Below are 51,800 nucleotides of genomic sequence, written 5' to 3' on the forward strand. Positions count from 1 at the left end.
CGAAAGCCGCTCTCGAATGAGCGTGCCTGGCTGCGACCCTTACAGTCGTTGGCGACGCCGTAATGCGCTTGGGCTCGCATGGAGAAGTTGGCCGGTAGCTGCCCTTCGAAGGTAAAGCTGTCAGCGGTGAGCGAGGCCATCGAGCTGCAGGCGCTCAGTGCTGTCGCGAGCAAGCAAACGCTGAACCGTTGAGCGAGGATATTTCGCATCCTGTTTAACTCCCTAGAGTTGGGTCAGCTGGATGTCGAAGAGGTAGGGCTGTTTGATGCCCTTGATGGCGAGGTAAATCTGGGTCGCTTGCGTGTGCATGTTGGTTCCGTCCATGGAGGTAGTTCGCCGCTGAAGACTGACGCACTGGGCCGGTCGGCTCAACAGCAGGCGGTCCGCGACATGAATCAATTCACTTAAAGGTTGCTCGCTATGCCCTGGCTGCTTTTTTGTGCGGTGGGCCGCGCATAAAAAACCCCGCACAGGGCGGGGTTCGTTGGGCTAGCTCACAGGCGATCAGAACGCTGGAACTACGGCACCCTGGTACTTCTCGTTGATGAACTGCTTGACCTCGTCGCTGTGCAGGGCCTGGGCCAGCTTTTGCATGGCGGCGCTGTCCTTGTTGTCCGGACGGGCGACCAGGATGTTCACGTAGGGCGAGTCGCTGCCTTCGATGAACAGGGCGTCTTCGGTGGGGTTCAGCTTGGCTTCCAGCGCGTAGTTGGTGTTGATCAGCGCCAGGTCGACCTGGGTCAGCACGCGCGGCAGGGTCGCGGCTTCCAGTTCGCGAATCTTGATGTTCTTCGGGTTCTCGGCGATGTCCTTTGGCGTGGCGGTAATGCCGGCACCTTCCTTCAGGGTGATCACGCCGGCCTTGGCCAGCAGCAGCAACGCACGGCCGCCGTTGGTGGCGTCGTTGGGAATCACCACGGTCGCGCCACTGGGCAGCTCGTCGAGGGACTTTAGCTTGCTCGAATAGGCGCCGAAGGGTTCGATGTGTACGCCAGCGACGCTGACCAGCTCGGTGCCCTTGCCCTTGTTGAATTCATCGAGGTACGGCTGGGGCTGAAAGAAGTTGGCGTCCAGACGTTTCTCGGCCACCTGGATGTTCGGCTGCACGTAGTCAGTGAATACCTTCACTTTCAGATCGACGCCCTGCTCGGCCAGCTGGGGTTTGACGAATTCGAGGATCTCCGCGTGCGGGACGGCGGTTGCGGCAACGTTCAGCTCGTCGGCAGCCTGGGCGGAGAAGGCCGCGACAGCGGCAAAGGCGGCAAGCAGTTTTTTCATGGAAGACTCCTTTTCGATGCGGCGCGCGGGGGCCGGCATCTGTGGTTGAACATAGGTTATCTAGGGCAACTATTTACGGGAAAAATGCGTGACCAGCTTGTCGCCAACGCTCTGCAGCACCTGCACCAGCACCAATAGCAGCACTACGGTGACCACCATGACGTCGGTCTGGAAGCGCTGATAGCCGAAGCGGATGGCCAAATCGCCGAGCCCGCCGGCGCCGACCACGCCGGCCATCGCGGTGTAGGAGACCAGGGTAATGGCCGTCACGGTAATGGCGGCGATGATGCCGGGACGAGCCTCGGGCAGCAATGCGCTGAAGATGATTTGCCGGGTGGTGGCGCCCATCGCCTGTGTCGCCTCGATGATGCCGCGATCGACTTCGCGCAGCGCCGTCTCCACCAACCGTGCGAAGAACGGCGCTGCGCCCACCACCAGCGGCGGGATCGCGCCAGCGACACCCAGCGACGTACCGGTGATCAGCACCGTGAAGGGGATCATCACGATCAGCAGAATGATGAACGGCAGCGAGCGCAGCACGTTGACCACGAACGAGAGGAAGGCATACAGCGGACCGTTCTCGAACAGTTGCCGCGGGCCGGCGAGGAACAGCAACACGCCCAGCGGCAGGCCCAGCAGAATGGTGAAGAGCAGCGAGCCGCCGAGCATCAGCAGGGTGTCCAGCGTGGCCAGCCAGATCTCATACCAGTCGACGTTTGCCAGTAGAGCATCCATCAGCGCAATACCTCCACATGCACGTCTGCGGCATCCAGGCGATCCAGCGCGGCAGCCATGTCGCCGCCGACCAGGGCCAGGGTCAGCTGGCCATAGGGCGTGTCCTTGATGCGGTCGATGCGCCCCGAAAGGATGCTGAAGTCGACCCCGGTTTCCCGCGCGACGGTGCCCAGCAACGGCTTGTAGGTCGCATCGCCCTGGAACGTCAGGCGCAGGATACGGCCGGGTACGTGAGCGAAATCGTCTCGTTGCTCACCTTCGTCGACCGCCTCGTCTTCCAGCACGAAACGCTGGGTGGTGGGGTGCTTGGGATGCAGGAATACCTCGGTGACCGGTCCCTGCTCGACGATTTCGCCGCCATCCATCACCGCGACGCGGTCACAGACACGGCGGATCACGTCCATCTCATGCGTGATCAGCACGATGGTCAGCTTCAGCTCGCGGTTGATTTCCGCCAACAGCTGCAGCACCGAGGCGGTGGTCTGCGGATCCAGCGCGCTGGTGGCCTCGTCGCAGAGCAGGATGTCCGGCTCGGTGGCCAACGCGCGGGCGATACCGACGCGCTGCTTCTGCCCGCCGGAGAGTTGCGCCGGATACTTGCGTGCGTGCTCTTTCAGGCCGACGCGGTCGAGCAGGGCGGCGACGCGGGCGTCGATCTCGCTGCGCGAGCGAATGCCGGCCAGGCGCAGCGGCATGGCGACGTTGTCGGCCACCGTCTTGGACATCAGCAGGTTGAAGTGCTGGAAGATCATGCCGACGCGCTGGCGGAAGCGTCGCAGGCCGTCGGCATCCAGTGCGGTGACGTCTTCTCCACTGACCAGGATGCGGCCGCCGGAGGGCTCTTCCAGGCGATTGATCAGGCGCAACAGGGTGCTCTTGCCGGCGCCGGAATGGCCGATCAGGCCGAACACTTCCCCGGCACCGATTTCCAACTGGGTCGGCTTGAGCGCAGGGATCTCGCGGCTGGCGCCGCGGCCGTTGGTGCTCCGGTAAGTTTTATGGACTTGGTGAAATTCGATCACGGGCGAACCTTGTGGGTGCGGTCGTCAGTGCCGGGATAGTCGGCGAAAGGCGTGCATTCTACGCGTTTGCGGTGCTTCGGCGTAGCGAACCTGCAGACATTGAGACCCGCCAGCACCCCGATAAGCACATCGAAACGCCGCATGACGCAACCTTGAGCGGGTCAAGTGGGTCACTAACCGGTACGCCCGTGAATCGGAGCAGGTATCAGGCCACCTTCAGCATGGCCAGGTTCCTTCGCGGATTAGCCCCTATCGCTCGACCGAGGCCCATGATGACGGACAAGAAAGATCCAAAGCACAGCGAACTGGCCGGTAGCGATACCGTCGATCGCCAGAATCACAACGCCAAGCTCGACGACCTTGGCGCATCCCGCAGCGACGCCACCGGCGAAGCGCTGACAACCAATCAGGGCGTGAAGATCGCCGACAATCAGAACACCCTGAGGGCAGGGGAGCGAGGTCCATCGCTGCTCGAAGACTTCATCATGCGCGAGAAGCTGACGCACTTCGATCACGAGCGCATTCCCGAGCGAATCGTCCATGCTCGCGGGGCCGCGGCGCATGGCGTATTCGTCAGCTACGACGACCACAGCGCGCTGACCAAGGCCTCCTTCCTCGCCGGCAAGGGGAAAGAGACACCGGTGTTCGTGCGTTTCTCTACCGTGCAGGGCTCGCGCGGGTCGGCCGACACCGTGCGCGATGTGCGTGGTTTTGCCACCAAGTTCTACACCGATGAAGGCAACTTCGATCTGGTCGGCAACAACATGCCGGTGTTCTTCATCCAGGACGCGATCAAGTTTCCCGACTTCGTGCATGCGGTCAAACCCGAGCCGCACAACGAGATTCCGCAGGGCCAGTCGGCCCACGACAACTTTTGGGACTTCGTCTCGCTGACGCCCGAATCGGCGCATATGGTGCTGTGGACCATGTCCGACCGTGCCATCCCACGCAGCTATCGGGCGATGGAAGGGTTTGGCGTGCACACTTTCCGTCTGATCAATGCCGAGGGCACCAGTCGCTTCGTCAAGTTCCACTGGAAGCCGGTGGCCGGCGCTTACTCGCTGATCTGGGACGAAACCCTGAAGCTGGCCGGCAAGGATCCGGACTTCAACCGCCGCGACATGTGGGAGTCCATCGAGATGGGCGACTACTTCGAATGGGAGCTGGGCGTGCAGGTGGTTGAAGAGGCCGACGAGCACAAATTCGATTTCGACCTGCTCGATCCGACTAAGATCATTCCCGAGGAGCTGGTGCCGGTGCAAAAGCTCGGCAAGATGACCCTCAACCGCAACCCGGACAACTTCTTTGCCGAGACCGAGCAGGCGGCGTTTCATATCGGCCACATCGTGCCCGGCATCGACTTCACCAATGATCCGCTGCTGCAGGGCCGGCTGTTTTCCTACACCGACACCCAGCTGCTGCGCCTCGGCGGGCCGAACTTCCACGAGATCCCGATCAACCGTTCGATTGCGCCGGTGCACAACAACCAGCGCGATGCTTTCCATCGGCAGACCATCAATAAGGGCCGCGCCAACTACGAGCCCAACTCCATCGACAGCGGCTGGCCGAAGGAAACGCCGCCGGCGGCCAGCGGCGGCGGATTCGAGAGCTACCCCGAGCGCATGGAAGGGCACAAGGTGCGCGTGCGCAGCCCGTCTTTCGGTGATCACTTCTCCCAGGCCACGTTGTTCTGGAACAGCATGAGTGCGCCGGAGAAGGAGCACATCATCGGGGCCTACAGTTTCGAGCTGGGCAAGGTCGAGCGGGTGTTCATTCGCGAGCGCCAGGTCAATGAGATTCTTGCCAACATTGATCTTGAGCTGGCGCGCCGGGTTGCCGAGAACATCGGCGTGACGCCGCCGTCTGCGCCAACCGTGAGCCTCAAGCAGCCGACACCGGCCAGCTCGCCGGCGCTGAGCCTGACCAATCACCTGTCGGGCAACATCAAGTCGCGCAAGGTGGCCATCCTCATCGCCAACGGCGTGGACGGCAAGGCTATCGAGGCGTTCAAGAAGAAGCTGGCGGACGAGGGCGCGCTGGCCAAGCTGATCGGCCCGTCACCCGCGCCGGTGAAGACCGCCGATGGAAAGATGCTCACGCCCGACGCGGCGATGGATGGCATGCCCTCGATCGCCTTCGATGCGGTGTTTATTCCCGGCGGTGCGCAGAGCGTGCAGGCCATGGCCAAGTCCGGCGTGGCCAAGCATTACCTGCTCGAAGCCTACAAGCACCTCAAGCCGATCGCGGTACTGGGCGATGCCCGGCAGTTGCTGGCGGCGCTGAATCTGCCGGAAGACGCTGGTCTGGTGAGTGGTGACGATGGAGATGTCGGCACGGTGTTCAGCGCGTTCGCCCAAGCCTTGGCGCAACATCGGATCTGGGCGCGCGAGCCGCTGGCAGAGCAAGTGCCGGCGTAAGCGTCATTCGACAGAACGGCCCGGCACTCGTGTAGCGACGAGTGCCGGGCTTCCTTATGCCTGTCGTTCAGGTCAACGGGCGAAGGCGTCCGGCTAGGAAAGCTCACGCCAATGCAGGTAACAGCGCAGATCGAATTCGGTCTGTGCGTAGCCGGGCATCATGTGTTCGCAGAGCTTGTAGAAAGCTCGGTTGTGGTCGCTTTCGCGCAGGTGCGCCAGCTCATGGACGACGATCATCTGTAGGAACTCCGGTGAGGCTTCCTTGAACAACGCGGCAACACGGATCTCCTTCTTCGCCTTGAGTTTGCCGCCCTGAACCCGCGATACCGCGGTATGCAGGCCGAGGGCGCGGTGCGTCAGGTCCAAGCGATTGTCATAGAGCACCTTGTCGATACCCGGTGCGCTTTTCAGATGGGTTTGGCGCAATTGCTGGATGTAGCCATACAGCGCCTTGTCGCTTTGCACCTGATGGCGCTGCGGGTAGCGTCTTTCGAGGTAATCCCCCAGCCGACCTTCGGCGATCAACTGACGGACCTGTTGTTGCAAGGCGTCCGGATAGCCTTGCAGATATCGCAGGGAGGCGGTGGGGTTCATGTCTGTGCCGTAAGCGGTGGTCAGTGTCGTGTGGCGGGAACCGTTGAGGACTGTGCGGTCGCCCTCGATTAGATGGACTAACCCGGGCGGCGCCGCCAGGCGAAGCTCAGCAGGAACAGCGCCGCCGCCGACACCACGATCGACGGTCCGGCCGGAGTGTCCTCGTACCATGACAGCGACAGACCCATGCAGACCGCGAGCAGGCCGATCAGACTCGCGCCCAGGGCCATCTGCTCCGGTGTGCGGGCGTGGCGCTGGGCCGCCGCGGCCGGAATGATCAACAGCGAAGTGATCAACAGCACGCCGACGATCTTCATCGCCACGGCGATCACCATGGCGATCAGCAGCATCAGCGCCATCCGTATGGCCGCTACCGGCAGCCCTTCCACTTTTGCCAGTTCTTCATGCACGGTCACCGCCAGCAATGGTCGCCACAACGGGATCAGCGCCAGCAGCACCAACGCGCTGCCGCCGGCGATCCAGGCCAGATCCGTTGGGCCAACCGCCAGCAGGTCGCCGAACAGATAGCCCATCAGGTCGATGCGCACGTCCTGCATGAAGCTCAGCGAGACCAGCCCGAGGGACAGGGTGCTGTGCGCGAGGATGCCCAGCAGCGTGTCCGACGCCAGCGGCTGACGCTGCTGCAGGGTGACCAGCAGAACCGCCAGGAGCACGCAGCAGACGATGACCGCCAGGGTCAGGTTGACCTCCAGCATCAACCCCAGCGCCACGCCGAGCAGCGCGGAATGCGAGAGGGTATCGCCGAAATAGGCCATGCGCCGCCAGACCACGAAGGAGCCGAGCGGGCCGGCCACCAGCGCCAGTGCGAGGCCGGCGAGTAGTGCGTTGAGAAGGAAGTCAGGCATCGGTGATCAGTGCTTGCAATTCGGGCCGTGAATATGGGGTTTGCCAGTGACCACGCTGCCGTGCAGGTCATGGCTGTGGTCGTGTTGGTGGTGATAGACCGCGAGGCTGCGCGCGTCCTGGCCGAACAGTTCGACGAAGGCCGGGTCGGTGCTGACCTGCTCCGGATGGCCCGAGCAGCACACATGACGATTCAGGCAAACCACCTGATCAGTCGCGCTCATCACCAGATGCAGGTCATGGGAAACCATCAGAACGCCGCAGCCGTAACGCTCGCGCAGCCGGCCGATCAGCCGGTAAAGCTCGGCCTGGCCGGCGACATCGACGCCCTGCACCGGCTCGTCCAGCACCAACAGCTCCGGCTGGCGCAGCAGTGCGCGCGCCAGCAGCACCCGTTGCATCTCACCGCCGGAAACGGACTGCAGCGGACTGTCGATCACCTGCTCGGCGCCGACTTCCTTCAGCGCGGCCAAGGCCCCGGCGCGATCCACACCCGGCACCAGACGCAGAAAACGCAGCACCGAGAGCGGCAGGGTCGGGTCGACGTGCAGCTTCTGTGGCATATAGCCGACGCGCAGTTTCGGCTTGCGCCAGACCGTGCCGCTGTCCGGTTTCAGCAAGCCGAGCACGGCGCGTACCAGCGTGGTCTTGCCGGCCCCGTTAGGGCCGATCAGCGTGACGATCTCGCCACGGTGCACCCGTAGTTCAGCGCCTTCCAAGACAGTCTGCTTGGCGAACTGCACATGGATATCATCCAGGCGGATCAACGCCTCGTTCATGCAGTGCTCCGGCACGGCGCACAGAGGCCGACCACTTCCACCGTCTGGCCTTCGACCTGGAAACCCACGCTGCGCGCGGACTGATCGATGGCCTCGCTGATGCTCGGCTGTTCCAGCTCGATGGCCGTATGGCAGTTGCGGCAGATCAGGAACTGGCCCTGATGCGGGTGCTCGGGGTGGTTGCATCCGATGAACGCATTGAGCGAGGCGATGCGGTGCACCAGGCCGTTCTCCAGCAGGAAATCCAATGCTCGATAAACCGTGGGCGGCGCCGCGCGGCGGCCATCCTGGGCCGTCAGTTCGGCAAGGATGTCGTAGGCACCGAGCGGCTTGTGGCTTTGCCAGACCAGCTCCAGTACACGCTTTCGCAGGGCGGTCAGGCGCACACCGGAGCGCTCGCAGAGGAGGTCGGCTTCGGCCAGGGCACTGCTGACGCAGTGGTCATGGTCATGGGGCGTGCAGGCCAGCGGGGACTTGGGCATGAGCGGAGACGAGGTGGCTTAGAGACGTTATTATGTTACCCATTCAGTTCAATCGAGTGTTGCCCGTGTTTCGTCTTTTTTCGATACCGCTTCTAGTGACCGCCAGCCTTTTCAGCAGTGCCCAAGCCCATGCCGAGATCGAGGTGCTGACCAGCATCAAGCCCCTGCAGCTGATCGCCGCTGCCGTTCAGGACGGTGTCGGTAAGCCGGCGGTTTTGCTACCACCGGGCGCTTCGGCCCATCACTATGCCCTGCGACCTTCCGACGTACGGCATGTTCGCAGTGCCGATCTGCTCTACTGGATCGGCCCGGACATGGAGGGCTTTCTGGAGCCGGTGCTGAAAGGGCGCAAAGGCTCGAGCTTAGCCGTCCAGTCGTTGCCGGGCCTGACGCTGCGTCATTTCGGCGACGCGCATGACGCCTCCCACGGCCATGACGAGCATGCGGGTCACGACGAGCACGATGAGCATGCGCACGAGTCACAGGACGCGCACGAGAGCCACGACGAACCTGCAACGGCGGATCACCACGAGCATGATCACGCGCACCGTCCGGGCAGTCTCGATGCCCACCTCTGGCTGCTGCCGGCCAACGCCGAGGTCATCGCCGTGCGAATGGCTGCCGACCTGGCGGCTGTCGATCCGGCCAATGCGCCGCGCTATCAGGCGAATCTCGAGGCGTTCAGGCAGCGTCTGGGTGAGCTCGACAAGCGTCTGCAGGCGCGGCTGAGCAGCATCGGCAATAAACCCTTCTTTGTATTCCACGAGGCTTACGACTATTTCGAGGCGGCTTACGGCCTCGAGCACACCGGTGTGTTCAGCGCCGGTGGCGAGGCCCAACCCGGAGCGCGTCACGTGGCGGAGATGCGCCAGCGTCTCGAACAGGCCGGCCCCAGCTGCGTGTTCCACGAACCACCGGCCCGTCCGCGTCTGGCTAGCGCCCTGGTCCGCGGTCTGCCGGCAAAAGTGGCCGAGCTGGATGCCATGGGCCATGGTATCGATGCTAATGCTGACGGCTATGCGAGGTTGATCGAAAACCTCGGAACTTCGCTCGCCGAATGCGTGGAATCGCTCTAGCGCGTCGATGTGACGCCGATGCGCTTGGCTGCGTTGAGGCGAGTCCGCCATCGCCGCGCAGCTTCCGTACGTCGATGGAGTTGACTGGGATCAGGTGTTCTTTCCCGCTACCTGGCATAAGCTTCTTGCTTCGGTTTTTCATCATCGACACGAGGATGCGTAGCGCATGGCGAAGACGGACGGGCCCATCGCGGCACAAAGCAAGACCACTTCCAGCATCGCCTTGCAGGTGGCCTCCGAAGATATCTGGGCGCAGAAGTACCGCCTGACCCGCAAGGATGGCAGCCCGGTCGACGACAGCGTCGATGCCACATGGCAGCGGGTGGCGCGGGCGTTGGCCGACGTTGAGCCGGCCGAGCAGCGTGAACACTGGTACGAGCGCTTTCTTTGGGCGCTGCGCAACGGCGCGATTCCCGCCGGACGTATCATTTCCAACGCTGGCGCGCAGGACTACAAACCCGCCACCTCGACCATCAACTGCACCGTCTCCGGCACCATCAGCGATTCGATGGACGACATCCTCGGCAAGGTTCACGAGGCCGGACTGACGCTCAAGGCCGGTTGCGGCATCGGCTACGAGTTCAGCACGCTGCGCCCGCGCGGCTCATTCGTTTCCGGGGCCGGCGCACATACCAGCGGGCCGTTGTCGTTCATGGATATCTTCGACAAGATGTGCTTCACCGTCAGCTCCGCCGGCGGTCGGCGCGGCGCGCAGATGGGTACCTTCGATGTCGGCCATCCGGACGTGCGCGAATTCATCCGCGCCAAGCGTGAGGACGGTCGGCTGCGCCAGTTCAACCTGAGTCTGCTGATCACCGATGAGTTCATGCAGGCGGTAGACAGCGATGCCGACTGGCCGCTGATCTTCCCGCTGCACCTCAAGGAAAAGGCCGAGCTGGACCTCGAAGACTCAGAGCAGGTGGTCTGGCGCGAGTGGCCGAGCCACGACGGCTACGTCGTGCGCGATGATGGTCTGGTGGCCTGCAAGATCTACGGGCGTGTCAAGGCGCGGCACCTGTGGGACATGATCATGGTGTCCACCTACGACTACGCCGAGCCGGGCTTCATTCTCATCGACCGGGTCAACCAGCTGAACAACAACTGGTGGTGCGAAGCGATCCGCGCCACCAACCCCTGCGGCGAGCAACCGCTGCCGCCCTATGGCTCCTGCCTGCTGGGCTCGATCAACCTGACTCATTTCGTCATCGATCCGTTCGGCGTCGATGCACGCTTCGACTGGGACAAGTATCGCGAAGTGGTGCGCCTGTTCACCCGCATGCTGGACAACGTCGTGGAAATCAATGGACTGCCGCTGGAACAGCAGCGCCATGAGATCGAAAGCAAGCGTCGTCATGGTATGGGCTTCCTCGGCCTCGGCTCGACCCTGACCCTGCTCAAGTTGCGCTACGGCAGTCCGGAAGCTTGCGTGTTCACCGAAGAAGTCGCGCGTGAAATGGCGTTGGTTGGTTGGGAACAGGCGCTGGAACTGTCGAAAGAGAAGGGCCCGGCGCCGCTGTTGACTGAGACCTTCGACGTGACCGCCGAGATGCTGCGCAAGCGCCCGGAAATGAAAAAGGACGGCTTCAAGGTCGGTGACCAGGTACCGGGCCGCGTCCTGCATGCGCGGTACTCGCGCTACATGCAGAAGATCGCCGAATACGCGCCCGAGCTGATCGAGGCACTGGCCGAGCAGGGCGCGCGCTTCACCCATCACAGTTCCATCGCGCCCACCGGTACCATCAGCCTGAGCTTGGCCAACAACGCCTCCAACGGTATCGAGCCGAGCTTCGCCCACCACTATTCACGCAACCTGATCCGCGCCGGTCGCAAGGCCAAGGAAAAGATCGAGGTGTTCAGCTACGAGCTGCTGGCCTACCGCACGCTGATCAATCCCAAGGCGCAGCCAGGCTCCGGTGATCCGGCGCAGCAGCTGCCCGACTACTTCATCACCGCCGACGACATCACCCCGACGCAGCACGTCGATATTCAGGCCGCAGCGCAGAAATGGGTCGACTCGTCGATTTCCAAGACCGCCAACGTACCCACCGACTACCCCTTCGAGGCGTTCAAGGACATCTACCGCTATGCCTGGCGTCAGGGGCTCAAGGGCTGCACCACCTTTCGCTTCAATCCGGCCGCTTTTCAGGGGGTGCTGGTCAAGGAGGCCGATCTGGAGAAGACCCTGTACCGCTTCGTGCTCGAAGATGGCAGCGTGGTCGAGCTCAAGGGCAACGAGGAAGTCGAGTACGACGGAGAAGTGAACACCGCGGCCAACCTGTTCGATGCCTTGAAAGAAGGCTATTACGGTAAGTACTGAGCCATTGATAGTCGGACGGCGCGCGCCGCCCGGATGGAGAATTCGCAATGACCGTCAAGATCACCCAGCGCATCAAGGGCTTCAAGGTTGTCGACGAAACCCTCGAGCGCCCCGTTGCAACGCCAGACAGCAGTACCGGCACGCCCAGCAAGGCCACCGTGGTGGAAATGGACGAAAGTCTGCAACGCCCGGAAACGCTGGTTGGCATGACCTACAAGATCAAATCGCCGCTGTTCGAGCATGCGCTCTACGTCACCGTGAACGACGTCGTGCTCAACGCCGGCACGCCCCATGAGCAGCGCCGGCCGTTCGAGATTTTCATCAATTCGAAGAACATGGACCATTTCCAGTGGATCGTCGCGCTCACACGGATCATGTCCGCGGTGTTCCGCAAGGGCGGTGACTGCACTTTCCTGGTCGAGGAGCTGAAAGCCGTGTTCGACCCGCGCGGTGGCTACCTGAAGAAGGGCGGTGTCTACATGCCGTCGATCGTCGCCGAGATCGGCGGCGTACTGGAGCGTCACCTGATTGCCATCGGCATGCTCGAAGGCCACGCGCTGGACGAAACCCAGCTCAAGTACTTGGCCGAGAAGCGCGCGGCTTACGAAGCCAGCCAGGGCGCGGTGGCCGTAGAGCCGGGGGAAGGCTTCCCGGCGGGTGCGCAGCTGTGCAACAAATGCAACACCCAGGCCGTGGTGCAGATGGATGGCTGCGCCACCTGTCTGAACTGCGGCAATTCGAAGTGCGGCTGAACGGTTACTGTGCCGCTGCCAGCCGGCTGACGGCGCGAACCGTCCACCGGCCCGCCCAGTTCAGGTCACTACCCGGTAGCACGGCTCGTATGGGCGGCCACCGGGCAACTTCATCCGGTGTTGCAGGACGAAGGCCTGCAACAGCTCATCCAGTGGTTTCATGATCGCCGGATCGCCATGGATCTCATAGCGGCCGAACTGCTCGATGCGGCGGATGCCATTTCTTTGACGTTTCCTGCGACGATTCCGGAAAACGCCCGGCGCAGGTTCGCTGCCAGTTCATGCGGTGGTACGTCTCGGGTCAGCTGCAGGCTGGCCATGTTTTCATGGGTCGGGTCGAAGGGACGTTGGAAGCCTTCCTCGATCTTCAGCAGCCAGTTGAAGTGGAATGCATCGTTGCGTTCGCGGCGGAACTGTTTGACTGTTTTCAACCCCTCGACCATCTGACGAGCCACTTCGGCGGGGTCGTCGATGACGATCTGATAGTGGCGCTGGGCCTCCTCTCCGAGGGTCGCACCGACGAAATCACGCAACTGTTGCAGATAGGGCGCCGCGCTTTCCGGGCCGGTGAGGATGACCGGGAAGGGCACCTCACGGTTGTCCGGGTGCAACAGAATGCCCAGCAGATAGAGGAATTCTTCCGCCGTGCCGACGCCGCCGGGAAAGATGATGATGCCGTGCCCGACACGGACGAAGGCTTCCAGACGCTTTTCGATGTCCGGCAGGATCACCAGCTCATTGACGATCGGGTTCGGCGCCTCGGCGGCGATGATGCCCGGTTCGGTCAGCCCCAGGTATCGGCCAGCCAGAATGCGTTGTTTGGCATGGGCAATGGTCGCGCCCTTCATCGGGCCTTTCATGACCCCCGGGCCGCAGCCGGTGCAGACGTTCAGATTGCGCAGCCCCAGCTCATGGCCGACACGCTTGCTGTACTTGTATTCCTCGGTGCTGATCGAGTGCCCGCCCCAACACACCACCATGTTCGGCTCGACGCCCGGGCGCAGCGTGCGGGCGTTGCGTAGCAGGTGAAAAACGTAATCGGTGATGCCCTGGGAGCTGCTCAGGTCGATACGTTGGCTGCCGAGCTCGCTTTCCGTGTACACGATGTCGCGCAGCGCACTGAAGAGCATTTCGCGGGTACTGGCGATCATCTCGCCATCGACGAAGGCATCGGCGGGCGCGTTGAGCAGTTCCAGGCGGACGCCGCGATCCTGCTGGTGGATGCGCACTTCGAAGTCGTCATAGGCCTCGAGGATGGTTTTGGCGTTATCGATACGCGCGCCGGTGTTGAGGATGGCCAGGGCGCACTGGCGGAACAGGGCGTAGGTGGTGCCGGAACTGGCTTCGCTCAGTTGTTGGACTTCCCGTTGCGACAGCGTTTCCAGACTGCCTTTGGGGCTTACCGAGGCATTGATTACGTAGCGTGAGGTCATTCGTTCTGTTCCCTGAAAACAATGCCACCGAGCCAGGCAGGTCAGGCGCATCAGGATGTGACGTGTCCGGGTTGGGCCCGGAGCGCGTAGTTATTCTGGTTCGACAGCGCGACGCCAGTGTTGATCGAAAGTCTACATCCGCAGGCTGGGGCGAAAGCCGGTCATGTTACTTCGGCCGCGTCGACGAGCATGGGGACTTCTTGACGTCAGGGATATGGAAATGTTCCTTGCCCCTGCATGGCGAGCGCCGCTGCCGAAGACTACGACCGCAAACGGCGTCGTTCGTCTTCGCTCGAGCGGGATGCTTGAACTGTACCGTACTCGGGCGTCGCGCGGCGCTCTGCCCGGCGGAACCCTCTAGAGTGCGAACGGCAATACGCTGTGGCACTGCTGGCGGGCAGCGAGCAGATGGCGAAATTCGTCAGGGTCCTTGATCAACACGGGCTGCCCGGCGAAGTTCTGTGCGGCGATCAGACGCGAAAGCCAAAAGCGCACGCAGGCCACGCGCAGCATCGGTTTCCATAACTCGGCTTCGGCCGGGGTGAACCGGCGCAGGCTGGAGTAGGCGGCCAACAGCGCCTGGCTGCGCTCCTCGTCGAGTTCACCGTTGGGATGTGAGCACCAGTCGTTCACCGTGATGGCGATGTCATAGAGCATCGGACCGGCGCAAGCATTGTAGAAGTCGATCACGCCGCTCAGGTGATTGCCCTCGAACAGTACGTTGTCGCGGAACAAGTCGGCGTGCAGGTTGGCGCGGGGCAGGGCGAGGATCTTCGGTTTCAGCTCGGCGATTTCCGCCAGACCGTCGCGCAGCAGCGGCAGTTGCTCCTCGGGCAGGGTCATGGCGAGGCTGGGGCCCTCTGCTTGCATCCAGTCCAGGCCGCGGTCGCTGCGACGTTCGATGATCTGCTCGCGGGTGGCCAAATGCAGTCGCGCCAGCAGCCGACCGACTTCGGCGCAGTGGTGCGCGTTGGGCGCGGTGACATGCTTGCCCGGCAGCCGCGGCTGCAGCATCGCCGGCTTCTCCGCCAGGCTGCGCAGGGCTTCGCCGCGTGCCGTGCGCAATGCGTAAGGCACCGGCAGGCGTGCCCGATGCAGCACGTCGAGTAGTTCGATGAAGAACGGCAAATCCTGGGTTGGGCCGCGTTCGACCAGGGTCAGGACATATTCACCCTGTTCCAGGCTAACGAAGAAATTGCTGTTCTCGCTGCCCGCGGCGATGCCCTCGAAGTCGCGCAGGCGCCCGAGTTGATAAGGCGCCAGAAAGACTTCCAGCTCTTCGCGTTGCAGCGGAGTGAATACCGACATGAATGGCCTTCCGTTAAACGTCTTTGCAGCGTTACCAGCTGAATATTTCCCAAGCGGGGATCAGCATATCCGGCTTGTCGGCGCGGATGAAATTGCTGTCGCCATCGGCGCGTACCAAGAAGTACGGCTTGCCGGTCTTGGGGATGATCTTCACAGCATAGAGGAAGCCGTTGACCCGATATTCCTCGACGGTCCGCTCACCTTCCTGGCGAATGGTCACATCGGGCTCGCCCTCGACGGGCTCCTGGGCGAAGCCGGTCAGCGGCATGAACGCCAACAGGCTGGCCAGCATCAGAGGTTTGATCGCGCGCATGATAACCTTGCCCTTTGTCGTCAAGTGGTCCGATGCATTCTAGCTGCGGTCCCGCCGAAAAGGTTGATCCTGCTCATGAGCCAAGCGCCCCTCGTTCTGGTGGACGGTTCGTCCTACCTCTATCGCGCCTTTCACGCCCTGCCTCCGTTGACCACCTCCACCGGCAAGCCCACCGGTGCGGTGAAGGGCGTGCTGAACATGTTGCTGGCGCTGCGCCGGCAGTATCCGAACAGCCCGTTCGCGGTGGTCTTCGATGCCAAGGGGCCGACCTTCCGTGACACCCTGTTCGCCGAATACAAGTCCCATCGCCCGCCGATGCCGGATGACCTGCGCAGTCAGGTCGAGCCGCTGCATGCCAGCGTGCGTGCGCTGGGCATGCCGCTGTTGTGCGTCGACGGCGTCGAGGCCGACGACGTGATTGGAACACTGGCGCGCCAATGTGCGGCGCTGGGACGCGACGTGATCATCTCCACCGGCGACAAGGACATGGCGCAGCTGGTCTGCCCGCACGTCACCCTGGTCAATACCATGACCGGCAGCGTCTATGACATCGAGGGTGTGAGGACCAAGTTCGGCGTCGGCCCGGAGCTGATCATCGATTTCCTCGCGCTGATGGGCGACAAGGTCGACAACATCCCGGGCGTGCCCGGCGTTGGCGAGAAGACGGCTTGCGGGCTGCTTAATGGCATAGAGGGTGGTCTGAACGGCTTGTACGCGAACCTCGACAAGGTCTGCGACCTGCCGATCCGCGGCGCCAAATCCTTGGCTGCCAAGCTCGCAGAGCATCGCGACGCGGCGTTCATGTCCTACGAACTGGCGACGATCAAGATCGACGTACCGCTGGACGTACAAGTCGCCGATCTGATGCCGGGCGAGCCGCATCGCGAGGCGCTGATCGCGCTGTACCGTGAGCTGGAATTCAAGAACTGGCTCGATGAGTTGCTGCGCGAGGCCAAGGCCGCCGGCGAGAACTGCGAGGAGCAGCCGGAGGATTGTTCGATCCAGGCCGAGGCCCGCTACAGCACCGTGCTCGATCAGGTCGAATTCGACGGCTGGCTGGCGCGTCTGCAGGCCGCCGAGTGCTTCGCCTTCGACACCGAAACCACCAGCCTCGATGCGCAGAGGGCGCAACTGGTCGGCCTCTCCTTCGCCATCGAGGCGGGTGAGGCCGCCTACGTGCCGCTTTGCCACAGCTACATGGGCGTACCGCAGCAACTCGACCGCGATGCGGTGCTCGCCGCGCTCAAGCCGCTGCTGGAAGATCCGCACAAGTTGAAGATTTGCCAGCACGGCAAGTACGACATGAATGTACTGATGCATTACGGCGTGGAGATGCGCGGCATGTGTTTCGACACCATGCTCGAATCCTACGTGCTCGATGCCACGGCCACGCGCCACGACATGGACAGCCTGGCACTGAAGTATTTGGGTCGCGGCACCATCCGTTTCGAGGACATTGCCGGCAAGGGCGCCAAGCAGCTGACCTTCGATCAGATCGCCATCGAGCAGGCGGGCCCCTATGCCGCCGAGGATGCCGACGTCACTCTGCGCTTGCATCAGAACCTGCTCGGCAAGCTGGAAGCCACGCCGTCGCTACTCAAGGTACTCAACGAGATCGAGATGCCGCTGGTGCCAGTGCTGGCGCGCATCGAGCGTAACGGTGCGCTGGTCGACGCGCAGTTGCTCGGCCAGCAAAGCGTCGAGCTGGGCGAACGCCTGGTGCAGCTCGAGCGCGAAGCCTTCGAGATCGCCGGGGAGGAATTCAATCTCGGTTCGCCCAAACAGCTCTGCGCGATCCTTTATGAAAAGCTCGGCTGCCCGGTGCTGTCGAAAACGGCCGGCGGTCAGCCGTCGACCGCTGAAAGTGTGCTGGCCGAGCTGGCCGAGCGGGACTATCCGCTGCCCAAGGTCATCATGCAGCACCGCTCCTTGAGCAAGCTCAAGGGCACCTACACCGACAAGCTGCCGCAGCAGATCAACCCGCGCACCGGCCGCATCCACACCAGCTATCACCAGGCGGTGGCGGCAACCGGGCGGCTGTCCTCATCGGACCCGAACCTGCAGAACATCCCGATCCGCACCGCCGAGGGCCGGCGCATCCGCCAGGCCTTCATCGCTGCGCCCGGCTACAAGCTGCTGGCGGCCGACTATTCGCAGATCGAGCTGCGCATCATGGCCCATCTGGCCCAGGATGCCGGCTTGTTGTATGCCTTCCAGAACGACCTGGACGTGCACCGCGCCACCGCCGCAGAAGTCTTCGGCGTCGAGCTGGAACAGGTGACCAACGATCAGCGGCGCAGTGCCAAGGCGATCAATTTCGGCCTGATCTACGGCATGAGCGCCTTCGGCCTGGCCAAACAGATCGACGTCGCCCGCGGCGAGGCGCAGGCCTATATCGACCGCTACTTTGCGCGCTATCCCGGCGTGCTCGCTTACATGGAGCGCACCCGCGCCCAGGCGGCCGAGCAAGGCTATGTCGAGACCCTGTTCGGCCGTCGGCTGTATCTGCCGGAGATCAATTCGAAGAACGGCGCCATGCGCAAGGGCGCCGAGCGCACCGCGATCAATGCGCCGATGCAGGGCACGGCCGCCGACATCATCAAGCGCGCCATGATCAGCGTCGACAGCTGGCTGCAGGAGAGTGGGCTGGATGCGCGCGTCATCTTGCAGGTACACGATGAACTGGTGCTCGAAGTGCGCGAGGACTTGGTCGAGCAGGTGCGCGCGCAGATTTGTCCGCTGATGAGTCAGGCCGCCGAGCTGGACGTGCCGTTATTGGTCGAGGCAGGTGTGGGCAACAACTGGGACGAGGCGCATTGAACAACTCGCGCACCAATGGGGCCTGGGTATGACGTACTAGAGCGGCTGACCGGTAGTCGGAATATTTTCTTCAGTCCTGGTTGAACTTCGGAAGCAAACAGCCGGTCTGAGGCTACGAAGGGTGTAAAAGCCCTTCGATGCTCCTTGTTGTGTTAAGTGTTGGCAGATCTCTGGACCTCGCCCTAGCGGTCCGGATTTGGACCTCGAACTTCCCCCTCCCCCAACGAAGTTCGAGGTTTTTTTTCGTCCCGAGAAAAGTCGCGTGGACAGGTTGAGTCGCCTGGATGCATACAGGGTTTGAAGGCGTATGCCGATCCTGTCAGGGCAGTTGCAAGCCGCCACCGGCTTTGTGCAGGCGCCGCAAGTGGTCGCCGATCTGCACCAGGTTGGCCTCCACGTTCTCCAGCTCCATGCGACGTTCTTCGCCCAACAACAAGCGGACTTCCTCGTTCAGCGTCTCGGTGAGTTGCATGAGCTGCGCCTGGCGCTGGCTGCTTTCCTGCTCCAGTCGCTGCCACTCGCTGGCCTGCGGCAGCCCGTAACCGCCGTCGAGCAGTTGTGCCGGTTGGCTCAGATAGCCGCTGTTGGCGAGGATGCCTTGCAGGGTTTCATCGGCCTTGGCGAGGCTTGTATCACCCTGCTCGCGGGCGCCCAGGTAGCGCTTCTTGAGTTCCTCCTGCGCCAGGAGCAGGTGCTGGCGCAGCGCCGCCTGTTCGACCAGCAGCAGTGCCGCGCTGGCGCGCAGATCGGCCTTCGCGATCCATGGGCGACGCTGCTCGGCACGGAGCGCCAGCCATTGCTCGACATCTTCTTGCGGCAGTCCGAGACGTTCGCGAAGCACGGCGAACATCGCCTGGTAGCGATCGCGGTAGGAGTCGAAGCGATAGCCCAGGCGTAGCGCTTCGTGCGGATCGTCGAGCACGCTGGCGTCGGCCAGGCCGCGATTGATCAGGATTTCCAAAAGCCCGCTGGGCAGGATGCTGTCCAGAGCGGTGAGTTCCGGCCGTGCGGTGCCGCTGCGCAGCAGCTTGAGGGTTTCCACCGCGCAGTTGTTGGACAGGAAGTAATAATCGCCGTCGTAGCTCCAGTGCATCTCGGCGCTGCGTTCGACCAGCCTGTCGATCTCATCGCGCTCCAGTTTGAGCGGGATCGAGGCGAGGCTGCGTAGCTCGACCTTGGTGTATTCCTCGATCACCTGACCCAGCGGAAGAACGAACAGGCGTGACGGATAGACACCCGTCAGGCCATCCCAGCTGGACAGCTGCACGTCGCCGACAAAGGCGCGGAAGGACAGCACCAGGTGATGATCCAGATCCAGTCGGCAAGCCGGCCCGCGCGGACGACCGGGGGCGCAGATGACCAGGCGCAGCATGCTGTGGCCCCAACGGCTTACCCAGGCGTCATTGGCCTCGGCGAACAGGTAGTCGACCGCGTAGACCCGCTCCGGATTGAGCTTGATCAAGGGAGCTCGCGCGAAATCATGTCCGGCGTTGAGAATCGGCAGGCCGCCGTCGCAGGCCTGCACATCGGTCGGCTGCCAGCCGAAATGCTCGCGAAAATAGCGATGCAGGGAAGGCCGTCGGCAGGCGTAGCTGGGGTCGAGCAGGAAGTACTCCAGGTTCACCGCGACGAATTCAAGCGGGTTGGTCAGCTCGTAAGCATCGGGGCTGCGCGCTATTTGGGCGTTTTTCCGCTCGCGCTCGCCGTGCCGGCCGACACGCTGGGGCCAGCCGGCGAGGTCGAGCAGACGTGGATCATCGCTGAGGGTGAAGCGGCGTTCGGTTTGCCCGCGGCAGCGGTCCGGCAACCCGACCAGGCCGAGGCTGGCGGCGCGTTGGCTGCAGAAGGCCAATTGCGCGTGGCGTTCGGACGACCAGAGCCGAGCACGATCATAGAGGTGCCCGACTTCGTGAATCAGTGTCGCCAACAGTTCTCTGCGAACGGTGCCGTGGGGGCGGTCGGTACGTTGTGTGGCGGCGGAACCATCGGTCAGGGAGGGCAGCAGGCGTCGGTTGAGCAGTAGCAGATCGCCTCCCGCGCTGCCATATACCTGGTGCGTCAGGCCGTCGTGCCAACGCACACGCACCTCACGATCAAGCCGTTCGACCAACCTCGGCGGCAGCGCCGCCGTGGCTTCGTCGAGTAATTGCTGGCTGGCTGCGCGTTCGGCCGGCTGCAGCTCGTTGTCGTCGAGGGTCAGGTGCAGATCGGCGTGACACAGGTTGGTTAGCGCCATGAGCGCAACATAGGCCAGCCAGGCGCGAACTGGTTTCACTGCGAGAGAATGAGTTCAGCCAGGGCCTGATCGCTGGCTTGCCGGGCTTCCGGAAATGCACTGCGCAGCCCACCGAAAGCAGCTTCCAGGCGTGCACCACGAATTTCACCTGCACTGGCGACGAAGCCGGCGGCTTCGTCACGGGCTTCGCTGACGACTTTCATATCGCTGATGCGACTGGTGACATCCGAGGTGAAGTTGATGCTGCGGTCCAGCGCATTGATCACGATGTTGCTGGTGGCGACCAGCGTTTGGGCCTGGACGCCACTGGCGAGTAGGGTCAGTGCGAGGGACGCGGCGAACAGCTTCAATTTCATGTAGGTTCTCGTGAAAGCGGGTGGCTATTGGATGAGGATTGCTTCGGCCAGTTCCAGATCGCTTGCTGCAAGCTGCGGCTGTTGCCGGTGGAGCCAACGCAATGCCGCTTCCAGCCGCGCGCCGCGGACCTCACCCTGGCTGGCGACGAAGCGGGCCGCGTCATCGCGCGAGTCGAGGATCAGCTTGTTATCGAATGGGGCGCTGGTTACCTGGCTGGCAACGTAGCTGAAGGCGACGGTGCCGGCGATAGTGCTGTCGAATGCCTGCGCAGTCCCGCAGAAGGCGCAGCTGGCCAATACAAGATAGAACGAACGCATGTTGATCCCGGTGCCGAAAAACAGCCGCATAGGCTAGCGAAACGCCAGCCTGACGGCCAGCGCTGCGGCCCGGGTTTAATGGGGTGGGTCAGAGCGCCAGGATAGCGTTGGCCAGTTCCAGATCGCTGGCACTCAGGCCTGGCGCCTGGCTGCGGATATGGCCCAGCGCGGCCTCGAGCTGGGCTCCACGCGCTTTGCCATCGCTGGCAACGAAGCGGGCCGCATCGTCGCGGGCGTCGAGCACCAGCTTGTCGTCACCCAGGTTTGAGGTGAAGTCGGAGGTGCCTTCGACGCTATTGACCAACGAGGCACCGATGGCATCGACCGTCCCCGTGATACTTCCGGCCGAGGCGGTTCCCGCAACCAGGCAAGCAGCGGCGGCGACGGACAATAGATACTTGTTCATAGACTTCTCCAGGCTAGACGCGGCTTCCCGCCGATAGCGGCTTGGACCGCCGACGGGTGGTGCCGTTCAGCTTAGGTTGCAGGATCTTGCCTGGGAAGTGCGATGTCAGCGCCAAAATGGTTTTTCCAGCTCGGCCATGCGCTCACTGCGGCTGATGCCGATGTCCGACAACTGGTGCTCATCCAGCGCGGCCAGCTGACGTCGGGTGCGGGCCCGTCGATGCCACAGGTGCAGCAATTCAACCAGTCGACGCAGCGATAGCGAGCCAGTACCGAGCCTGAGCGTGCGGGGCAGTACGCGTTCCATCTGCCTTCTCCTTCCCGCCGATTCGCGGGGGTGGGGTATGGGTAGATAGGGTCGCGTGCTGCGCTGTTACGTAACAGTCACAGGGACTGTGAATTGTGCCGGTTCAGTTGTCAGGGGTGATCAACTGTACCGCTGTTTCGCCGACGAAACTGTTTGGCCCGACTCAGCGCTGGGCGGACGAGGCGCTAAGCATTTCGATCGGACGAACCTCGAAATCGCGGCTAAGGAAATCCATACGCTGCTCACGGAAGTTGCGCATATGCGGCAGCGCATTGTGCGCCGCCAGATGCTCAGGCGACTGCCAGACCTCGAAGAAAATGAACAGGGTCGGGTCCTGCGCGTCGCGCAGCATGTGGTACTCGACGCAGCCGTCCTCGGCCCGGCTTGCGGCAACGTAGCGGTTGAACAGCGCTTCGAATTCGGCCGATTTTTCCGGTCGGGTGTAGGCGTGAAGGATAAAGGCGCAACGTTCGCTCATGGGGCTTGCTCCGCTGATGGGTGTAAACAGCCTAAGGCATTAACGGGTCGCTGATTCGTGACTTTCAGTCAACACGCTTTTGCTTGCAGCGCTCTGTTTTGCCGCGCGGGCGGTCGTTAGGCTGCCCGCCATTCTCATTTGCTGGATACGACCCATGAAAAAAGTCCTGCTTCTCAACGGTGCCAAACAGTTCGCCCATTCCGATGGTCGCTACAACGGTACCTTGCATGAGACTGCGCTGAGCTTTCTCGATCGGGCCGGCTTCGATGTGCAGCAGACTCATATCGATGCGGGCTACGACCTGGCCGAGGAAGTCGCCAAGTTTCTCTGGGCGGACGTGATCATCTACCAGATGCCCGGATGGTGGATGGGCGCACCCTGGACGGTGAAGAAATACCTTGACGAGGTCTTCACCGAGGGCCACGGCAGCCTTTACGCCAACGACGGGCGCACGCGTTCCGATGCCTCGCAGAAGTACGGCAGCGGCGGGCTGTTGCAGGGCAAGCAGTACATGATTTCGGCGACCTGGAACGCGCCGCAGCAGGCCTTCGACGATCCGACGGACTTCTTCGAAGGCAAGGGGGTGGATGCCGTCTACTTCCCCTTCCACAAGGCCAACGAATTTCTCGGCATGACAGGCCTGCCGACCTTCCTCTGTGTGGATGTCATGAAGCGACCCTCGATCGAGGCCGACATCCAGCGTTACGAAGCGCACCTGGCGCGGGTATTCGGCGGTTGATCGGGCAAGAAAAAGCCCCTCGCGGCCGGGCCGGGAGGGGCTTTGGTGTAGCGGTGTCGCTTATTCCACGGCCTTGACCATGTCCTCGACGACCTTCTTGGCATCGCCGAAGACCATCATGGTCTTGTCCATGTAGAACAGTTCGTTGTCGAGGCCCGCATAACCGCTGGCCATGGAGCGCTTGTTAACGATGACCGTCTTGGCCTTGTAAGCCTCGAGGATCGGCATCCCGGCGATGGGCGACTTCGGATCGTTCTTCGCCGCAGGATTGACCACGTCATTGGCGCCCAGCACCAGCACCACGTCGGCCTGGCCGAACTCGGAGTTGATGTCTTCCATCTCGAAGACCATCTCGTATGGTACTTCGGCTTCGGCCAGCAGCACGTTCATGTGGCCCGGCATACGACCGGCGACGGGGTGGATCGCGTACTTCACGGTCACACCCATGTGGGTCAGCTTCTCGGCCAGCTCCATCAGCGCGTGTTGCGCGCGAGCTACTGCCAGGCCGTAACCAGGGACGATGATCACGGTGTCGGCGTTCGACAGCAGGAAGGCGGCATCATCGCTGGAACCGGATTTGACCGGGCGCTGTTCCTTGCTGCCAGCCGCCGGGCCGGCATCCGCGTCGCCACCGAAGCCGCCGAGGATGACGTTGAAGAAGGAGCGGTTCATCGCCTTGCACATGATGTACGAGAGGATCGCGCCGCTCGAACCCACCAGGGAACCGGCGATGATCAGCATCGAGTTGTTCAGCGAGAAGCCGATACCCGCTGCCGCCCAGCCCGAGTAGCTGTTGAGCATCGACACCACCACCGGCATGTCGGCGCCGCCGATGGGGATGATGATCAGCACGCCGATGACGAAGGCCAGCGCCACCAGAATCATGAACGCGGTGAAGTTGCCGCTGAAGGTGTAGATCAGGCCGAGCACCAGAATCGCCACGCCCACGGCGAGGTTGATCTTGTGCTGGTTGGGGAACACCACCGGCGCGCCTTGGAACAGCCGGAATTTGTACTTGCCCGACAGCTTGCCGAAGGCGATCACCGAACCGGAGAAGGTGATGGCGCCGATGGCTGCGCCGAGGAACAGCTCCAGGCGGTTACCGGCCGGGATCGGATAGCCGATGGCCTGGACGATACCCAGCGATTGCGGTTCGAGCACCGCAGCGATGGCGATGAATACCGCGGCCAGACCGATCATGCTGTGCATGAAGGCAACCAGCTCGGGCATCTTGGTCATCTCGACGCGCTTGGCCATCAGTGTACCGATGCTGCCGCCGATCAGCAGGCCGAGGACGATAAAGCCCAGACCGCTCCAGGGGCTGGCGCTTTCGACCAGCTGCGCGCCGAGTTTGAACACCAGGAACACCGTGGTGACCACGGCGATGCCCATGCCGATCATGCCGAACAGGTTGCCGCGGCGTGAGGTGGTCGGGTGCGACAGGCCTTTCAAGGCCTGGATGAAGCTCACCGAGGCGATGAGGTAGAGCAGGGTGATCAGGTTCATGCTCATGGCTTGGACTCCGCCTTAGCGCCAGCGCGCTCCTTCTTCTTGAACATTTCCAGCATGCGACGGGTGACCAGGAAGCCACCGAAGACGTTGACCGCGGCCAGGGTCACCGCCAGGGTGCCCATCAGCTTGCCCATCGGCGTGACGGTCAGGGCGGCGGCGAGCATGGCGCCAACGATGACGATCGCCGAAATGGCGTTGGTGACCGCCATCAGCGGGGTATGCAGCGCGGGGGTGACGTTCCAGACCACGTGGTAGCCGACGTAAATCGCCAGCACGAAGATGATCAGGTTGTAGATGCCATCAGATATCAGGTCCATTCTTTAGGGCTCCCTTAACCGTTGGTGCGCACGACCTGGCCGTCGCGGCACATCAGGCACGCGGCGACGATGTCGTCTTCAAGATTGAGCTGGAACTTGGCTTCGCCATCGATTACCAGCTTGAGGAAGTCCAGCAGGTTGCGTGCGTATAGCGCCGATGCATCCGCCGGCACGAGGGTCGCCAGGTTGGTGTAGCCAACCAGGGTCACGCCGTGCTTGACCACCACCTGATCGGCTTCGGTCAATGGACAGTTGCCGCCCTGAGAGGCGGCGAGGTCGATTACCACCGAGCCGGGCTTCATCTGCTGCACGGTTTCTTCCTGCAACAGCGTCGGCGCCTTGCGGCCCGGGATCAGCGCGGTGGTGATGATGATGTCGGCCTGCTTGGCACGCTCGTGCACGGCTTGAGCCTGACGTGTCATCCAGGACGCGGGCATTGGACGGGCATAGCCGCCAACGCCTTCGGCGCATTCGCGCTCTTCGTCTGTCTCGAACGGCACGTCGACGAACTTGGCGCCGAGCGATTCGATCTGCTCTTTCACCGCCGGGCGTACGTCCGAGGCTTCGATCACCGCGCCCAGGCGCTTGGCCGTGGCGATGGCCTGCAGACCGGCCACACCGGCACCAAGGATCAACACCCGTGCGGCCTTCACCGTACCAGCAGCGGTCATCAGCATCGGCATGAAGCGCGGATACTGGTTGGCGGCGACCATTACGGCCTTGTAACCGGCGATGTTGGCCTGCGATGAAAGCACGTCGAGGCTCTGTGCACGCGAGGTGCGCGGCGCCGCTTCCAGAGCGAAGGCGGTGATGCCGCGTGCGGCCATGCGCGCGATGTTTTCATTGTCGAAGGGATTGAGCATGCCGACCAGAACCGTACTCGGCTGCATCTGCGCCAGTTCGGTTTCGCTCGGTGCGTTCACCTTCAGCAGGATCTCTGCTGCGAACGCCGCAGCGGCATCGGCGATGGTAGCGCCTGCCGCCTCGAAGGCACTGTCCGGGATGCTGGCCTGTACGCCAGCCCCGCTCTGCACCGTCACCCGATGCCCTTGCCCGATCAGCTTCTTGATGGTTTCCGGTGTCGCGGCGACGCGCGTCTCACCGGGCCTGGTTTCGAGAGGAACACCAATGTGCATTGTTCTTGTTCTCCTGCTTGATCGTTACCTGCGGGCTGTCCGGTCATCCGGCTGTTCGCACCGCGGGTGGTACTTTTCGCCCGGCCACTACGGGTGGCGGCCGGGTGTGGATCGGCTAACGGGCCCCTGCACTGCTGGTCGGGCCTGTTGCGGCGCGGCATTCTGCAATCGCCGCAAAAATCAAACAACTGTTTTAATCGGAACGCCAATGCGCCGCTTCGTTCACGACGTGACCGTTAGGTTGCTTTGTACCGCTGCAGGCAGCGTCCGTATTGGATTCGACCTTCGTATAAGGTTCCATGGCGAATATGCACGGCGCAATCATGAATGACCGCCCATAGATGCGGTATTCGCCCGCAGCCTTGGCTATATTCGACCTTGGTGCCGGTTTGCCGAGGGGCCTGTAATGCGCTGATGAAAAACTGTCAGAGGTTTGCAATGTCATGCATTCCTTGTAGTCCAAAGCGGTTGGTCGCGCTGGCTTCAGCGCGACCTGCTCATAGCTTTTTCCGAGGATCGATACTGCATGGCCGAACTGGACGTGAACGAGATGACCGCGCTGCTGGAGGAGCCGGTCCAGCGGCGCCTGCCATTTGCCTTCGCCCGGCGCCATGGTGTGATCTTGCTGGATCGCCCCGAAGGCTTGCGCCTGTGTGCACGTGAAGGCGCCCCGTTGACCGCCTTGCAGGAAGCGCAGCGCATCGCGGGTGGCCCGCTGGCCATGCAGTGGTTGGCGCAGGATGAATTCGAGCAGGCCTTGAGCGCGGCCTACCAGCACGACTCCTCGGCGGCGATGCTGATGGTCGAGGGCCTGGGTGACGAGATGGACCTGCACAGCCTGGCCGATCAGATCCAGGAAACCGAAGACTTGCTGGAGCAGGAGGACGATGCGCCGATCATCCGCCTGATCAACGCCATTCTCGGCGAAGCGATCAAGGAAAACGCCTCGGACATCCATGTCGAGACCTTCGAGAAGCGTCTGGTGATCCGCTTCCGCATCGACGGCATTCTTCGCGAAGTGGTGCAACCCAAGCGCGAGTTGGCGGCGCTGCTGGTCTCACGGATCAAGGTCATGGCGCGGCTGGATATCGCCGAGAAGCGCATCCCTCAGGACGGCCGGATTTCCCTGCGGGTCGGAGGCCGCGAAGTCGATATCCGTGTCTCGACGTTGCCTTCGGCCAATGGTGAACGGGTGGTATTACGTCTGCTCGACAAGCAGGCAGGGCGCCTCACGTTGCGCCATCTGGGCATGAGCGATCGCGACCGTAAAGTGATGGAGCAGGCCGTGCAGAAGCCGCACGGCATCATTCTCGTCACCGGCCCGACCGGCTCGGGCAAGACCACCACGCTTTACGCCAGCCTGGTCACGCTCAACGACCGCTCGCGCAACATCCTCACCGTCGAGGACCCGATCGAATACAACCTCGAAGGCATCGGCCAGACCCAGGTCAACACCAAGGTCGACATGACCTTCGCCCGCGGGTTGCGCGCGATTTTGCGCCAGGATCCGGATGTGGTGATGGTCGGTGAGATCCGCGACCAGGAGACCGCTGACATGGCTGTGCAGGCGTCGCTGACCGGCCACCTGGTACTGTCGACGCTGCACACCAACAGCGCCATCGGTGCGGTGACACGCCTGGTGGACATGGGCGTGGAACCCTTCCTGATTTCCTCGTCGCTGCTCGGCGTGCTGGCCCAACGCCTCGTGCGCGTGCTGTGTAATGACTGCAAACGCGCCTACGTCGCCGACGAGGCCGAATGTGCACTGTTCGGCCTCGATCCGAGCGAGGCGCCGACGCTCTATCACGCTGAGGGTTGCGACGTCTGCCGGCAGCTGGGCTACCGTGGGCGGACCGGCATCTACGAACTGGTGATGTTCGACGACGCCCTGCGCAGCATGATCCACACCCGCGCACCCGAGCAGGACATGCTCCGCCACGCCCGCCGACTGGGCCCAAGTATTCGCGAGGACGGCTTGCGCAAGGTGCGCGAAGGCGTGACCACCATCGAAGAAGTGCTGCGCGTCACGCGAGAGGAGTAACGGATGAGCTGTACCGCTACAGGGACCGTTAGGGCCATGCAGGCCTGCAGACTCGGCGGAGGCCGTGGCTGATGGCGGCGTTCGAATATGTCGCACTCGACCCGCGCGGCCGCGAGCAGAAGGGCCTGATCGAGGCGGACAGCGCGCGGCAGGCTCGGCAGCTGTTGCGCGAGAAGCAATGGTCGCCGTTGGAGGTCAAACAGGCCAAGGCCAAGGAAGACACCACTGGCGGTGGCTTCGGCTTTGGGCGTGGGCTTTCGGCTCGTGATCTGGCGTTGGTGACCCGCCAGCTCGCCACGCTGGTCCAAGCCGCGCTGCCGATCGAGGAGGCCCTGCGCGCCACGGCGGCGCAGTCGACCTCGCAGAAGATCAAATCGATGCTGCTGGCGGTGCGCGCCCGAGTAATGGAGGGTCACAGTCTGGCGGGCTCGCTGCGCGAATATCCTTCGGCCTTTCCCGAGCTGTACCGAGCCACTGTTGCGGCGGGCGAGCATGCTGGACATCTGGGTCTGGTGCTCGATCAGCTGGCCGACTACACCGACCAGCGCCAGCAGTCGCGACAGAAGATCCAGCTGGCGCTGCTGTATCCGGTGATTCTGCTGGTGGCTTCGCTGGCCATCGTGGTGCTGCTGCTGGGCTATGTGGTGCCGGACGTGGTGAAGGTCTTCGTCAATACCGGACAGCAGCTGCCGGCGTTGACGACCGGGCTGATCGCCGTGAGCGAAGTGGTGCAACGCTGGGGTTGGCTGATGCTCATCGGAATCGTCGCGGGAGGCCTGGCGATGCGGCAGGCGCTGCGTGATGAAAAGATCAAGCGGCGCTGGCATGCTTTCATCTTGCGCATTCCATTGGTGGGGCGTCTGGCGCGGGCGACCAATACGGCGCGCTTCGCCTCGACCCTGGCGATTCTCACCCGCAGCGGCGTACCGCTGGTGGACGCGCTGGGCATCGCCGCGGCGGTGATCGCCAACCTGCGCATCCGTGACAAGGTCATCGAGGCGGCGCAGCGGGTGCGTGAAGGTGGCAACCTGACCCGCGCGCTGGATGCCACCGGCGAGTTCCCGCCGATGATGCTGCACATGATCGCCAGCGGCGAGAAATCCGGCGAGCTCGATCAGATGCTCGCCCGCACCGCGCGCAATCAGGAAAACGACCTGGCCGCGCAGATCTCGTTGCTGGTCGGTCTTTTCGAGCCCTTCATGCTGGTGTTCATGGGGGCTGTGGTATTGGTGATCGTTCTGGCGATCCTGCTGCCGATTCTTTCTCTCAATCAACTGGTGGGCTAGTGAGCATGACGTTGAACGACCGCAGACAGAGGGGCTTCACCCTCATTGAAATCATGGTGGTGGTGGTGATCCTCGGGATTCTCGCCGCACTGGTGGTGCCGCAGGTGATGAATCGCCCGGACCAGGCCAAGGTGACCGTGGCCAAAGGCGATATCAAGGCGATCAGCGCCGCCCTCGACATGTACAAGCTGGATAACTATTCCTATCCCAGCACCCAGCAAGGGCTGGACGCGCTGGTGGAAAAGCCCGGTGGCAATCCACAGCCGAAGAATTGGAATCGCGACGGCTACCTCAAGCGCGTGCCCAAGGACCCTTGGGGCAATGAATACCAATACCTGTCGCCGGGCACCCATGGCCAATTCGATCTGTACTCCTACGGCGCCGATGGCAAACAGGGCGGTTCTGAGCTGAACGCGGACATCGGTAGCTGGGATCTCTGATCGATGCGCCGGGCGCGCCGGAGCGGCGGCTTTACGCTGATCGAGCTGCTGGTGGTGATCGTCATCCTCGGCAGTCTGGTGGGCTTGGCGGTGCTGTCGATCGGCAACACCGGCTCTTCCCGTGAGGTCCGCGACGAAGCGCAGCGACTGGCGACGCTGATCGGTCTGATGGCCGACGAGGCCGTGCTCGACAGCCGTGAGTACGGCCTGTTGATCAGCCATGACGGCTACCGGGTCATGCATTACGACGAGGCTGAAGCACGTTGGCGTGATGCCGGAGATGACAAGGCGCACAAGGCCCCGGAGTGGATACGGCTGGAGCTGGAGCTCGATGGCGCACCCCTGAAGCTGGTGGCACCGGTCAAGCGCGAGGACGACCCTATCGGCCTGTCCAAGGAGGGTGACCGCGAGCGCCGCCGTGCGCCTCGCGTGCAGCCTCAACTGTTGATCCTGTCCAGCGGCGAGCTTTCGCCCTTTACCCTGACCTTTTCCGATCAGCGACCGGACGGCACCGGCTGGGTCGTCTCCAGCGATGGCTTTCGTATGCCGCGTGCCGAACCGCAGGACGCGCGCCGATGAGTCGCACACTGCTGCGCTCGCGCGGCTTCACCTTGCTGGAAGTAATGGTGGCGCTGGCGATCTTCGCCATCGTCGCCGCGGTGGTGCTGACCGCCGCCGGACGCAGCGTGAACAATGCCGGGCGGCTGGAGGCGCTGACGCTGGCTGGCTGGATAGCCGACAACCGTCTCACCGAGCTGCAACTGCAACAGCCGGCGCCGAGCATCGGTCGCGAGGACCAACAATTGGAATTCGGCGGCCGCCAATGGCAGGTGCTCAGTGAGGTGGAAACCAGCGGAACGCCAGGCCTTTTGCGCATCCGCGTCTGGGTGGCGGCCGCTGAGCCACGCCGCAGCAATTCGGCGTCGATCGAACAGCGCGCCGTCACCAGCCTGACCGGTTTCGTCGGGGTCGAGCCATGACCAGCCGAGCGCGGAGGCGCCTAAGCGTGGCGGGTTTTACCTTGTTGGAATTGCTGATCGCCATCGCCCTGTTCGCGCTGCTGGGCCTGGCGACCTACCGCATGCTCGAAGCCGTATTGCGCAGCGACGAGGTGGTGCGCGCCCAGGAAACCGAACTGCGTGAGCTCGGTCGGGCGATGTGGCGGCTCGAGCAGGATCTGGTTCAGGCCGTGCCGCGTCCCGTGCGCGACGGTTACGGCGATGAGCAGAACGCCTTGGTCGGTCAGCTGTCGAGCTCCGAAGGCGGCGCTTCCCTGGAGTTGACCCGTAGCGGCTGGCGTAACCCCACCGGGATGCGTCGATCCAATCTGCAGCGGGTGCGCTGGCACCTCGCCGGTGACAGCCTGGAACGGCTCTACTGGATCGTGCTCGACCGCGATCTGGATAGCGCGCCACGGGTGCAGCGAGTGCTCGATGATGTGACCGAGCTGCGCCTGCGTTATCTGGACGCGGAAGGCGCCTGGCACGATGAATGGCCGCCGTTCGAATTCGGTCGTGGTGACCCGGAGGAGCAGGCCCGGCGCTTGCCTGTGGCCGTCGAGGTGTCCTTCGATCATCAGCGCTACGGCACCATTACCCGCTTGCTGCGCCTGCCCGATGGCCCGGCGCCAGCGCCTCAGTTCATCCAGCCGGACTCCCAAGGAGTGCCCGAACCGGAAGCCGAGGATGAGCTGCAATGAAGACCCAGCGCGGCGTTGCCTTGATCACCGTGCTGTTGGTGGTGGCCATCGTCACCGTGGTCTGCGCCGGCATGATCGCTCGCCAGCAGCTGTCGATCCGTGGCACCGCCAACCAGGCGCAGGCGCGCCAGGCCTGGCATTACGCCCTTGGCGGAGAAGCCTTGGCGCGGTCAATCCTGCGCCGCGATTCGCAGACATCGGGCAACGGCACCGAACGACCCGCCATCGATCATCTGCTCGAGCCTTGGGCCTTGCCGCAGCCGGCCTATGACCTCGACGAAGGCCAGGGTCAGGTTCAGGTCCGCATCGAAGATCTGACGGGGCGCTTCAATCTCAACAGTCTGGTGCGCGAACAGCAGCCCAATGCCGCGGCGCTGGCGCAGTTCCGTCGGCTGCTGCTGCGCCTGCAGATCAGCGAGCCCTACGCCGAGCGCCTGCTCGATTGGCTGGACAGCGATCAGCAGCCCAGTGGCGAGTTGGGCGCCGAAGACAATGCCTATCTGCTGCTCGATCCGCCCTACCGCACCGCGGGACGGCGTCTCGAAGATATCTCCGAGCTGCGCTTGCTGCTCGACATGCGCGATGAGGACTTCCAGCGCTTGGCGCCCTATGTCAGCGCACTGCCGGCGGATACCCCGTTGAACGTCAACACGGCCAGCGCCATGGTGCTGTCGAGCCTTGCCGACAGCCTCAGCCCGAGCGCCGCCGAAGCGCTGGTGCAGGCGCGTCAAGCCGGTGGCTTTCGCGATGTCGCGAGCTTCATGGCGCAACCGGCGCTTGGCGGTGTCAAATTGGAAAGCACCAGCGTCGCGGTGACGAGCCAGTTCTTTCAGGCCACCAGCGAGGTGCGTCTGGCTGACCGCCGGTTGGCATTGGTGAGCCGGCTGCGACGTGAGGACGACGGCGAAATCCGTGTCCTCCAGCGAAATCTGGGGCAACCGCCACGGCTGCTCCGTCCAACTAACAATGGAGAACGATAGCCGATGGACTGCCTGTTTCTGCCTGCCGATTGCGGCCCCCGGCTTGACGCGGACGCTCAAGTCTACTGGCTGCCGGGCGAGGGCGAAGGTGGCTGGATGCCGTTGGCCAGCTGTGCCGAGCAGGCACCGGTCGCGGTGACGCTGGTGCTGCCGGCCGAGGTCTGCAGCGCCTTCGCAGTCAACCTGCCGACGCGTAAGGCGCGCTGGATCAACCAGGCTCTGGCCTATGCCGTCGAAGAGCTGCTGGCCGAGAACGTCGATGATCTGCATCTGACCCACGGCGATGCGCTGGAAGACGGCCGGCGGCGGGTCATCGCGATCCGTCGACAGCTGCTGGCCGATTGGCTGGAGGATTTGCAGGCGCTGGGGCTGACAGTCGTTGCCATTCACGTCGATGCCGACCTTCTGCCCCGTGACGGCACCCAGCTGCTGTTCATCGATGGGCGCGCGCTGCTGGGAGGCGTTCCGGAAGCTCGGCTCGCCTTCGATAGCAGTCAGTGGTCGCACTTGGTCGCGCAGTGTCCGATACCTCGTCATGGCCATGGCACCTTCAACGAGCCGCCCGAATCGCTCGATGATTACCAGCAATTGGACGATCCCTATCGCTTCCTTGCATCGGGACGCGCTGGCGCGCTGAACCTGGCTCAGGGTGACTTCGCCGTGCAGGCCGCCGGCAGCGGGCTGGGGCAGTGGAAGCCAGTGCTGCTGGTGCTCGCGTTGGTGCTGGCGGTGCAACTGATCTTCAATCTGGTCCAGGCCTGGACATTGGAACGGCAGGCGGAGCGTTACGCCGAAGCCAGCCGCGCGCTGTACAGCGAGCTGTTTCCGGAGGACCGGCGCATCGTCAACCTGCGTGCGCAGTTCGACGAACACATCGGCCAGAGCGCTGGTACCTCAACGGGCTTCATGCGCTTGCTGGACGAAGTGGCGCAGGCGATGGCCGAAGGCTTTCCGGTGACGATCAGTCAGCTGGACTACAACCAGGCCCGCGGCGACCTTGCCCTGCAGGTTCGCGCCAGCGACTTCGCGGCGCTGGAACAGCTGCGTCAGCGCCTGGGTGAGACCGGCGAAAGCGTGCAGCTGGGCTCGGCCAGCCGTGACGGCGACGCCGTCAGCGCGCGAGTGGTGATTGGAGGCCGAGGATGAACCTGAAACAACAGATGCGCGTGCGCCTGGCCGAATCCCCGCTGTGGATACGCTGGCAGCGACTGCAGCCCCGCGAGCGCCTGTCGCTGACCCTGCTCGGGGCATTCCTGGCGGTGGTGCTGTTCTATCTGCTGCTCTGGCAACCGGCGCAGCAGCGCGTGCGTGACGCCCAGGCGTACTTTCAGCAGACACGCGAGTTGCACGCCTACCTGGAACAGAACACCGAACTGGCCCGGCAGATGTCTCGCAGCAAACCGGTTTCGCTGGCACCCGAACAGTTGCAGGGGTTAGTGACGCAGAGCGCGCAGCAAAGCGGTCTGACCCTCGAAAGCTTCGATATCGGCAATGACGGCAGCTTGCAGGTGACCTTGCCCGGAGCGTCCTATGGCACCTTGTTGCGCTGGTTCGATGAGTTGCAGGCGGCGGGTGCGAGCCTCGCCGAGGTCAGCATCAGTCAGGTCGGCGAGGGGTTGGTGGATGCGCGGGTGAGTTTCCGCGCGGGCGGCTAGATTGTCGTGCAGTGCTCGGTCGGTTCCGTAGGCACCGCCCAGCCTTCAGTGTGGCGACTGGACCTGCGTCGCCAAGGCACGTAACGCGGCTTCGGCCTCGAGCACCTTGTTTACCACGTCGTTGGCTTTCTCGCGGCTCAGTCCGAGGTGATCGAACAGTGTCTGCGGGATTTCGCTGTAAGGGCCGGAGCCGATGCCACGATTGCGCAGCAGATGTACCGCGAGGCAGACCAGATTGGCGTGACTGGCATGCTCGCCCTGATAGTTGGGGTCATGCTGGAAGCGCAACGCCGTGGAGAGCTCGTCCGGCATGCCCCAGTAGCGCATCAGCCAGGCGCCGATCTGTTCACGAGTGATGCCCAGCAAGTGCTGCTCGATCACGCTGTGGCTGAGATGCGGATTGACCTCCAGGTGCCGGCAGATCAGCGAGAAGTGAGGTGGAAAGACGTGTGCGAGCACCAGATAGCCGAAATTATGTAGCAGACCGGCCAGGTAGCTGATCCCCGCCTCCGGGCGCTGGGTGCGTGGAATGGCCCGATTCAAGCCCTCGATCACCGCCGCGGTGTAGATCGACTGCTGCCAGTACGGCGTTGCCTGTTGCGGTTGATCATTGGGCAGGCTCAGGGTTTTACCCAGCGCCAGACCCAGCGCCAGGTTGATCACCAGATCGAAACCGAGCACCCGCACGATGGCATCCTCCACCGAGCGAATCTTGCCCGGGGCCGCGTAGTACGGCGAAGCGGCCCAGCTGACCACCTGCGCGGCCAGCGCCGGATCGGTCTCGACCACACCGGTGATGTCATCCACCGTGGCGTCCGGGTCGACGCGCAACTTAATGATTTTCTGCGCCGTCTGTGCCAACGGTGGAATCTCGATGGTTTCTTCCAGACGCTTCTGAATCCGTCGTGCGGTAAAGCTCTGCACGGCTTGGCTAATTTCGGCGCGGTCCTCTTCGGGACGGTCGAGGTTGGGCTTGATCTGGCTCAGCGGCGCCGCGAACCGGCCAGCGCTGGCCTTGCTGAGCAGCGTCTTGAAGTCATTGCTGGACAGGGCCAGGAGCAGACCCGGCTGGCCGGATTCGACCAGCAGCTCCGGTTGCTGTAGCAGCCGTTCTTCATATAGGCATGGCGAACTGGTCAGCGGCGGCAGGCCGGGCAGTACCTTCAGGTCGTGCTTGGCCAGCATGCGCATGAGTCGATCGGGCTTGACGGCCACCAGCTGACGTCCGGTCAATTCAACCAGGGAGGGCAGATCGAGTAGATGATCGCGGGGGTACAGTACCAACAGCGCACCGATGGCGTCGTCGACCAGAACCGCCTGTACGCGACGGGCGGGGTCCAGATCCGAGTGGTCCTCGCAGATGCGATAAGGCAGTGCCAGCTTGTCCAACAGCTGGACAATCATTGGCGCGAGCGTGATTTCTTTTGTTGTGTCGACAGCCGAGTTCATGAGCAAGTGATCCGTCTTATTCCCATGCGGCGCAGTATAGCCTCATGATTAGTGCGGTTTGGATTTACCGACGAGCGTCAGACCTGGCCATATTGCTGGCCATGGCGCAGCCAGCGCTCCAGCAAGGGACTGACATGCTGGGGCCAGTGTGCCAGTAAGGCCTGGGCTGCGTCGCGTACGGCGGGCAGCAGATCGGCATCGCGCATCAGATCGGCGACCTTGAACTGCAGCAGACCGGTCTGCCGCGTGCCGAGCATTTCCCCGGGGCCGCGCAGTTCCAGATCCTTTTCCGCGATGATGAAGCCATCGCAGGTTTCACGCATGATTCCCAGCCGTTCGCGACCGATCTGCGAAAGTGGCGGGGGATAGAGCAGTACGCAATGGCTGGCGGCACTACCACGACCGACCCGGCCGCGCAGCTGATGTAGCTGCGCGAGCCCGAGGCGTTCGGGGTTCTCGATGATCATCAGGCTGGCGTTGGGCACGTCGACACCCACCTCGATCACCGTGGTCGCCACCAGCAGCTGCAGCCGCCCTTCCTTGAATTCAGCCATCACCGCGGCTTTCTCGGCCGGCTTCATGCGGCCGTGGATCAGCCCGACGTTGAGCCCGCCGAGCGCTGCCGAGAGATCTTCGAAGGTGGTTTCCGCGGCCTGGCAGGTCAACTCTTCGGACTCCTCGATCAGGGTGCAGACCCAGTAGGCCTGACGGCCTTCGTTGCAAGCCGAGCGCACGCGCTCGATGACTTCCAGGCGGCGGCTATCGGCCACCAGCACGGTGTTCACCGGGGTGCGACCGGGCGGCAATTCGTCGAGGATCGAGGTGTCCAGATCGGCGTAGGCGCTCATCGCCAGCGTCCGCGGGATCGGCGTGGCCGTCATGATCAGCTGGTGCGGGCAGAGCCGGCCGTCGACGCCCTTGCGCCGCAGCGCCAGCCGCTGTTGCACGCCGAAGCGGTGCTGTTCGTCGATGATCACCAGGGCGAGACGCTTGAACTGCACTTCGTCCTGGAACAGCGCGTGGGTGCCGACCACCATCGGGCAGCCCGTGGCAATGCGATCCAGCGCCGCGGTGCGCGCCTTGCCCTTGAGCTTGCCGGCCAGCCAGGCGACCTCGATTCCCAGTGGTTCGAGCCATTTGCAAAAGGTGATGAAATGCTGCTCGGCGAGAATCTCGGTCGGCGCCATCAGCGCCACCTGATAGCCGGCCTCCAGTGCCTGTAGGGCAGCCAATGCGGCGACTACCGTCTTGCCGGCGCCGACATCGCCCTGTACCAGGCGCAGCATCGGTTCGTCCTGGGCGAGGTCATAGGCGATTTCGGCACCCACGCGTTGTTGGGCGCCGGTGGGCTGGAAACCGAGGTTTCGCAGGTAACGCTTAGGCAGCTCAAGCGCCACTGGCAGTGGCGGTGCGTGCTGGGCGCGGCTGCTTTCACGCAGACGCTGCATCGAAAGCTGATGGGTCAGCAGTTCTTCGAAGGCCAGGCGATGCTGGGCCCAGTGACGGCCCTCGGCGAGTTCTTCGAGATCGGCGTCCGGCGGCGGCCGGTGCAGGTAGCGGATGGCTTCGTCCAGGGGCGCCAGCCGATAGTCACGCGCGAGTTCGTCTGGCAGCCAGTCGGGCAGGCTGTGCGGGCCGAGCCGCGCCAGTGCTTGCTGCGTGAGCTGACGGAGACGCTGCTGGGTCAGGCCCTCGGTGGTCGGATAGATGGGTGTAAGCGTCTGCTCCACAGCGACCGCTTCGCTGTCGCTGAGCGCGCGATATTCCGGGTGATAGATTTCCAGGCCCGAGGCGCCGGGACGGGCTTCGCCGTAACAGCGCAGCTGGGTGCCGCGTTTGAGACCTTCCTTCTGAGCCTGGCTGAAATGATAGAAGCGCAGGCTGAGGCTGCCGCTGCCGTCATGCAGGCGCACCAGCAGGCTGCGCCGCCGACCCATGACTACATCGGCACCGGTGACCGTGCCTTCGACCACCGCATCCTGGCCGGGCCGCAACGCACCGATCGGGACGATACGGGTGCGGTCCTGGTAACGCAGCGGCAGGTGGAACAGCAGATCCTGCAAGGTTTCCAGACCGACCTTGGCGAGCTTTTCGGCCAATGCCGCGCCGACGCCCTTGAGTGCGGTGACCGGGACGGCCGCGAGCTCGCTCATGGGTCAGGCGTTCGCGGCCGGCGGCTTGGCGACCGAGCACAGGCGAATGGAGTCGGCCAGTACCTCGATGGCCTTCGGCCGCGGGAAGCTGGCGCGCCAGGCAATCGCCACGGTACGGAACGGCACCGGCGCTGTCATCGGACGGATGTCCAGCACGCCGGGGGAGTAGTGATGGCTGTCGACCGCCGACAACGGCAGGATCGACACGCCGAGGCCGGAGGCGACCATGTGACGGATGGTTTCCAGCGACGAGGACTCCACGGTGGTATGGCTCGGCGCCTCGCCCTTGCGGGCGGTCGGGCAGGCTTCGAGCACCTGATCGCGGAAGCAGTGGCCTTCGCCGAGTAGCAGCAGACTCTTGTCGTTGAGCATCTCGGCGTCGATGGTTTCCTTCTTCGACCATGGGTGGTTGGCCGGCATCAGCACGTAGAAGGGCTCGTCATACAGCGGCAGCGTCAGCACGTCGGCTTCCTGGAATGGCAACGCGATGATGATCGCGTCCAGCTCGCCAGTGCGCAGCTTGTCGCGCAGGATGTGGGTGAAGTTTTCTTCGATGTACAGCGGCATGTCCGGCGCCACGCGATGCAGCTGCGGGATCAGATGCGGGAACATGTAAGGACCGACGGTGTAGATAGCGCCGACCTTGAGCGGCGCCGCCAGCTGATTCTTGCCGGCCTGGGCCAGCTCGCGGATGCTCTGTGCCTGCTCGAGTACCTTCTGCGCCTGAGTGACGATGCCTTCACCGACCGGGGTCAGCCGCACCGCGCTCTTGGTCCGCTCGAAGATCAGCACGCCGAGCTCGTCCTCGAGCTTCTTGACCCCCACCGAAAGCGTGGGCTGGCTGACATGGCACCGTTCGGCGGCGCGGCCAAAATGCTGTTCCTGGGCAAGCGTGACGATGTAGCGCAGTTCGGTCAGTGTCATAGCGAGTTTCCATCAGAGTGCTGGCTAGCATAGCCTTTGCTCGGGTTCGAACCAACTATGCCCGACCCGTTCATCGTTGGCTGATCAGCGGCAAATTTCATGTGGCAGCGGTACACTTCTGCAAGGCGGGCCGATCAAGTGGTCCGCAACGGTTACGGAGCAACCGCCATGGCTATTCGTCCTTCTGTAATGATCGCCGGCTGCGGCGATGTCGGTATCCGCCTCGGATTGCAGCTGAGCCGAGCGGGCTGGACGGTCTATGGCCTGCGCCGCCAGGCAGCCGGCCTGCCGGTGCCGATCCTGCCGGTCAAGGGCGATCTGTCGGCCAGCGCGGTACCGCGCAGCTGGCCCAACGGTACGCTGGACTATCTGGTGTACGCCGCATCGGCCAGCCAGCATGACGAGGCGGGATACCGGGCCGCCTATGTCGACGGCTTGCGTAATGTGCTCGGCTGGCTGCAGCAGCGCGGCCAGCGACCCAAACGGCTGTTCTTTGTCTCCAGCACCGGCGTCTATGCCCAGAGCAGCGGTGAATGGATCGATGAAACCTCTCCCACCGAGCCCGCCGGTTATACCGGCCAGGTCATGCTCGAAGCCGAGCGGCTGGCACTGGATTGTGGCATTCCGGCGACCCGAGTGCGCATGGCCGGGCTTTACGATCCCGCTCGTCCCTGGATGCAGAATCAGGTCCGTGCCGGGCTGCGGGTCGACCGCGAGCCACCGCAGTACAGCAACCGCGTGCACCGTGACGACGCCGCGGCGCTGCTGGCCTGCCTGCTGCAGACCGATCTGAACGGCGGCGACCTGGAAGATTGCTATCTTGGGGTCGATGATGATCCGGCGCCGCTGCACGAAGTCATCGACTGGCTGCGCGAGCGACTCGGGGTCACCCATTGGGCCGAGCAGGCGATGACGCGTCGCGCCGGTAGCAAGCGTTGCAGCAATGCTCGTGCCCGCGCGTTGGGCTGGGTGCCGCAATATTCGAGCTATCGCAACGGCTACGCTTCCATCCGGCCCGGCAAAAACTGATCCACACGGCTGCAGCCGCTACAGCGGCTCGCGCCGCCTACGCACCCCGTCGAGCCGACCCTTTCGCGCGCCGAGCACAAGCGTGCGAAGCGTCGCGTGACGACAGTCCGTCGGTGACTACGCCGTCACGGCCATATTCCGGCAACTCTGCCGCAGCCGCGCTTACTAAAAATCTGATAGCACGCGCGCCGTAGCCTGCCGCATGGCAGCAATCGGGACAGGAGCAGCTGCCGCCCAAGCGGCGATCGATCAGGAAGAACCACCACGGCGGCGTTTCCGAACACCGAACCAGGAGATTTTTCCATGAGAGCTCTTCGCTGGCATGGCAAGCACGACATTCGCTGCGACAACCACGTCCCGGACCCCGCCATCGAGGATCCGCGCGACGCCATCATCAAGGTCAGTTCCTGCGCCATCTGCGGCTCAGACCTGCATCTGTACGACGGCTTCATGCCCGGCATGCAGCACGGCGACATCATGGGCCACGAGTTCATGGGCGAGGTGATGGAGGTTGGCTCGGCGAACAAGAAGCTCAAGGTCGGCGACCGCGTGGTGGTGCCCTTCACCATCGTCTGCGGTGAATGCGACCAGTGCCGGCGCGGCAATTTTTCCGTCTGTGAGCGCACCAACCGCAACAAGGATGTGGCCGACAAGGTCTTCGGTCACACCACCGCCGGGCTCTACGGCTATACCCATCTCACCGGCGGTTACGCGGGCGGCCAGGCCGAATACGTGCGAGTGCCCTACGCTGACGTCGGCCCGGTGGTGATTCCCGACGGGATGACTGACGAGCAGGTGCTGTTCCTTGGTGACATCCTGCCCACCGGCTGGCAGGCGGCCGCCCAATGTGACATTCAGCCCACCGACACCGTAGCCGTCTGGGGCGCCGGCCCGGTCGGCCAGTTCGCCATCCGCAGCGCGGTCATGATGGGCGCCGAGCAGGTCATCTGCATCGACAACGTGCCCGAGCGGCTGTCCATGGCTCGCGCCGGTGGCGCTATCACCATCAACTTCGACGAAGAAAGCGTGCTCGAGCGGCTCAAAGAGCTGACCCGCGGCAAGGGCCCGGAGAAGTGCATCGACTCGGTGGGCATGGAGGCGCACGCGGCGCGTTCGATCGATTCGATGTACGACCGCGCCAAGCAGGCGCTGATGCTCGAGAGCGACCGGCCGCACGTGCTGCGGGAAATGATCTACGTCTGCCGCCCGGCCGGGATCATCTCGATTCCCGGCGTCTACGGCGGGCTGATCGACAAGATCCCGTTCGGTGCCGCGATGAACAAGGGTCTGACCTTCCGCATGGGCCAGACCCACGTCAACCGCTGGACCGACGACCTGCTCAGGCGCATCCAGGAGGGCCAGATCGACCCGAGCTTCGTTATCACCCACAGCGTCAGCCTCGAGCAGGGGCCAGAGATGTACAAGACCTTCCGCGACAAGCATGACGGCTGTATCAAAGTGGTTCTCAAACCCTAAGGGCCGGGCCTCGCGTCTCGCTAGCGGGACGTGGTCGGCTGCTTCTCCAAGCCCCGAGGAGGGACTGATTCATGAGCGTTCCACATCGTGTCACCCATACCAACCATTCCGCCCGCACGCTGGCCCGTGGCCTCGGCTGGTTCAGTATCGGGCTGGGTCTGGCCGAAGTGCTGATGCCCGGCAAGCTGGCACGCTTTCTCGGCGTGCCCGGCAACGAGGGGCTGATCCGTGCCTGTGGTGCGAGAGAAATCGCCAACGGCGTCGGCCTGCTGCTCGCCGACGATCCCAAGCCCTGGATCTACGGCCGCATCGGCGGTGATGCGCTGGATCTAGTCGGTCTGGGCTTGAGCATCGAGAACGGCACCGAGCAGGTCAACGCAGCCATCGCCGCCGGTGCTGTGGCCGGCATCACCGCGCTGGATGTGTCCTGCGCGCGTGGTTTGGCCAGCGAAAGTGAGCCCGTTGTCGAATGGGATTACAGCGACCGCAGCGGTTTTCCCCAGTCGCCGGACGCCATGCGTGGGCGCGTCGAGGCGGAGTTTGCCGCGGCGCGGGCGGAGCCGAATGGGTATAGGCCCTCGACGATGGTGCATTAGGGGGGCAGGGCGCGAAGCGCTGCTGCTGGTCGACGGGTGTTGCGGGCCTGTGTCCGAGTCGCTTGATGGCCTGGTTTCGCCCAGCAGGGCGAAACCAGTGCCCCAGCCAGCTCCGCCATCGGGCCCTGGGCTCGGAAGTCAAAGTCCAAAAGCTTCGCGGTCAAGACCGCTCCCACAAAGCGCAATGTGCAGACGCAGGCGTTTTTGCTTAGTTTTTAGCACTGAAAAAGCAACTCGCCCCGAACAATGCGATAAGCAATTTTTTGCTAAGGTCTGCAGCCCGCCCCCGTACCGCTACCCCTGGCGGTCGTCACCCGATGAGAATCCATGTCCGCCGTCGTCAACGTCGTCCTTCCTGTCTTCGCCCTGATTTTCCTGGGATACCTGTGCCGCCGCACCGGTCGCATGGGTCCGACGGGCGCCTCCGAGCTCAACCGTTTCGTGGTCTGGCTAGGGCTCCCCGCTCTGCTGTTCAGCGTGGTCGCCAATTCAACTTGGGAGCAGCTCTGGCAGCCGGGCTTTATCACGGCGTTCTCGGTGGGCTGTCTTGGCGTGTTCGGCTTCACGCTTGGCTATCGGTTGTTGCAGAAACAACCCTTGGCCGACGCCAGTCTCGATGCGTTGGGCGCTTCCTATGCCAATACCGGCTATATCGGCATTCCGCTGTGCATGCTGGTGCTGGGCGACGAAGCGCTGCAGCCGGCGATGGTGGCGTCGATCATCGTCGTCTGCGTGTTGTTCGCTATCGCACTGGCCTGCGTGGAAACCGGGTTGCATGCCGGCCAGGGTTTCAGCCGCACGCTGGGCAAGGTTAGCGGCGCGCTATTGCGCAACCCCTTGGTGGTGGCGCCGTTGCTCGGAGGCGCATGGGCTGCGAGCGGAATGGATCTGCCGGTGCCCCTGGCGACACTGCTGAAATTGCTCGGTGCGGCGGCGGCGCCGTGCGCGCTGGTGTCGCTGGGACTGTTTCTCGCCCAACCGCAGCCCGGCGGCAAGGTCGCGGGCGTCTGGCCGCTGGTGGCATTGAAACTGGTGGTACAACCGCTGATCACTTGGTATCTGGCGTTCCAGGTTTTCCAACTGCCGACGCTTTGGGCCTACTCGGCGCTGCTGCTGAGCGCGCTGCCCACCGGTACCGGGCCCTACATGCTCGCCGAGTTCTATGGCCGCGAGGCCTCGCGGGTCTCGCGCGTGGTGCTGTATTCCACGTTGGGCTCGCTGCTGACCTTGTCAGCGTGTCTGGTTCTGTTGCCGGCATAGCGTGGAATCGCGAAGCATTTTTCCACTCGGTGACTGGCAAGGCGCCGCACGCCGGCTCAATCAGCCGGCCGAGTCACTTCCAGCACGACCGCGGCGATCCGCTCGCACTCGGTATAGGCGCCATCGAGCAGCTCTTCACCGAACACATCCGGGTCGACTTCCCGGTAGTTCCACTGCAACCCGCGCCCTTCCAGACGTTGGCGGATTTCGTTGAGGAAGGGGTCCTGGCTGCCCGGCATCGCCACGCCGGTATAGAGCAGCAAAGTACCGCGGGGCGCGAGGCGCTCCAGGGCACTATCGAAAATCGCCAGTGACAGGCCCGCGCCCAACGGACCGCCACCGTGACGATAGGCCCGTTCTTTCGGGTCGACCAGATAAGGCGGGTTGGCCAGGATCAGATCGAACTCGCCTTCGACGTCGCTGAGCAGGTCGCTATGCCGAGCCGTCAGGTTGTCAGCCCCGGCCAGCGTCGCGTTGACCCGGGTCAGGCGCAAAGCTTCGGGGTTGATGTCCACCGCCACCACCTCGGCCTGCGGCCGCGCCAGCGCGGTGAGAATGGCACCGGCGCCAGAGCCGCAACCGATGTCCACCGCGCGGCTGATGCTGCCTTTGTGGTTGTTCAGGTGCGCCAGGATGGCGTTGGCGAAACGGTAGGTGTCCGGTCCAAAAAACACCGCGTCCGGCGCATCGGTGGGGTGCGCCGAATGCACGAACAGCTGACCGTCGAGACTCGACAGGCGCACCCGGCTGCGCCAGCGCGAGCCGCAGGGTTCTAGCACGCCGGCCTGGTCCATCAGGCTGAACAGCGCCGGTGGCAGCAGCTCGTGCTGGAACGGCCGGGTCCAGCCGAACACCCCGGTCAGGTCCTTGGCCAGGGCATTCTCGATGCGTTGATTGACCCGCTCGTGGGTCAGCGGGGTAGGGGTGATGAAATGATAGCCGCGCTCACGCAGCGCCTGAGCCAGGTGCAGCAGCGCGCGGTCCCGTGCGTTTTCCAAGATCATGTGATTCCCTGGCGAGGTTTCGCCTTCAGTTGAAAAGTCCGGTGAAAAGTCGGGTGGCCAGCAGCCCGGCAGCACTGTGGTGGCGGGAGGGGGCCAGCAAGGGCAGCAGATGGCGCATGCGCGCCTCGCGCGTTGGCAGCTGCGCCACTTGCTGTTCCAGCAACTGAGCCTCCTGATCGAAGTCGCTGACCGCCTGCCGTTGATCGTGCACCAGCGCAGGCTTGGCCGGCCGCTCGCTGGTGACGCGCCGACGGCCGCCGAACTGACCCTGGCGCTGTGCCAGTGACTGATGCGGTTTGCCTTGGGTCGGAGTCTGCTCCGCCAGCCAGTCGCCGGCGATCCAGTCATGGAGCAATTGCTGTTCATGGGCGCTGAATACGCCGAACATCGGCGCCTGTTCGCCGGTGATCATCTGCCAGAAGCGGCTGTTCTGCGGATCTTCGTGGCGCTTGATCCAACCGCGACGCTGCAGGGTGTCGAGGAACTGCGGAATCCGCTCCGGCTCGGCCAGCCACTGGTTCACCGTGTAGCCATCGAAGCGGCAGTAATCCGAATGCACGAACTGTCCGACGCCGGCCTTCTTTTCCAGCACGCGCCGCACCTCCTGTTCGGGATCGAATCCGCCGATCACCGAGAGCGTGCTGGCGCCCAGGTCGTTGAGGCGATAGCCGTTGACGACCCGGCGATAGAATTCCTGACTGTCGCCAACCTGCGGCCAGGCGGCCAGCAGACCCTGAATGGCCTTCTTCGCATGCCCGTTGTCGGCGTTGTCGACCGTCACGTGCAGGGTGAAATAGTAGGGGTCGATGCCCAGTTCGGTGAGCTCGTAGGAACTGATCAGCAGATGCAGCGGCAGCTGCTCGTAGCCCAGATTGAAGCCGATCACTTCGGGCAGAAACTGTTCGGCGTGCTCGGCCAGCGCCAGTTGAATCGCGCCCTGGACGAAGTTGTCGTCGCCGAGGTTCTGCCAATCGTCGCAGCCCTGGCTGGCGAGCAGCTTGCGATAGAGCACGACATGGTTCTTTTCCGGCAGCCCTTCGCCGAGCTCCTCGAGATAGGTCTGGATCAGCGCCGTGAATCGCGCATCGTCCCAGCGCTGCAGCAGGCCGTAGAGCCAGGCGCCGTCGACCAGTTTGGTCGGTGCCACGCCCTGCAGAAAATGTAGCGCATGGGCCTTGCTGGAGAAGTACCGGCGCGGTGCACCGGCGCGACGATCGTCAAGATAAGTCTGGTACTGGCCGCCGATTTTTGCCGTATGGCTCTCCAGCCATTCGCCCAGCCCCGCCGGGTCTGGTGGCAAGTCGCAGGGCAGGGAGGCCGCGGCATCCAGCTGGGCGTTGAGGTATTGCGCGGCGTTGGCACGGACGCTGTCGTTGTCGGGCGCGTCGAGCAGGGCGAAATAAAGCGTCTTGGACGGCGTCGCCGTTTCGGGGGCAACAGGGATAGCGTCTACGGGCAGGCTTCGAGTCAATTGCATAGCTTCACACGGCGGCAGTTGGGGAAGACCCCAGATGGTTTTTTGGCCGCTGCCCAGCGGGATAAGTTCAGCAAGTCTGCCGAATGGCCGGTCGTCCTGCCGGGCGGTCACGGTGCAACTTCCGGTGCCGATCGTCTTCCTAATTACGGAGGCACCGAGCGTGTCCGACGATCAATCAGACGGAGGTCCCATGAACCCATCCGAACGCGGCAAGGAAAATCCCGATCCTCTCGAAGACCGTAACGAAAAGCGCGGTGATCAGGCGCGCAGTCCGCGCAACGGCGAAGTGGCCGGCGGCGATCGCGACGATGTGCCGGGCGGTGCCTACAACGTCCCGCCGAGCATGGCGGACGAGGTCAGCGAAGAGGACGCATTGAAGCGTCGCAAGCCGCATAACCCCGAGCGCTAGCCGTCTTGCGCGGCGCGGGGTCGCTCGGCCGGCCGGGAAATATTTCCAGCGCGCCTTAATTTCCGGCGCGTTCGGGTCGCCTGCTGCCTTTAAGCACACCGCCGCTGCGGCCGGGACGACGCTCTCGGTCACGGGCTGCGGTCGAACAAAGGACTGCAGAGCCTCGCCATGCGACAACATAGCCGCCTTACCTTCCGCCATCTCAGCCGTATCCAGGTGACCAACCGTCTCAGCGGCGAGCCCATGGGCTATGTCGGCGATCTGTCCATCGCCGGCCTTCGGTTGGTCGCCAGACAGCCGCTGTCCATCGGTGGCTGCTACGAGATGTGCCTGCACGTACCGGATCACGGCGAGCGTTTGCGCGAGGTCGAGGTGGTGGTGATCTGCCAGTGGGTGCGCAAGGACTCGCGTCGCGATTCGTTCGAAATGGGCTTTGCCCTCGACCGGCCCTGTCCGCCATTCGTGCAGATGGTCGCCCAGCTGCTGCCCCGGCGGCGCTGACGAGCGGCCTGCTCAATGCCGGATCGTAACGAACTCTGATTGGCAGCTTCTGTCGCAACTCCTTGCGGCGGCCTCTTTGCTGTGGCCGGTAACCGTGGTCTTCAACCCACCGCACGCGAGAGGAGACGAACATGGCTTCACAATGGATCGATATTCCCGCTCAGGACGGAACCTTCAAGGGCTACCTGTCCCTTCCCCCTACCGGCGCCGGGCCTGGCCTGCTGCTGATTCAAGAAATCTTCGGCGTCAACGCTCATATCCAGGCCGTGGCCGACCAGTACGCCCGCGATGGCTACGTGGTGCTGGCGCCGGACCTGTTCTGGCGCAGTCAACCAGGCATCCAGTTGGGCTACACCGAGCAGGACTGGAAGCGTGCGTTCGAGCTGATGAAGCAACTCGATTTCGACTTGGCCATCGACGACCTGCGGCGCAGCGTCGAAACGCTGCGTCAGTGCGACGAATGCAGCGGCGAAGTGGCGTCGATCGGCTACTGCATGGGCGGCTTGCTGTCGTTTCTCTGTGCCGCGAATGCCGGGGTCGACGCCGCGATCTGCTATTACCCCGGCGGTATTGAAAACCGGCTGGCCCAGGCCGAGAAGATCCGTTGCCCGACGCTGTTCCACTTCGCTGAGAAGGACCATTACATCTCTGCCGATGCGGTAGCCGCGGTGCGTCAGGCGATGGCTGGCAAATCGGCGCAGATCGAAACCTATGCCGGTGTCGATCATGGTTTCAACTGTTGGGAACGGCCGATGTACAACCAGACCGCCGCCGCGCTGGCGCACGGGCGGTCGTTGATGTTTCTGGCCAATACGCTCTAATCACGCCGGTCATCGCTCGGTCGCGCCCGACGCGATCGGGCGAGTGGCTCAACCGAGCGTGCCGAGAATGTTCACCCCGACGCGATCGGGTATCTCGTTCTGCGACAGCACGTGCAGGCCCGGGCTGAAGACCCGTGCGTAGCGCGAAAGCAGTGGACGCAGCTGCGGCATCACGGTGAGGATCGGCGGGTGGCCCTCCTTGCGCAGCTTCTCCTTCACCACCGGCATGCTGTTCTGCAGCTGGTTGAGCAGGCTCGGCTCCACCGGAATGTTGTCCAGGCTCACCTGGCCGGCCTGCTGGGCGATGGCCAGGGCATTGAGCAGCGTGTTTTCCAGCGCGTTTTCCAGCACGAACACCGCCAGTTCGCGGCGATCACCGGCGATCATCGAAACGATGCTGCGGCGCAGCGCGTAGCGCACGTCGGCAGCCAGCAGCACTGGGTCCTTGGTGGTTTCGCTGCATTCGAGCAGGGTACTGGCGATGGTCTCGATGTCGCGCAGTGGCACCTCTTCCTGCAACAACTGGCGGTAGACGCGCATCTGCTGGGTATAGGTCAGTGCCGCCTTGAGGCTTTCAGCGAGCTTCGGTGCCTGTAGGGTCAGGCGCTGCATGAGGTGCTCGACATCGTCATGCTTGAACAGGTCCGGCAGATGCTCGCGCACCACCTTGTTCAGGTGCGTGGCGACCACGCTGGCGCAGTCGATCACCTGATAGCCGAGATTCAGCGCGCGTGATTTGTCCGATGGCTGAATCCACACCACCTGCATGCGGTAGGCCGGGTCGGTGCCGAGGATGCCGTCGATCTCGCCGTACAGTTCCGGCGAGGGGATCGCCATCAGGCGGTCGGCATGCAACTCGGCGCCGTCGATCTTCTCGCCGTTGATGTAGATGTCGTATTGCGAGGCTTTGAGCCGCAAGCTGTCACGGATCTGCACTTCCGGCAGCAGAAAGCCTAGATGCTCGGACAACGTTTGGCGCACGCCGCGCACCCGCGCCGGCAATGGCGCCCCGGAGGCTTCGTTGACCAGCCCGACCAGCTTGTAGCCCAGCGAAATGGACAGCCGCTCGACCAGCGGGATGTCTTCCCAGGCTAGCGATTGGGCCTTTTCCTTGTCCATCGCCTGCCCGATGGCCTGGATTTCCTTGAGATCGGCGCCAGCGGCCGGTGGCTCATGCAGTGATACCCGCCAGCCGATGAAGCCAATCAGCGCGGCGAAGCCGATGAATGCCAGGTGCGGCATGCCCGGTACCAGGCCGAGCACGAAGAGGATGCCAGCCACGGTGTACAGCGAGGCCGGGTTGGCCAGCAGCTGGCGCTGAACCTGGCTGGTGATGTCGCTGGATTCGTTGATCCGGGTGACGATGATCGCCGCCGCGGTGGACAGCAGCAGCGCCGGAATCTGCGCGACCAGGCCGTCACCGATGGTGAGCAGTGCGTACTGCTTGAAGGCTTCGCCGGCTGCCAGGTCATGGACGAACACGCCGATGGCAAAGCCGCCGAAGAGGTTGATCAAGAGGATCAGGATGCCGGCGATGGCGTCGCCGCGAACGAACTTCGAGGCGCCGTCCATCGCGCCGTAGAAGTCGGCTTCCTTGGCCACTTCCTGGCGCCGTGCCTTGGCTTCTTCGTTGTTCACCAGGCCCGCGTTGAGGTCAGCGTCGATGGCCATCTGCTTGCCGGGCAGGGCGTCCAGGGTGAAGCGCGCGGTTACTTCCGAGATCCGCTCACCGCCCTTGGTGATCACGATGAAGTTGATGATCATCAGGATGATGAATACCACCAGGCCGACGATGAAGTTGCCGCCGATCACCACCTCACCGAAGGCTTCGATCACCTTGCCCGCAGCGCCCGTGCCAGTATGACCTTCGAGCAGCACCACCCGCGTGGAGGCGACGTTGAGCGTCAGGCGCATCAGCGTGGTGATCAGGATTACCGTCGGGAACAGTGAGAAATCCAGCGGACTTTTCGACGACACGCTGACCAGCAACACCAGAATCGACATGGCGATGTTGAAGGTGAACAGCACGTCCAGCAGCTGCGGCGGCAGCGGCAGGATGATCATCGCCAGAATCGACAGGATGATCAGCGGGATCCCAATCCTTCCGCTGCTGAAGGTCGGCGTCAGTTTCTGAATCAGGCTCATGCTCGGGCTCGGTTGAACAGTTCTTCGGGAATGTGGATGTCGCTGGCCAGCTTCGGCTTGCTTCGCCGGCCCTGTTTCCAGGCCTTGAGCTGGAGAATGTAGGTCAGCACATGGGCCACCGCGGTGTAGAGCGGCGCCGGAATCTGCTGATTGATCTGGGTGCTGAAGTAAATCGCCCGCGCTAGTGGCGGCAGTTCGACCACCCCCAGGTTGTTGGCCTGGGCCAGCTTGCGGATGTACAGCGCCGTTTCATCGACACCACGGGCGATGACGAAGGGTGTTTCGGCTTTCTTCGGGTCGTACTTGAGCGCCACCGCATAATGCGTCGGGTTGACGATCACCACGTCGGCGTCCTTGATCACCCGGCTGATCTGCCGTTGGGCCAGCTGGCGCTGCAGCTGCTTGATCCGCGCCTTCACCTCGGGCCGGCCTTCCTGGTTCTTGTGCTCTTCCTTGCGCTCCTGCTTGGTCATGCGCATCTTTTTCAGAAAGAAGAAGCGCTGCAGCGGGATATCGATGAACGAGAACAGCACGAATACCAGCAGCAGCGAAATCGCCAGATCGAAGGTCAGCGAGAAGGCGCTGCCGATGGCGTTGGTGATGTCGCTGCGCTGCAGGGCGATCAGCTTGGGCGCGGCGTAGTACAGCTGGCCGGCGGCGATGCCCAGCAGCGCGGCGATCTTGAGCAGCGACTTGAGGAGCTCGGTCCAGTTCTGCGCACCCACCATCCTTCCCAGGCCGGTAATGGGGTTGAGCTTGCTGAATTTGGGCGCGAAGTTTTTTGAGGCGAAGACCCAGCCACCCGGCACCAGGGCGAAGGCGATGACCAGAATCGGCGTGATCAGCAGCGGCAGCAACACGCTGATGAACACCAGCAGGTTATGGGTGAGGATCAGCTGCAGATCTTCGACGGTGATTTCGCTCTTGTGAAAGTCGATGTACGAGTAGCTGAACGCCTGCTGCAGACCATCGAAAAAGAAGCCGAAGCTGAATTTGAGTACCAGCAACGTGGCCAGCAGCGAGACGGTGGTAGCGACGTCCTTGGAGCGGGTGACTTGGCCATCGTCGCGACTCTTCTTGAGTTTCTGCTCGGAGGCCTCTTCGGTTTTTTCCTGGCTGCTGTTCTGCTCAGACATTGCGGCCGCTCCGCAGAATCTCGCCGATGTTGCCCAGCAGCTCGCGGGTCAGGTGCAGGTAGGCTTCCGACAGGTTGGGGAGCGTCAGGAAGATCAATACCAATCCGGCGATGATCGCCATGGGAAAGCCCAGGGAGAACAGGTTCATCGCCGGCGAGATGCGGTTCAGCAGGCCGAAGCAGAACTGAACCAGGGTCATGCAGAAGACGATCGGCAGGGCGATCAGCAACGCGGCGGAAATCACCCAGCTCAGCGATAGGGCGATGGTCTGCAGGCCGTCGAAGTGAATGCCGCTGCCGACCGGCCAGAAAATGAAGCTCTGGTAGATGATGGTGACGATCACCAGGTGGCCGTCAGTGGCGAAGAACAGCAGCGCCAGCAGGATGAAATACAGCTGATAGATGATCGAGGCCGACGACACTCCGTTCATGGGGTCGTTGAACACCGCCATGGACAGACCCAGCTGGGTCGAGACGATATCGCCGATCAGGGTGAACACGGTGAACACCAGCATCAGCGCCACGCCCAGCAGCAGGCCCATGGCGATCTGCTCCAACGCGGTGAGAATGCCCTTCATGGATAGCGGGTCGATGGGCGCCGTGGCTGGAAGCGCGGCGGTGAGCACCACGGTCAGGGCAATCGCCAGCAGCACGCGAACCCGCACGCTGAGCGATTTGTGGCTGAACATCGGCGCCAGGCTGAACACGGCCATGATGCGGCAGAACGGCCACCAGTAACCGAGCAGCGACTGCAGGTACTGACCGACCTGCATGATGGGTTCGTTGCCCACGGCTAGCCGACCAGCCGCCCGGCTTGGGTGAAGGTTTCGATGAACAGGTCGCTGAAGGTGCGCAGAATCCAGTGGCCGGCGAACACGAGCATGCCGAGGGTGATCAGCAGGCGTGGCAGAAAGCTCAGCATTTGTTCGTTGATCTGGGTGGCCGCCTGGAAAATGCTGATCAGCAGGCCGCCGAGCAGGCTCGGCACCACCAGCACGCAGACCACCAGCACGATGACGTGGATGGCGTTGGAGACGATGTTGACGGCGGTGTCGGGGGTCAGCATGGGAGCACCTTCGCTTTTCGTGGGAGCGGCCTTAGCCGCCAAGCTTTTAGGCTCTGGGTTCGTGTGGTTACAGCCGTTGGCCGGGTTGGCTGAGGCAGTGGTTTCGCCCTGCTGGGCGAGTCACTTTTTCTTGCGTGGCCAAGAAAAAGTAACCAAAAAGAAGGCCACCCCTGCATCCGGGTTTTGCTTCGCAAAACTGCCCTCCCTCCGGTGCTGCTCCGGGGGTCGTCGCGAAGGGACATCCATGTCCCATCACTCCT

Annotated in this window: 50 protein-coding genes and 2 pseudogenes; 22 read left to right on the forward strand and 30 right to left on the reverse strand. The window is 63.3% G+C overall.

What is annotated here, in order from left to right; genetic code table 11:
* From MCB86_RS22445 to MCB86_RS22465, 5 genes and pseudogenes are all read right to left on the reverse strand, one after another.
* Positions 1-209: pseudogene (locus tag MCB86_RS22445) on the reverse strand (hypothetical protein); the annotation flags it as partial.
* Positions 210-504: 295 nt separating this feature from the next.
* Entirely contained in the window at positions 505-1,278 is a 774-nt protein-coding gene (locus MCB86_RS22450; RefSeq protein ID WP_239612204.1) for a MetQ/NlpA family ABC transporter substrate-binding protein, read from the reverse strand.
* A gap of 69 nt (positions 1,279-1,347) precedes the next feature.
* A complete protein-coding gene (locus tag MCB86_RS22455; protein ID WP_045160072.1) occupies positions 1,348-2,013 on the reverse strand; it encodes a methionine ABC transporter permease in 666 nt (221 codons plus the stop codon).
* Positions 2,013-3,035, reverse strand: coding sequence for a methionine ABC transporter ATP-binding protein (locus tag MCB86_RS23055; RefSeq protein ID WP_239612205.1), 1,023 nt, complete (start codon positions 3,033-3,035; stop codon positions 2,013-2,015). The genes MCB86_RS22455 and MCB86_RS23055 overlap by 1 nt, the downstream gene beginning before the upstream one ends.
* Entirely contained in the window at positions 3,032-3,178 is a 147-nt protein-coding gene (locus MCB86_RS22465) for a hypothetical protein (protein ID WP_155397578.1), read from the reverse strand. The genes MCB86_RS23055 and MCB86_RS22465 overlap by 4 nt, the downstream gene beginning before the upstream one ends.
* Positions 3,179-3,256: 78 nt before the next feature.
* Here MCB86_RS22465 and katE point away from each other — a divergent pair, with 78 nt between their 5' ends.
* Positions 3,257-5,452: a catalase HPII gene (gene katE / locus MCB86_RS22470; RefSeq protein WP_275589598.1), complete on the forward strand. Its 2,196-nt coding sequence runs from the start codon at positions 3,257-3,259 to the stop codon at positions 5,450-5,452.
* A gap of 93 nt (positions 5,453-5,545) precedes the next feature.
* Here the strand turns inward: katE and MCB86_RS22475 are convergent, their stop codons facing one another.
* From MCB86_RS22475 to zur, 4 genes are all read right to left on the reverse strand, one after another.
* Positions 5,546-6,046 (reverse strand): M48 family metallopeptidase, encoded by a 501-nt coding sequence (locus MCB86_RS22475; protein ID WP_239612207.1) that lies wholly within the window; start codon positions 6,044-6,046, stop codon positions 5,546-5,548.
* Between the two features lie 77 nt (positions 6,047-6,123).
* A complete protein-coding gene (gene znuB, locus MCB86_RS22480) occupies positions 6,124-6,912 on the reverse strand; it encodes a zinc ABC transporter permease subunit ZnuB (protein ID WP_045160076.1) in 789 nt (262 codons plus the stop codon).
* Positions 6,913-6,918: 6 nt separating this feature from the next.
* Positions 6,919-7,689, reverse strand: a complete 771-nt coding sequence (znuC, locus tag MCB86_RS22485) for a zinc ABC transporter ATP-binding protein ZnuC (protein WP_239612208.1) — start codon at positions 7,687-7,689, stop codon at positions 6,919-6,921.
* Positions 7,686-8,171: a zinc uptake transcriptional repressor Zur gene (gene zur, locus MCB86_RS22490; protein WP_045160078.1), complete on the reverse strand. Its 486-nt coding sequence runs from the start codon at positions 8,169-8,171 to the stop codon at positions 7,686-7,688. Before zur ends, znuC begins: the two co-directional genes overlap by 4 nt.
* A 65-nt stretch (positions 8,172-8,236) precedes the next feature.
* On the opposite strand from zur, the gene MCB86_RS22495 reads away from it, so the two are divergent.
* From MCB86_RS22495 to MCB86_RS22505, 3 genes are all read left to right on the forward strand, one after another.
* The gene (locus tag MCB86_RS22495; RefSeq protein WP_239612209.1) at positions 8,237-9,247 is read left to right on the forward strand and encodes a zinc ABC transporter substrate-binding protein; all 1,011 of its coding nucleotides are present in this window, start codon (positions 8,237-8,239) and stop codon (positions 9,245-9,247) included.
* A 166-nt stretch (positions 9,248-9,413) separates the two neighbouring features.
* A complete protein-coding gene (locus MCB86_RS22500; RefSeq protein WP_239612210.1) occupies positions 9,414-11,564 on the forward strand; it encodes an adenosylcobalamin-dependent ribonucleoside-diphosphate reductase in 2,151 nt (716 codons plus the stop codon).
* Between the two features lie 47 nt (positions 11,565-11,611).
* On the forward strand, positions 11,612-12,316 hold the full coding sequence (locus MCB86_RS22505) for an NrdJb (protein ID WP_045160080.1): 705 nt from the start codon (positions 11,612-11,614) through the stop codon (positions 12,314-12,316).
* Between the two features lie 60 nt (positions 12,317-12,376).
* On the opposite strand, the pseudogene ppnN reads toward MCB86_RS22505, so the two are convergent.
* From ppnN to MCB86_RS22520, 3 genes and pseudogenes are all read right to left on the reverse strand, one after another.
* Positions 12,377-13,749: pseudogene (gene ppnN / locus MCB86_RS22510) on the reverse strand (nucleotide 5'-monophosphate nucleosidase PpnN).
* Positions 13,750-14,106: 357 nt separating this feature from the next.
* A complete protein-coding gene (locus tag MCB86_RS22515) occupies positions 14,107-15,057 on the reverse strand; it encodes a homoserine kinase (RefSeq protein ID WP_239612211.1) in 951 nt (316 codons plus the stop codon).
* A gap of 31 nt (positions 15,058-15,088) precedes the next feature.
* Positions 15,089-15,370, reverse strand: a complete 282-nt coding sequence (locus MCB86_RS22520; RefSeq protein ID WP_045160083.1) for a DUF2782 domain-containing protein — start codon at positions 15,368-15,370, stop codon at positions 15,089-15,091.
* Positions 15,371-15,445: 75 nt separating this feature from the next.
* Here MCB86_RS22520 and polA point away from each other — a divergent pair, with 75 nt between their 5' ends.
* Entirely contained in the window at positions 15,446-18,190 is a 2,745-nt protein-coding gene (gene polA, locus MCB86_RS22525) for a DNA polymerase I (RefSeq protein ID WP_239612212.1), read from the forward strand.
* A gap of 319 nt (positions 18,191-18,509) precedes the next feature.
* On the opposite strand, the gene MCB86_RS22530 is transcribed toward polA, so the two are convergent.
* The 6 genes from MCB86_RS22530 to MCB86_RS22555 all read right to left on the reverse strand — a co-directional run bounded on the left by MCB86_RS22530 (position 18,510) and on the right by MCB86_RS22555 (position 22,290).
* On the reverse strand, positions 18,510-20,426 hold the full coding sequence (locus MCB86_RS22530; RefSeq protein WP_239612213.1) for a DUF4105 domain-containing protein: 1,917 nt from the start codon (positions 20,424-20,426) through the stop codon (positions 18,510-18,512).
* 35 nt (positions 20,427-20,461) lie between these two features.
* Entirely contained in the window at positions 20,462-20,782 is a 321-nt protein-coding gene (locus MCB86_RS22535) for a DUF2388 domain-containing protein (protein ID WP_239612214.1), read from the reverse strand.
* 24 nt (positions 20,783-20,806) lie between these two features.
* Positions 20,807-21,100 carry a DUF2388 domain-containing protein gene (locus tag MCB86_RS22540; protein ID WP_045160120.1) on the reverse strand — a complete coding sequence of 98 codons (294 nt, stop codon included), beginning with the start codon at positions 21,098-21,100 and terminating at the stop codon, positions 20,807-20,809.
* 88 nt (positions 21,101-21,188) lie between these two features.
* Positions 21,189-21,506 (reverse strand): DUF2388 domain-containing protein, encoded by a 318-nt coding sequence (locus MCB86_RS22545; RefSeq protein ID WP_239612215.1) that lies wholly within the window; start codon positions 21,504-21,506, stop codon positions 21,189-21,191.
* A gap of 105 nt (positions 21,507-21,611) precedes the next feature.
* Entirely contained in the window at positions 21,612-21,812 is a 201-nt protein-coding gene (locus tag MCB86_RS22550) for a DUF1127 domain-containing protein (protein WP_045160087.1), read from the reverse strand.
* A 163-nt stretch (positions 21,813-21,975) separates the two neighbouring features.
* A complete protein-coding gene (locus MCB86_RS22555; protein WP_045160088.1) occupies positions 21,976-22,290 on the reverse strand; it encodes a putative quinol monooxygenase in 315 nt (104 codons plus the stop codon).
* 154 nt (positions 22,291-22,444) lie between these two features.
* On the opposite strand from MCB86_RS22555, the gene MCB86_RS22560 reads away from it, so the two are divergent.
* Positions 22,445-23,029 (forward strand): NAD(P)H-dependent oxidoreductase, encoded by a 585-nt coding sequence (locus MCB86_RS22560; protein ID WP_239612216.1) that lies wholly within the window; start codon positions 22,445-22,447, stop codon positions 23,027-23,029.
* 60 nt (positions 23,030-23,089) lie between these two features.
* Here the strand turns inward: MCB86_RS22560 and MCB86_RS22565 are convergent, their stop codons facing one another.
* From MCB86_RS22565 to MCB86_RS22575, 3 genes are read right to left on the reverse strand one after another with little or no spacing between them, the layout of a single operon-like run.
* Positions 23,090-24,541, reverse strand: coding sequence for an NAD(P)(+) transhydrogenase (Re/Si-specific) subunit beta (locus MCB86_RS22565; protein ID WP_239612217.1), 1,452 nt, complete (start codon positions 24,539-24,541; stop codon positions 23,090-23,092).
* Entirely contained in the window at positions 24,538-24,858 is a 321-nt protein-coding gene (locus tag MCB86_RS22570; protein ID WP_014851051.1) for an NAD(P) transhydrogenase subunit alpha, read from the reverse strand. Before MCB86_RS22570 ends, MCB86_RS22565 begins: the two co-directional genes overlap by 4 nt.
* Before the next feature lie 14 nt (positions 24,859-24,872).
* A complete protein-coding gene (locus MCB86_RS22575; RefSeq protein WP_045160092.1) occupies positions 24,873-25,994 on the reverse strand; it encodes a Re/Si-specific NAD(P)(+) transhydrogenase subunit alpha in 1,122 nt (373 codons plus the stop codon).
* A gap of 550 nt (positions 25,995-26,544) precedes the next feature.
* On the opposite strand from MCB86_RS22575, the gene gspE reads away from it, so the two are divergent.
* From gspE to MCB86_RS22620, 9 genes are all read left to right on the forward strand, one after another.
* Positions 26,545-28,035: a type II secretion system ATPase GspE gene (gene gspE / locus MCB86_RS22580; RefSeq protein WP_272867633.1), complete on the forward strand. Its 1,491-nt coding sequence runs from the start codon at positions 26,545-26,547 to the stop codon at positions 28,033-28,035.
* 71 nt (positions 28,036-28,106) lie between these two features.
* Positions 28,107-29,321, forward strand: a complete 1,215-nt coding sequence (xcpS, locus tag MCB86_RS22585; RefSeq protein ID WP_239612218.1) for a GspF family T2SS innner membrane protein variant XcpS — start codon at positions 28,107-28,109, stop codon at positions 29,319-29,321.
* 5 nt (positions 29,322-29,326) lie between these two features.
* On the forward strand, positions 29,327-29,761 hold the full coding sequence (gene gspG, locus MCB86_RS22590; RefSeq protein WP_045160121.1) for a type II secretion system major pseudopilin GspG: 435 nt from the start codon (positions 29,327-29,329) through the stop codon (positions 29,759-29,761).
* 3 nt (positions 29,762-29,764) lie between these two features.
* Positions 29,765-30,340, forward strand: coding sequence for a type II secretion system minor pseudopilin GspH (gspH, locus tag MCB86_RS22595; RefSeq protein WP_239612219.1), 576 nt, complete (start codon positions 29,765-29,767; stop codon positions 30,338-30,340).
* On the forward strand, positions 30,337-30,741 hold the full coding sequence (gene gspI / locus MCB86_RS22600) for a type II secretion system minor pseudopilin GspI (protein WP_275589600.1): 405 nt from the start codon (positions 30,337-30,339) through the stop codon (positions 30,739-30,741). The genes gspH and gspI overlap by 4 nt, the downstream gene beginning before the upstream one ends.
* Positions 30,738-31,460 carry a type II secretion system minor pseudopilin GspJ gene (gene gspJ, locus MCB86_RS22605; RefSeq protein WP_239612220.1) on the forward strand — a complete coding sequence of 241 codons (723 nt, stop codon included), beginning with the start codon at positions 30,738-30,740 and terminating at the stop codon, positions 31,458-31,460. The genes gspI and gspJ overlap by 4 nt, the downstream gene beginning before the upstream one ends.
* Entirely contained in the window at positions 31,457-32,440 is a 984-nt protein-coding gene (gene gspK, locus MCB86_RS22610) for a type II secretion system minor pseudopilin GspK (protein ID WP_045160099.1), read from the forward strand. The genes gspJ and gspK overlap by 4 nt, the downstream gene beginning before the upstream one ends.
* A 3-nt stretch (positions 32,441-32,443) precedes the next feature.
* Positions 32,444-33,586 (forward strand): type II secretion system protein GspL, encoded by a 1,143-nt coding sequence (gene gspL / locus MCB86_RS22615; protein WP_239612221.1) that lies wholly within the window; start codon positions 32,444-32,446, stop codon positions 33,584-33,586.
* A complete protein-coding gene (locus MCB86_RS22620; protein WP_045160101.1) occupies positions 33,583-34,095 on the forward strand; it encodes a type II secretion system protein M in 513 nt (170 codons plus the stop codon). Before gspL ends, MCB86_RS22620 begins: the two co-directional genes overlap by 4 nt.
* A gap of 45 nt (positions 34,096-34,140) precedes the next feature.
* Here the strand turns inward: MCB86_RS22620 and MCB86_RS22625 are convergent, their stop codons facing one another.
* The 3 genes from MCB86_RS22625 to MCB86_RS22635 all read right to left on the reverse strand — a co-directional run bounded on the left by MCB86_RS22625 (position 34,141) and on the right by MCB86_RS22635 (position 38,621).
* Positions 34,141-35,544, reverse strand: a complete 1,404-nt coding sequence (locus MCB86_RS22625; protein ID WP_045160102.1) for an aminoacyl-tRNA deacylase and HDOD domain-containing protein — start codon at positions 35,542-35,544, stop codon at positions 34,141-34,143.
* A gap of 77 nt (positions 35,545-35,621) precedes the next feature.
* The gene (gene recG, locus MCB86_RS22630; protein ID WP_239612222.1) at positions 35,622-37,697 is read right to left on the reverse strand and encodes an ATP-dependent DNA helicase RecG; all 2,076 of its coding nucleotides are present in this window, start codon (positions 37,695-37,697) and stop codon (positions 35,622-35,624) included.
* A 3-nt stretch (positions 37,698-37,700) separates the two neighbouring features.
* Entirely contained in the window at positions 37,701-38,621 is a 921-nt protein-coding gene (locus MCB86_RS22635) for a hydrogen peroxide-inducible genes activator (RefSeq protein WP_045160104.1), read from the reverse strand.
* Between the two features lie 168 nt (positions 38,622-38,789).
* Between MCB86_RS22635 and MCB86_RS22640 the strand changes: the two genes are divergently transcribed.
* The 4 genes from MCB86_RS22640 (at position 38,790) to MCB86_RS22655 (ending at position 42,982) form a co-directional block, all read left to right on the forward strand.
* Positions 38,790-39,650, forward strand: coding sequence for an oxidoreductase (locus MCB86_RS22640; RefSeq protein WP_045160105.1), 861 nt, complete (start codon positions 38,790-38,792; stop codon positions 39,648-39,650).
* 303 nt (positions 39,651-39,953) lie between these two features.
* Positions 39,954-41,126, forward strand: a complete 1,173-nt coding sequence (locus MCB86_RS22645) for a zinc-dependent alcohol dehydrogenase (RefSeq protein ID WP_045160106.1) — start codon at positions 39,954-39,956, stop codon at positions 41,124-41,126.
* 71 nt (positions 41,127-41,197) lie between these two features.
* A complete protein-coding gene (locus tag MCB86_RS22650; protein WP_045160107.1) occupies positions 41,198-41,722 on the forward strand; it encodes a hypothetical protein in 525 nt (174 codons plus the stop codon).
* A gap of 327 nt (positions 41,723-42,049) precedes the next feature.
* Positions 42,050-42,982: an AEC family transporter gene (locus tag MCB86_RS22655; protein WP_045160108.1), complete on the forward strand. Its 933-nt coding sequence runs from the start codon at positions 42,050-42,052 to the stop codon at positions 42,980-42,982.
* A 56-nt stretch (positions 42,983-43,038) separates the two neighbouring features.
* Here the strand turns inward: MCB86_RS22655 and MCB86_RS22660 are convergent, their stop codons facing one another.
* Entirely contained in the window at positions 43,039-43,986 is a 948-nt protein-coding gene (locus tag MCB86_RS22660) for a class I SAM-dependent methyltransferase (RefSeq protein ID WP_239612223.1), read from the reverse strand.
* A 25-nt stretch (positions 43,987-44,011) separates the two neighbouring features.
* On the reverse strand, positions 44,012-45,463 hold the full coding sequence (locus MCB86_RS22665; RefSeq protein WP_239612224.1) for an iron-containing redox enzyme family protein: 1,452 nt from the start codon (positions 45,461-45,463) through the stop codon (positions 44,012-44,014).
* Between the two features lie 190 nt (positions 45,464-45,653).
* Here MCB86_RS22665 and MCB86_RS22670 point away from each other — a divergent pair, with 190 nt between their 5' ends.
* From MCB86_RS22670 to MCB86_RS22680, 3 genes are all read left to right on the forward strand, one after another.
* Complete coding sequence (locus MCB86_RS22670) at positions 45,654-45,872, forward strand: hypothetical protein (RefSeq protein WP_045160110.1); 219 nt, start codon at positions 45,654-45,656, stop codon at positions 45,870-45,872.
* Between the two features lie 168 nt (positions 45,873-46,040).
* Complete coding sequence (locus MCB86_RS22675; protein ID WP_045160111.1) at positions 46,041-46,373, forward strand: PilZ domain-containing protein; 333 nt, start codon at positions 46,041-46,043, stop codon at positions 46,371-46,373.
* Between the two features lie 131 nt (positions 46,374-46,504).
* A complete protein-coding gene (locus MCB86_RS22680) occupies positions 46,505-47,194 on the forward strand; it encodes a dienelactone hydrolase family protein (protein ID WP_045160112.1) in 690 nt (229 codons plus the stop codon).
* A 48-nt stretch (positions 47,195-47,242) separates the two neighbouring features.
* On the opposite strand, the gene flhA is transcribed toward MCB86_RS22680, so the two are convergent.
* The 4 genes from flhA to MCB86_RS22700 are packed head-to-tail and all read right to left on the reverse strand — an operon-like array spanning position 47,243 to position 51,540.
* Positions 47,243-49,339 carry a flagellar biosynthesis protein FlhA gene (gene flhA / locus MCB86_RS22685; protein ID WP_239612225.1) on the reverse strand — a complete coding sequence of 699 codons (2,097 nt, stop codon included), beginning with the start codon at positions 49,337-49,339 and terminating at the stop codon, positions 47,243-47,245.
* Positions 49,336-50,475: a flagellar biosynthesis protein FlhB gene (flhB, locus tag MCB86_RS22690; RefSeq protein WP_239612226.1), complete on the reverse strand. Its 1,140-nt coding sequence runs from the start codon at positions 50,473-50,475 to the stop codon at positions 49,336-49,338. Before flhB ends, flhA begins: the two co-directional genes overlap by 4 nt.
* Positions 50,468-51,247, reverse strand: coding sequence for a flagellar biosynthetic protein FliR (gene fliR, locus MCB86_RS22695; protein ID WP_045160115.1), 780 nt, complete (start codon positions 51,245-51,247; stop codon positions 50,468-50,470). The genes flhB and fliR overlap by 8 nt, the downstream gene beginning before the upstream one ends.
* A 20-nt stretch (positions 51,248-51,267) precedes the next feature.
* Entirely contained in the window at positions 51,268-51,540 is a 273-nt protein-coding gene (locus MCB86_RS22700) for a flagellar biosynthetic protein FliQ (protein ID WP_019342009.1), read from the reverse strand.
* Between the last annotated feature and the right edge of the window lie 260 nt (positions 51,541-51,800).

Origin of the sequence: Pseudomonas sp. KSR10 (genome assembly GCF_022355455.1) — a bacterium.
Classification (GTDB): Bacteria; Pseudomonadota; Gammaproteobacteria; order Pseudomonadales; family Pseudomonadaceae; genus Stutzerimonas; species Stutzerimonas stutzeri_E.

Bases quoted from the DNA above. Each gene is read 5' to 3' on its own strand.
- MCB86_RS22450 (WP_239612204.1), bottom strand. From the start codon at position 1,278: ATGAAAAAACTGCTTGCCGCCTTTGCCGCTGTCGCGGCCTTCTCCGCC.
- MCB86_RS22455 (WP_045160072.1), bottom strand. From the start codon at position 2,013: ATGGATGCTCTACTGGCAAACGTCGACTGGTATGAGATCTGGCTGGCC.
- MCB86_RS22465 (WP_155397578.1), bottom strand. From the start codon at position 3,178: ATGCGGCGTTTCGATGTGCTTATCGGGGTGCTGGCGGGTCTCAATGTC.
- katE (WP_275589598.1), top strand. From the start codon at position 3,257: ATGGCCAGGTTCCTTCGCGGATTAGCCCCTATCGCTCGACCGAGGCCC.
- MCB86_RS22475 (WP_239612207.1), bottom strand. From the start codon at position 6,046: ATGAACCCCACCGCCTCCCTGCGATATCTGCAAGGCTATCCGGACGCC.
- znuB (WP_045160076.1), bottom strand. From the start codon at position 6,912: ATGCCTGACTTCCTTCTCAACGCACTACTCGCCGGCCTCGCACTGGCG.
- znuC (WP_239612208.1), bottom strand. From the start codon at position 7,689: ATGAACGAGGCGTTGATCCGCCTGGATGATATCCATGTGCAGTTCGCC.
- zur (WP_045160078.1), bottom strand. From the start codon at position 8,171: ATGCCCAAGTCCCCGCTGGCCTGCACGCCCCATGACCATGACCACTGC.
- MCB86_RS22500 (WP_239612210.1), top strand. From the start codon at position 9,414: ATGGCGAAGACGGACGGGCCCATCGCGGCACAAAGCAAGACCACTTCC.
- MCB86_RS22505 (WP_045160080.1), top strand. From the start codon at position 11,612: ATGACCGTCAAGATCACCCAGCGCATCAAGGGCTTCAAGGTTGTCGAC.
- MCB86_RS22515 (WP_239612211.1), bottom strand. From the start codon at position 15,057: ATGTCGGTATTCACTCCGCTGCAACGCGAAGAGCTGGAAGTCTTTCTG.
- MCB86_RS22520 (WP_045160083.1), bottom strand. From the start codon at position 15,370: ATGCGCGCGATCAAACCTCTGATGCTGGCCAGCCTGTTGGCGTTCATG.
- polA (WP_239612212.1), top strand. From the start codon at position 15,446: ATGAGCCAAGCGCCCCTCGTTCTGGTGGACGGTTCGTCCTACCTCTAT.
- MCB86_RS22530 (WP_239612213.1), bottom strand. From the start codon at position 20,426: ATGGCGCTAACCAACCTGTGTCACGCCGATCTGCACCTGACCCTCGAC.
- MCB86_RS22535 (WP_239612214.1), bottom strand. From the start codon at position 20,782: ATGAAATTGAAGCTGTTCGCCGCGTCCCTCGCACTGACCCTACTCGCC.
- MCB86_RS22540 (WP_045160120.1), bottom strand. From the start codon at position 21,100: ATGCGTTCGTTCTATCTTGTATTGGCCAGCTGCGCCTTCTGCGGGACT.
- MCB86_RS22545 (WP_239612215.1), bottom strand. From the start codon at position 21,506: ATGAACAAGTATCTATTGTCCGTCGCCGCCGCTGCTTGCCTGGTTGCG.
- MCB86_RS22550 (WP_045160087.1), bottom strand. From the start codon at position 21,812: ATGGAACGCGTACTGCCCCGCACGCTCAGGCTCGGTACTGGCTCGCTA.
- MCB86_RS22555 (WP_045160088.1), bottom strand. From the start codon at position 22,290: ATGAGCGAACGTTGCGCCTTTATCCTTCACGCCTACACCCGACCGGAA.
- MCB86_RS22560 (WP_239612216.1), top strand. From the start codon at position 22,445: ATGAAAAAAGTCCTGCTTCTCAACGGTGCCAAACAGTTCGCCCATTCC.
- MCB86_RS22565 (WP_239612217.1), bottom strand. From the start codon at position 24,541: ATGAGCATGAACCTGATCACCCTGCTCTACCTCATCGCCTCGGTGAGC.
- MCB86_RS22570 (WP_014851051.1), bottom strand. From the start codon at position 24,858: ATGGACCTGATATCTGATGGCATCTACAACCTGATCATCTTCGTGCTG.
- MCB86_RS22575 (WP_045160092.1), bottom strand. From the start codon at position 25,994: ATGCACATTGGTGTTCCTCTCGAAACCAGGCCCGGTGAGACGCGCGTC.
- gspE (WP_272867633.1), top strand. From the start codon at position 26,545: ATGACCGCGCTGCTGGAGGAGCCGGTCCAGCGGCGCCTGCCATTTGCC.
- xcpS (WP_239612218.1), top strand. From the start codon at position 28,107: ATGGCGGCGTTCGAATATGTCGCACTCGACCCGCGCGGCCGCGAGCAG.
- gspG (WP_045160121.1), top strand. From the start codon at position 29,327: ATGACGTTGAACGACCGCAGACAGAGGGGCTTCACCCTCATTGAAATC.
- gspH (WP_239612219.1), top strand. From the start codon at position 29,765: ATGCGCCGGGCGCGCCGGAGCGGCGGCTTTACGCTGATCGAGCTGCTG.
- gspI (WP_275589600.1), top strand. From the start codon at position 30,337: ATGAGTCGCACACTGCTGCGCTCGCGCGGCTTCACCTTGCTGGAAGTA.
- gspJ (WP_239612220.1), top strand. From the start codon at position 30,738: ATGACCAGCCGAGCGCGGAGGCGCCTAAGCGTGGCGGGTTTTACCTTG.
- gspK (WP_045160099.1), top strand. From the start codon at position 31,457: ATGAAGACCCAGCGCGGCGTTGCCTTGATCACCGTGCTGTTGGTGGTG.
- gspL (WP_239612221.1), top strand. From the start codon at position 32,444: ATGGACTGCCTGTTTCTGCCTGCCGATTGCGGCCCCCGGCTTGACGCG.
- MCB86_RS22620 (WP_045160101.1), top strand. From the start codon at position 33,583: ATGAACCTGAAACAACAGATGCGCGTGCGCCTGGCCGAATCCCCGCTG.
- MCB86_RS22625 (WP_045160102.1), bottom strand. From the start codon at position 35,544: ATGAACTCGGCTGTCGACACAACAAAAGAAATCACGCTCGCGCCAATG.
- recG (WP_239612222.1), bottom strand. From the start codon at position 37,697: ATGAGCGAGCTCGCGGCCGTCCCGGTCACCGCACTCAAGGGCGTCGGC.
- MCB86_RS22635 (WP_045160104.1), bottom strand. From the start codon at position 38,621: ATGACACTGACCGAACTGCGCTACATCGTCACGCTTGCCCAGGAACAG.
- MCB86_RS22640 (WP_045160105.1), top strand. From the start codon at position 38,790: ATGGCTATTCGTCCTTCTGTAATGATCGCCGGCTGCGGCGATGTCGGT.
- MCB86_RS22645 (WP_045160106.1), top strand. From the start codon at position 39,954: ATGAGAGCTCTTCGCTGGCATGGCAAGCACGACATTCGCTGCGACAAC.
- MCB86_RS22650 (WP_045160107.1), top strand. From the start codon at position 41,198: ATGAGCGTTCCACATCGTGTCACCCATACCAACCATTCCGCCCGCACG.
- MCB86_RS22655 (WP_045160108.1), top strand. From the start codon at position 42,050: ATGTCCGCCGTCGTCAACGTCGTCCTTCCTGTCTTCGCCCTGATTTTC.
- MCB86_RS22660 (WP_239612223.1), bottom strand. From the start codon at position 43,986: ATGATCTTGGAAAACGCACGGGACCGCGCGCTGCTGCACCTGGCTCAG.
- MCB86_RS22665 (WP_239612224.1), bottom strand. From the start codon at position 45,463: ATGCAATTGACTCGAAGCCTGCCCGTAGACGCTATCCCTGTTGCCCCC.
- MCB86_RS22670 (WP_045160110.1), top strand. From the start codon at position 45,654: ATGAACCCATCCGAACGCGGCAAGGAAAATCCCGATCCTCTCGAAGAC.
- MCB86_RS22675 (WP_045160111.1), top strand. From the start codon at position 46,041: ATGCGACAACATAGCCGCCTTACCTTCCGCCATCTCAGCCGTATCCAG.
- MCB86_RS22680 (WP_045160112.1), top strand. From the start codon at position 46,505: ATGGCTTCACAATGGATCGATATTCCCGCTCAGGACGGAACCTTCAAG.
- flhA (WP_239612225.1), bottom strand. From the start codon at position 49,339: ATGAGCCTGATTCAGAAACTGACGCCGACCTTCAGCAGCGGAAGGATT.
- flhB (WP_239612226.1), bottom strand. From the start codon at position 50,475: ATGTCTGAGCAGAACAGCAGCCAGGAAAAAACCGAAGAGGCCTCCGAG.
- fliR (WP_045160115.1), bottom strand. From the start codon at position 51,247: ATGCAGGTCGGTCAGTACCTGCAGTCGCTGCTCGGTTACTGGTGGCCG.
- MCB86_RS22700 (WP_019342009.1), bottom strand. From the start codon at position 51,540: ATGCTGACCCCCGACACCGCCGTCAACATCGTCTCCAACGCCATCCAC.